General features: G+C 66.8%; 55 protein-coding genes and 1 tRNA gene (1 of these 56 running past the window's edge). 38 read left to right on the top strand and 18 right to left on the bottom strand.

What is annotated here, in order from left to right; translation table 11 throughout:
* A protein-coding gene (locus V9L20_RS23060) for a CaiB/BaiF CoA transferase family protein (protein ID WP_337298388.1) crosses the window boundary here: on the bottom strand, positions 1-413 show its 5' end (the start). Its footprint begins 823 nt before the window's first position; 413 of the gene's 1,236 nt are visible here — the first part of the coding sequence; it begins with the start codon at positions 411-413; its stop codon lies beyond the left edge, outside the window.
* A gap of 6 nt (positions 414-419) precedes the next feature.
* Positions 420-1,619: an acyl-CoA dehydrogenase gene (locus tag V9L20_RS23055; RefSeq protein WP_042580725.1), complete on the bottom strand. Its 1,200-nt coding sequence runs from the start codon at positions 1,617-1,619 to the stop codon at positions 420-422.
* A 186-nt stretch (positions 1,620-1,805) separates the two neighbouring features.
* Here V9L20_RS23055 and V9L20_RS23050 point away from each other — a divergent pair, with 186 nt between their 5' ends.
* The 4 genes from V9L20_RS23050 (at position 1,806) to V9L20_RS23035 (ending at position 6,066) form a co-directional block, all read left to right on the top strand.
* Positions 1,806-2,738, top strand: coding sequence for a LysR substrate-binding domain-containing protein (locus V9L20_RS23050; RefSeq protein WP_258503269.1), 933 nt, complete (start codon positions 1,806-1,808; stop codon positions 2,736-2,738).
* A 43-nt stretch (positions 2,739-2,781) separates the two neighbouring features.
* Positions 2,782-3,186, top strand: a complete 405-nt coding sequence (locus V9L20_RS23045) for a phage holin family protein (protein WP_126746642.1) — start codon at positions 2,782-2,784, stop codon at positions 3,184-3,186.
* Positions 3,187-3,275: 89 nt separating this feature from the next.
* On the top strand, positions 3,276-3,992 hold the full coding sequence (locus V9L20_RS23040; protein WP_337298387.1) for a 2OG-Fe(II) oxygenase: 717 nt from the start codon (positions 3,276-3,278) through the stop codon (positions 3,990-3,992).
* 175 nt (positions 3,993-4,167) lie between these two features.
* Positions 4,168-6,066: an adenylate/guanylate cyclase domain-containing protein gene (locus V9L20_RS23035; RefSeq protein WP_443098621.1), complete on the top strand. Its 1,899-nt coding sequence runs from the start codon at positions 4,168-4,170 to the stop codon at positions 6,064-6,066.
* On the opposite strand, the gene V9L20_RS23030 is transcribed toward V9L20_RS23035, so the two are convergent.
* Positions 6,048-8,054, bottom strand: a complete 2,007-nt coding sequence (locus V9L20_RS23030) for an acetoacetate--CoA ligase (RefSeq protein ID WP_337298412.1) — start codon at positions 8,052-8,054, stop codon at positions 6,048-6,050. The genes V9L20_RS23035 and V9L20_RS23030 overlap by 19 nt on opposite strands.
* Positions 8,055-8,154: 100 nt before the next feature.
* Here V9L20_RS23030 and V9L20_RS23025 point away from each other — a divergent pair, with 100 nt between their 5' ends.
* From V9L20_RS23025 to fahA, 7 genes are read left to right on the top strand one after another with little or no spacing between them, the layout of a single operon-like run.
* Entirely contained in the window at positions 8,155-8,886 is a 732-nt protein-coding gene (locus V9L20_RS23025; RefSeq protein WP_337298386.1) for a TetR/AcrR family transcriptional regulator, read from the top strand.
* Positions 8,883-9,827: an ABC transporter substrate-binding protein gene (locus tag V9L20_RS23020; protein WP_337298385.1), complete on the top strand. Its 945-nt coding sequence runs from the start codon at positions 8,883-8,885 to the stop codon at positions 9,825-9,827. The genes V9L20_RS23025 and V9L20_RS23020 overlap by 4 nt, the downstream gene beginning before the upstream one ends.
* Positions 9,824-10,606: an ABC transporter ATP-binding protein gene (locus V9L20_RS23015; RefSeq protein WP_126746635.1), complete on the top strand. Its 783-nt coding sequence runs from the start codon at positions 9,824-9,826 to the stop codon at positions 10,604-10,606. The genes V9L20_RS23020 and V9L20_RS23015 overlap by 4 nt, the downstream gene beginning before the upstream one ends.
* Positions 10,599-11,369 (top strand): ABC transporter permease, encoded by a 771-nt coding sequence (locus V9L20_RS23010; protein ID WP_337298384.1) that lies wholly within the window; start codon positions 10,599-10,601, stop codon positions 11,367-11,369. Before V9L20_RS23015 ends, V9L20_RS23010 begins: the two co-directional genes overlap by 8 nt.
* Positions 11,366-12,166 carry an ABC transporter permease gene (locus tag V9L20_RS23005; protein WP_337298383.1) on the top strand — a complete coding sequence of 267 codons (801 nt, stop codon included), beginning with the start codon at positions 11,366-11,368 and terminating at the stop codon, positions 12,164-12,166. Before V9L20_RS23010 ends, V9L20_RS23005 begins: the two co-directional genes overlap by 4 nt.
* Before the next feature lie 44 nt (positions 12,167-12,210).
* On the top strand, positions 12,211-13,017 hold the full coding sequence (locus tag V9L20_RS23000) for a cyclase family protein (protein WP_337298382.1): 807 nt from the start codon (positions 12,211-12,213) through the stop codon (positions 13,015-13,017).
* Between the two features lie 19 nt (positions 13,018-13,036).
* Positions 13,037-14,359, top strand: coding sequence for a fumarylacetoacetase (gene fahA / locus V9L20_RS22995; RefSeq protein WP_337298381.1), 1,323 nt, complete (start codon positions 13,037-13,039; stop codon positions 14,357-14,359).
* A gap of 59 nt (positions 14,360-14,418) precedes the next feature.
* On the opposite strand, the gene V9L20_RS22990 is transcribed toward fahA, so the two are convergent.
* The 3 genes from V9L20_RS22990 to V9L20_RS22980 all read right to left on the bottom strand — a co-directional run bounded on the left by V9L20_RS22990 (position 14,419) and on the right by V9L20_RS22980 (position 15,899).
* Positions 14,419-14,494: transfer RNA gene (locus V9L20_RS22990), tRNA-Gly, on the bottom strand.
* 48 nt (positions 14,495-14,542) lie between these two features.
* Positions 14,543-15,448: an NAD(P)/FAD-dependent oxidoreductase gene (locus tag V9L20_RS22985; protein WP_337298380.1), complete on the bottom strand. Its 906-nt coding sequence runs from the start codon at positions 15,446-15,448 to the stop codon at positions 14,543-14,545.
* A complete protein-coding gene (locus tag V9L20_RS22980) occupies positions 15,438-15,899 on the bottom strand; it encodes an RrF2 family transcriptional regulator (RefSeq protein ID WP_337298379.1) in 462 nt (153 codons plus the stop codon). The genes V9L20_RS22985 and V9L20_RS22980 overlap by 11 nt, the downstream gene beginning before the upstream one ends.
* Before the next feature lie 257 nt (positions 15,900-16,156).
* On the opposite strand from V9L20_RS22980, the gene V9L20_RS22975 reads away from it, so the two are divergent.
* Positions 16,157-16,693, top strand: a complete 537-nt coding sequence (locus V9L20_RS22975; protein ID WP_337298378.1) for an adhesin — start codon at positions 16,157-16,159, stop codon at positions 16,691-16,693.
* A 78-nt stretch (positions 16,694-16,771) separates the two neighbouring features.
* On the opposite strand, the gene V9L20_RS22970 is transcribed toward V9L20_RS22975, so the two are convergent.
* From V9L20_RS22970 to V9L20_RS22950, 5 genes are all read right to left on the bottom strand, one after another.
* Entirely contained in the window at positions 16,772-17,215 is a 444-nt protein-coding gene (locus V9L20_RS22970; protein WP_337298377.1) for a MaoC family dehydratase, read from the bottom strand.
* 10 nt (positions 17,216-17,225) lie between these two features.
* Positions 17,226-18,515, bottom strand: a complete 1,290-nt coding sequence (gene boxA / locus V9L20_RS22965) for a benzoyl-CoA 2,3-epoxidase subunit BoxA (protein ID WP_337298376.1) — start codon at positions 18,513-18,515, stop codon at positions 17,226-17,228.
* 122 nt (positions 18,516-18,637) lie between these two features.
* Positions 18,638-20,065 (bottom strand): benzoyl-CoA 2,3-epoxidase subunit BoxB, encoded by a 1,428-nt coding sequence (gene boxB, locus V9L20_RS22960; RefSeq protein ID WP_337298375.1) that lies wholly within the window; start codon positions 20,063-20,065, stop codon positions 18,638-18,640.
* Positions 20,066-20,200: 135 nt separating this feature from the next.
* Positions 20,201-21,877, bottom strand: a complete 1,677-nt coding sequence (gene boxC, locus V9L20_RS22955) for a 2,3-epoxybenzoyl-CoA dihydrolase (protein WP_337298374.1) — start codon at positions 21,875-21,877, stop codon at positions 20,201-20,203.
* A gap of 128 nt (positions 21,878-22,005) precedes the next feature.
* The gene (locus tag V9L20_RS22950; RefSeq protein WP_337298373.1) at positions 22,006-22,956 is read right to left on the bottom strand and encodes a helix-turn-helix transcriptional regulator; all 951 of its coding nucleotides are present in this window, start codon (positions 22,954-22,956) and stop codon (positions 22,006-22,008) included.
* Between the two features lie 200 nt (positions 22,957-23,156).
* Between V9L20_RS22950 and V9L20_RS22945 the strand changes: the two genes are divergently transcribed.
* The 11 genes from V9L20_RS22945 to V9L20_RS22895 all read left to right on the top strand — a co-directional run bounded on the left by V9L20_RS22945 (position 23,157) and on the right by V9L20_RS22895 (position 35,495).
* Complete coding sequence (locus tag V9L20_RS22945) at positions 23,157-23,630, top strand: DUF4863 family protein (protein ID WP_258503241.1); 474 nt, start codon at positions 23,157-23,159, stop codon at positions 23,628-23,630.
* Positions 23,627-25,177: a 3,4-dehydroadipyl-CoA semialdehyde dehydrogenase gene (locus V9L20_RS22940; protein WP_337298372.1), complete on the top strand. Its 1,551-nt coding sequence runs from the start codon at positions 23,627-23,629 to the stop codon at positions 25,175-25,177. The genes V9L20_RS22945 and V9L20_RS22940 overlap by 4 nt, the downstream gene beginning before the upstream one ends.
* Before the next feature lie 52 nt (positions 25,178-25,229).
* Entirely contained in the window at positions 25,230-26,852 is a 1,623-nt protein-coding gene (locus tag V9L20_RS22935; protein WP_337298371.1) for a benzoate-CoA ligase family protein, read from the top strand.
* Positions 26,853-26,988: 136 nt separating this feature from the next.
* Positions 26,989-27,792 (top strand): alpha/beta fold hydrolase, encoded by an 804-nt coding sequence (locus V9L20_RS22930; protein ID WP_337298370.1) that lies wholly within the window; start codon positions 26,989-26,991, stop codon positions 27,790-27,792.
* Positions 27,789-28,973 carry an ABC transporter substrate-binding protein gene (locus V9L20_RS22925; RefSeq protein ID WP_258503237.1) on the top strand — a complete coding sequence of 395 codons (1,185 nt, stop codon included), beginning with the start codon at positions 27,789-27,791 and terminating at the stop codon, positions 28,971-28,973. The genes V9L20_RS22930 and V9L20_RS22925 overlap by 4 nt, the downstream gene beginning before the upstream one ends.
* 160 nt (positions 28,974-29,133) lie before the next feature.
* Positions 29,134-30,006, top strand: a complete 873-nt coding sequence (locus V9L20_RS22920) for a branched-chain amino acid ABC transporter permease (protein WP_258503236.1) — start codon at positions 29,134-29,136, stop codon at positions 30,004-30,006.
* The gene (locus V9L20_RS22915) at positions 30,003-30,977 is read left to right on the top strand and encodes a branched-chain amino acid ABC transporter permease (protein WP_337298369.1); all 975 of its coding nucleotides are present in this window, start codon (positions 30,003-30,005) and stop codon (positions 30,975-30,977) included. The genes V9L20_RS22920 and V9L20_RS22915 overlap by 4 nt, the downstream gene beginning before the upstream one ends.
* A gap of 124 nt (positions 30,978-31,101) precedes the next feature.
* Entirely contained in the window at positions 31,102-31,854 is a 753-nt protein-coding gene (locus tag V9L20_RS22910; protein ID WP_337298368.1) for an ABC transporter ATP-binding protein, read from the top strand.
* Complete coding sequence (locus V9L20_RS22905; protein ID WP_126746614.1) at positions 31,854-32,555, top strand: ABC transporter ATP-binding protein; 702 nt, start codon at positions 31,854-31,856, stop codon at positions 32,553-32,555. Before V9L20_RS22910 ends, V9L20_RS22905 begins: the two co-directional genes overlap by 1 nt.
* Before the next feature lie 21 nt (positions 32,556-32,576).
* The gene (locus V9L20_RS22900; protein WP_337298367.1) at positions 32,577-33,461 is read left to right on the top strand and encodes an AraC family transcriptional regulator; all 885 of its coding nucleotides are present in this window, start codon (positions 32,577-32,579) and stop codon (positions 33,459-33,461) included.
* Between the two features lie 105 nt (positions 33,462-33,566).
* Positions 33,567-35,495, top strand: coding sequence for a tannase/feruloyl esterase family alpha/beta hydrolase (locus V9L20_RS22895; protein ID WP_337298366.1), 1,929 nt, complete (start codon positions 33,567-33,569; stop codon positions 35,493-35,495).
* Between the two features lie 4 nt (positions 35,496-35,499).
* On the opposite strand, the gene V9L20_RS22890 is transcribed toward V9L20_RS22895, so the two are convergent.
* Entirely contained in the window at positions 35,500-36,411 is a 912-nt protein-coding gene (locus V9L20_RS22890; protein ID WP_337298365.1) for a LysR family transcriptional regulator, read from the bottom strand.
* A gap of 106 nt (positions 36,412-36,517) precedes the next feature.
* Between V9L20_RS22890 and V9L20_RS22885 the strand changes: the two genes are divergently transcribed.
* Both V9L20_RS22885 and V9L20_RS22880 read left to right on the top strand, forming a co-directional pair.
* A complete protein-coding gene (locus tag V9L20_RS22885) occupies positions 36,518-37,261 on the top strand; it encodes an SDR family NAD(P)-dependent oxidoreductase (RefSeq protein ID WP_337298364.1) in 744 nt (247 codons plus the stop codon).
* A gap of 31 nt (positions 37,262-37,292) precedes the next feature.
* On the top strand, positions 37,293-37,517 hold the full coding sequence (locus tag V9L20_RS22880; RefSeq protein WP_337298363.1) for a tautomerase family protein: 225 nt from the start codon (positions 37,293-37,295) through the stop codon (positions 37,515-37,517).
* 27 nt (positions 37,518-37,544) lie between these two features.
* On the opposite strand, the gene V9L20_RS22875 is transcribed toward V9L20_RS22880, so the two are convergent.
* Positions 37,545-38,252, bottom strand: coding sequence for a Crp/Fnr family transcriptional regulator (locus V9L20_RS22875; RefSeq protein ID WP_337298362.1), 708 nt, complete (start codon positions 38,250-38,252; stop codon positions 37,545-37,547).
* 145 nt (positions 38,253-38,397) lie between these two features.
* Between V9L20_RS22875 and V9L20_RS22870 the strand changes: the two genes are divergently transcribed.
* The 4 genes from V9L20_RS22870 to V9L20_RS22855 all read left to right on the top strand — a co-directional run bounded on the left by V9L20_RS22870 (position 38,398) and on the right by V9L20_RS22855 (position 43,157).
* Positions 38,398-39,321 carry a 3-keto-5-aminohexanoate cleavage protein gene (locus tag V9L20_RS22870; protein ID WP_337298361.1) on the top strand — a complete coding sequence of 308 codons (924 nt, stop codon included), beginning with the start codon at positions 38,398-38,400 and terminating at the stop codon, positions 39,319-39,321.
* A gap of 62 nt (positions 39,322-39,383) precedes the next feature.
* A complete protein-coding gene (locus V9L20_RS22865; RefSeq protein ID WP_337298360.1) occupies positions 39,384-40,376 on the top strand; it encodes a Bug family tripartite tricarboxylate transporter substrate binding protein in 993 nt (330 codons plus the stop codon).
* Between the two features lie 10 nt (positions 40,377-40,386).
* Entirely contained in the window at positions 40,387-41,346 is a 960-nt protein-coding gene (locus tag V9L20_RS22860; protein ID WP_337298359.1) for a 3-hydroxyacyl-CoA dehydrogenase NAD-binding domain-containing protein, read from the top strand.
* A 2-nt stretch (positions 41,347-41,348) separates the two neighbouring features.
* A complete protein-coding gene (locus V9L20_RS22855) occupies positions 41,349-43,157 on the top strand; it encodes a feruloyl-CoA synthase (RefSeq protein ID WP_337298358.1) in 1,809 nt (602 codons plus the stop codon).
* A 4-nt stretch (positions 43,158-43,161) separates the two neighbouring features.
* Here the strand turns inward: V9L20_RS22855 and V9L20_RS22850 are convergent, their stop codons facing one another.
* Positions 43,162-44,508 (bottom strand): hypothetical protein, encoded by a 1,347-nt coding sequence (locus V9L20_RS22850; RefSeq protein WP_337298357.1) that lies wholly within the window; start codon positions 44,506-44,508, stop codon positions 43,162-43,164.
* An 84-nt stretch (positions 44,509-44,592) separates the two neighbouring features.
* On the opposite strand from V9L20_RS22850, the gene V9L20_RS22845 reads away from it, so the two are divergent.
* From V9L20_RS22845 to minE, 5 genes are all read left to right on the top strand, one after another.
* Complete coding sequence (locus V9L20_RS22845) at positions 44,593-45,015, top strand: hotdog fold thioesterase (RefSeq protein WP_258503206.1); 423 nt, start codon at positions 44,593-44,595, stop codon at positions 45,013-45,015.
* Between the two features lie 98 nt (positions 45,016-45,113).
* Complete coding sequence (locus V9L20_RS22840; protein WP_258503205.1) at positions 45,114-46,400, top strand: solute carrier family 23 protein; 1,287 nt, start codon at positions 45,114-45,116, stop codon at positions 46,398-46,400.
* A 121-nt stretch (positions 46,401-46,521) separates the two neighbouring features.
* Positions 46,522-47,298 (top strand): septum site-determining protein MinC, encoded by a 777-nt coding sequence (minC, locus tag V9L20_RS22835; RefSeq protein WP_337298356.1) that lies wholly within the window; start codon positions 46,522-46,524, stop codon positions 47,296-47,298.
* Between the two features lie 56 nt (positions 47,299-47,354).
* Positions 47,355-48,170, top strand: a complete 816-nt coding sequence (gene minD, locus V9L20_RS22830) for a septum site-determining protein MinD (RefSeq protein WP_337298355.1) — start codon at positions 47,355-47,357, stop codon at positions 48,168-48,170.
* A gap of 3 nt (positions 48,171-48,173) precedes the next feature.
* Entirely contained in the window at positions 48,174-48,452 is a 279-nt protein-coding gene (gene minE, locus V9L20_RS22825) for a cell division topological specificity factor MinE (protein ID WP_126746603.1), read from the top strand.
* A gap of 51 nt (positions 48,453-48,503) precedes the next feature.
* Here minE and V9L20_RS22820 read toward each other — a convergent pair whose 3' ends face one another.
* Complete coding sequence (locus V9L20_RS22820) at positions 48,504-49,433, bottom strand: alpha/beta hydrolase (protein WP_337298354.1); 930 nt, start codon at positions 49,431-49,433, stop codon at positions 48,504-48,506.
* Between the two features lie 206 nt (positions 49,434-49,639).
* A complete protein-coding gene (locus V9L20_RS22815; protein ID WP_337298353.1) occupies positions 49,640-50,242 on the bottom strand; it encodes a TetR/AcrR family transcriptional regulator in 603 nt (200 codons plus the stop codon).
* A gap of 206 nt (positions 50,243-50,448) precedes the next feature.
* Between V9L20_RS22815 and V9L20_RS22810 the strand changes: the two genes are divergently transcribed.
* Entirely contained in the window at positions 50,449-51,393 is a 945-nt protein-coding gene (locus V9L20_RS22810; RefSeq protein ID WP_337298352.1) for a CysB family HTH-type transcriptional regulator, read from the top strand.
* Positions 51,394-51,507: 114 nt separating this feature from the next.
* On the top strand, positions 51,508-51,768 hold the full coding sequence (locus V9L20_RS22805; protein WP_126746599.1) for a hypothetical protein: 261 nt from the start codon (positions 51,508-51,510) through the stop codon (positions 51,766-51,768).
* A gap of 103 nt (positions 51,769-51,871) precedes the next feature.
* Here V9L20_RS22805 and V9L20_RS22800 read toward each other — a convergent pair whose 3' ends face one another.
* Positions 51,872-52,330, bottom strand: coding sequence for an RcnB family protein (locus V9L20_RS22800; protein ID WP_337298351.1), 459 nt, complete (start codon positions 52,328-52,330; stop codon positions 51,872-51,874).
* Positions 52,331-52,551: 221 nt separating this feature from the next.
* Between V9L20_RS22800 and V9L20_RS22795 the strand changes: the two genes are divergently transcribed.
* Complete coding sequence (locus V9L20_RS22795) at positions 52,552-52,734, top strand: hypothetical protein (RefSeq protein WP_126746597.1); 183 nt, start codon at positions 52,552-52,554, stop codon at positions 52,732-52,734.
* Between the two features lie 56 nt (positions 52,735-52,790).
* Positions 52,791-53,429, top strand: a complete 639-nt coding sequence (locus V9L20_RS22790) for a GDSL-type esterase/lipase family protein (protein ID WP_337298350.1) — start codon at positions 52,791-52,793, stop codon at positions 53,427-53,429.
* A 9-nt stretch (positions 53,430-53,438) separates the two neighbouring features.
* On the opposite strand, the gene V9L20_RS22785 is transcribed toward V9L20_RS22790, so the two are convergent.
* Positions 53,439-53,960: a class IV adenylate cyclase gene (locus V9L20_RS22785; RefSeq protein ID WP_337298349.1), complete on the bottom strand. Its 522-nt coding sequence runs from the start codon at positions 53,958-53,960 to the stop codon at positions 53,439-53,441.
* Between the last annotated feature and the right edge of the window lie 153 nt (positions 53,961-54,113).

The following is a 54,113-nucleotide window of genomic DNA, read 5'->3' as shown; positions in this document are numbered from 1 at the left end:
TGGCCGAAGCCGGTCACGCTGCAATAGATGAGGCGCGGGTTGACCGCGCGCAGGCTCTCATGGTCGAGGCCGTATTGCTTCAGGCCGCCGGTCTTGAAATTTTCGACCACGATGTCGGCCTGCGCCGCCATCTGCTTGAGCAGCGCCTGCCCGTCGGGCGTGGCCATGTCGACCGTGACCGAGCGCTTGTTGCGGTTGCAGGCGGTGAAGTAGCTGGCCTGGTCGGTGTCGTTGCCGTCCGCGTCCTTGATGAAAGGCGGGCCCCAGGTGCGCGTGTCGTCGCCCACGCCGGGGCGCTCGATCTTGATGACATCGGCGCCCAGGTCCGCGAGGATCTGCGTGCACCACGGGCCCGCGAGCACGCGGGACAGATCGAGAACCTTGATGCCGTCCAGGGCTGCGGGCTTGGCCATGCGTGCTTAGTTCGCGAAAGCCGCAATGCCGGTGATCGCGCGGCCCAGGATCAGCGCGTGGATGTCGTGCGTGCCTTCGTAGGTGTTCACCACTTCCAGGTTCACCAGGTGGCGCGCCACGCCGAACTCGTCGCTGATGCCGTTGCCACCCATCATGTCGCGCGCCAGGCGGGCAATGTCGAGGGCCTTGCCGCAGTTGTTGCGCTTCATGATCGAGGTGATCTCGACCGAGGCGGTGCCTTCGTCCTTCATGCGGCCCAGGCGCAGGCTGCCTTGCAGGCCCAGCGTGATCTCGGTCTGCATGTCGGCCAGCTTCTTCTGGATGAGCTGGTTGGCGGCGAGCGGGCGGCCGAACTGCTTGCGGTCCAGCGTGTACTGGCGGGCGCGGTGCCAGCAGTCTTCGGCGGCGCCGAGTGCGCCCCACGAGATGCCGTAGCGCGCGCTGTTCAGGCAGGTGAACGGGCCCTTGAGGCCCTGCACTTCAGGGAACGCGTTTTCTTCAGGGCAGAACACGCCGTCCATCACGATTTCGCCGGTGATGCTGGCACGCAGGCCGACCTTGCCGTGGATGGCCGGGGCGCTGAGGCCCTTCATGCCCTTCTCGAGCACAAAGCCGCGGATCGGGCCCACGGTGCCGCTTTCGCTGACTTCCTTGGCCCACACCACGAACACGTCGGCGATGGGCGAATTGCTGATCCACATCTTGGCGCCGCTGAGCGAATAGCCGCCCGGCACCTTCTTGGCGCGCGTGACCATGCTGCCGGGGTCGGAGCCGTGGTCGGGTTCGGTCAGGCCGAAGCAGCCGATCCATTCGCCGGTGGCGAGCTTGGGCAGGAACTTCTGCTTTTGCGCTTCGGTGCCGAATTCGAAGATGGGCACCATCACCAGCGAGCTCTGCACGCTGGCCATCGAGCGGTAGCCCGAATCGACGCGCTCGACTTCGCGGGCGATCAGGCCGTAGGCCACGTAGTTGAGGCCGGGGCCGCCGTACTGCTCGGGAATGGTCGGGCCGAGCAGGCCGAGCGCGCCCATTTCGCGAAAGATGGCGGGGTCGGTTTCGCCGGTGCGAAAGCCCTCGATGACGCGGGGCGCGAGGCGCTCCTGGCAGTAGGCATTGGCCGCGTCGCGGATCATGCGTTCTTCGTCGGTCAGTTGCTGGTCGAGAAGAAGGGGGTCGTCCCAGTGGAATTGCGCTTTGGCGGCCATGTGGCTGTCTCCGGAATAGGGGGAAAAAAGAAACCGAGGGGGAACGGGCCGATCCTAGCCATGCAAGGGGCCGGGCGCAAACGATGAATCCTCACCCAGATATGCGTGTGACGCACATCTTGCGGCTGCGCACGAAGTCGTTTCCATTGGTAGCGGCATCGTCCCAGTCATACACTAGCGGCATACATGCGCCGCAAGATCCCACCCCTGCAGACCCTCGTGTGCTTCGACGCCGCCGCGCGCCACGAGAGCTACACCCGCGCCGCGCAGGAACTCGCGCTCACGCAAAGCGCCGTGTCGCGCCAGATCGGCACGCTGGAAGCCTTTCTGGGCGTGGCGCTGTTCCGCCGCACCCGACATGGCGTGGCCCTTACCGCAAGCGGCGCGGCCTACGCGCGGCAGATCACCAAACGGCTCGAGGCCATGGAACGCGACACGCTCGACGCCATGGCGCACCAGGGCGAAGGCGGCTCGCTCTCGCTGGCGGCCGTGCCCACCTTTGCCACGCGCTGGCTGATGCCGCGCCTCAAGGGCTTTGCGGCGCTGCAGCCCGACGTGGTGGTGCACATCGAGACGCGCACCCGCCCCTTTCTTTTTGCCGATGCCGAATTCGATGCCGCGCTGTACGCCGGCACACCGGCGCAAGTAGAAAACTGGGCCGGCACGCACGCACTCATGCTGATGCATGAAGACGTGGTGCCGGTCTGCAGCCCGTCGCTTCTGCCGCGCGGCAAGCCGGTGGCGCCCGCCGCCATCGCTAAGATGCCGCTGCTGCAGCAAAGCACGCGGCCGGACGGCTGGCGCCAGTGGTTCGACGCGCAGCAGATCGATGCGCCCAACGCGCGCGGCGGGCCGCGATACGAGCTGTTTTCCATATTGGCCGCAGCCGCGTCGCACGGCCTGGGCGTGGCGCTGATGCCCACCATGCTGGTCGCCGACGAGCTTGCGCGCGGCGAACTGGTGGTGGCCTGCGCGCGGCCGCTCTCGGGCGAGCGCAACTACTACCTCGTGACGCCCGAGCGGGCCGATCAGCGGCCGCTGCTGAAGTTCTTCAGCGACTGGCTGCTCGCCGAGGCACGTCGCGGCTCATCCCGAGACGCTGCCGATATGATGGCCTGAACCACCAGGCGAGCCGTCTTCCGCCTCTTCCGCCTTTCACATCATGCTGAACAATCTCGCCCCCTTTCTCGTGCACTGGGCCATCACGGCGCTGGCGCTGTGGGTCGCAAGCCTGATCTTCCGCGGCCTCAAGTTCGAGAGCACATCCGCGTTGGTGATCTCGGCCCTTCTGCTGGGCCTGGCCAATGCCGTGGTGAAGCCGCTTTTGATCGTGCTCACGCTGCCGTTGACGCTGCTGACCTTCGGCCTCTTCCTGCTGGTGATCAACGCGCTGATGATCATGCTGGTGGCCGCGCTGGTGCGCGGATTCAAGCTCTCCGGCTTCTGGACCGCGTTCTTCGCAAGCATCTTCATTTCGCTGTTGAGCATTGCGATTGGGGCGCTGGTGAGCGGCAGCGATCCGGCCACCAACATCCAGATGCCGACCGGCAGCGGCAAGTGGCTGTAGCCGGCAAGTGGATATAGGCGGGTAAGCACGCCGGAAGTGGTGTCCGGAAACGGCCAGCGCCGCCGCCGCGCCGGCAGCACACTGCCCGCATGCCGACGAACTCTCCCGAAAAATCCGCTGCGGCCCTCGACTGGCCGCGCATCGAAACCGAACTCGCCGCGCGCGGCTGCGCCACCACGGGCGTGCTGCTCACCCCCAAGGAATGCGCCGCCCTTGCTGCGCTCTACGGCGAGCCCGGCCACTTCCGCAGCCGCGTGGTGATGCAGCGCCACGGCTTCGGCCAGGGCGAGTACCAGTACTTCGCCGACCCGCTGCCAGCCTTGCTCGCCGGGTGGCGCGGCGCCCTCTACGAGCGGCTGGCGCCTCTTGCCAACGCATGGGCCGCGGCCATGGGCCAGCCGGCCGACTACCCGGCGGACCACGCCTCCTACCTTGCGCGCTGCCATGCGGCGGGCCAGTTGCGCCCCACCCCGCTGCTGCTTCGCTATGACGAGGGCGACTACAACTGCCTGCACCAGGACCTGTACGGCGACCTGCAGTTTCCGCTGCAGCTCACGGTGCTGCTGAGCCGGCCGGGCGAAGACTTCACGGGCGGCGAATTCGTGCTGACCGAGCAGCGGCCGCGCATGCAGTCGCGCGCCGAGGTGGTGCCGCTCGCCCAGGGCGAGGCGGTGATCTTCGCGGTCAACCAGCGGCCGGTGGCGGGTACGCGCGGCACCTACCGCGTGACGATGCGGCATGGCGTGAGCCGCGTGCGCTCGGGCCGGCGGCATACGCTAGGAATAATTTTCCACGACGCGCGCTGACCCAAATAGTTCCCTTGCGCCGCTGAAGTGTTGCATCGGCCGCGAAATTGTGCACACCTCTGCCCAAAACTTCGATGCGTTAGTAGCGCACTGCACACTTACGCTGACACCTGTTAGCGCACCCACCGCAAAATGACCGCTGCATTCCTCGACGGGGCAGCCGTCTTTTGCTTTTGTGGAGACAACACCAACATCGCCAAGGGCCACCGGCCCCTATCGCAAGCCGCGCCGCTTCAGAGTGGACGTGGGCACGGTCGTCAGCGCCGTTGCCCTGAGCCAATCGCTGCTGCTGGTGGCGTTGGGCTACTGGGGCTCGCAGCGTTTGGTCTCCAGCATCGGGCAATCGGCCCACAAGGCCAACCACGACCGCACCGAAGACAAGGTGCTCGCCTTTCTGGCCAAGACCGAATCGGTGGTGGGCGCCATCGGCGACTCGCCCAACCTGCGTCCCGCGGGCGACAACTCCGGCCAGACCGCCGAGCTGCTGTGGACGCTGCTGCAGCAATCCCCCGAGCTCGACAGCACCTACGTGGCCAACAGCGACGGCCAGATGCTGATGGTGTTGCGCTACCCGGCGCTGGCGGTGCGGCAGATTTCGCGCGGGCCGGCTTTCACCACCGAAACATGGGAGTACAAGCCGGCCTCCAATGCGCCGGGCGACGTGCGGCAGCGCTACGGCACGACGCGCATCGAGGCCTACCGCAGCAGCTACGACCCGACGCAACGCAGCTGGTACCTGCAGGCCCGCCAGGCCAAGGGCCCGATCTGGACCCAGCCCTACGTTTTTGCCGCCGCACAGGAGCTGGGCGTGACCTATGCACTGCCAAGCAGGCGCGGCCCGGACGAAGGCAGCGAGCGCGCGATGGTCGTGGCGGGCGACGTGTCGCTGGGGCGGTTGTCCGAATTCGTGCGCCTCTTCAGCAGCGGTAGCGGCCAGGGCAACAGCGCCCTTCTGAGCGCCGACTACCAGGTGCTCGCCCGCAGCGACGTGCCGGGCGTGGTCCGCGAACTGGCGCCGGCCAAGGGCGGCATTCTTGGCGCACTGCACGAGCACATGGTTGCCGACGGCCTTGCGGCCGGACCGCACGACACCAGCTTTTCGATCGCGTTCGAGGGCAAGCGCTATCTGGTGCAGCACTCGCGCATTCCGTCCACTGGCTGGCAGCTGGTGAGCTGGGTGCCTGAACACATGCTGCTGGGCGGCCTGCAGCGCGCCGTGCTGTGGGGGCTGCTGCTGGCCGTGATTTTCCTGGCGGCGACGCTGCTGCTGTCGCTGCGGCTCTCCAAGCTGGTCACGGCGCCGGTGGAGAACCTGTCGCGCATTGCGCGGCGCATCGGCTTGCTGGAGCTGGACAACCTGCCACGTGAAACGAGCCGGGTGCTCGAGATCCAGCACCTGGACCAGGCCCTGGACGAATCGGCGCGAAGCCTCAAGGCCTTCAGCAAGTTCGTGCCGGTCGACGTGATCAACCGGCTCATTGCCGAAGGCCACACGCTGGCGCCCAGCGGATCGCCGCGCCGCATTGCCGTGATGTTCACCGACGTCGAGGGCTTTACCCGCATCTCGGAATCGCTCGAACCCGATGTGCTGGTGGGCATGCTGACGGAGTACTTCAACCTTGCGGCGCGCGTGTTCGCGCAGCACGGCGGCGTGATCGACAAGTTCATCGGCGACGGCATCATGGTGCTTTGGGGCGCGCCGGCGGACCTGCGCGACGCCGAATACCAGGCCTGCACGGCGGCGCTCCAGCTGCACGCCGAGATGGGCGAGCTCAACCGCAAGTGGCGCGCCGAAGGCCTGCCCGAGTTCCGCACCCGCATCGGCATTCACACGGGCGTGGTGATCGCCGGCGTGCTCGGGTCGAACGACCGCCTGGCCTACACCGCCTTTGGCGACGTGATCAACGTGGCGAGCCGCATCGAGGGCATCAACAAGCAGCTGGGCACGCAAACATTGGTGTCGGAAGCCACCTTCGAGGCGCTGCGCGGGCGGCTGCGCACGCGCCGCATCGAGGAAGACGCCGAGATCCGCGGACGCCGCACGCGCATGGTGCTCTACGAACTGCTGGCCTGAGCCGCGCGCCGCGCTGCAAAGGCCACGAACCAGTCGAGGCTGCCGGGGTTGGCCATGGCCTCGCGGTTGACCACTTTCTCGATCGGCTGGCCGAGCAGCAGCTTCTTGATCGGCAGCTCCTGCTTCTTGCCCGAAAGCGTGCGCGGGATTTCGTCCACCTGGAAGATGTCGTTGGGCGCAAAGCGCGGTGACAGCGAGGTCTTGATGGCGTCGTTGATCTTCGCGCGCATGGCGTTGTCCAGCGGCACGCCGGAGCGCAGCACCACGAACAGCGGCATGTAGCTTTCGCGGCCGAGGTATTCGAGATCGACCACCATCGAGTCGAGCACTTCGGGCAGGCCTTCCACGGCGCTGTAGATCTCGCTGGTGCCCATGCGCAGGCCCTGGCGGTTGATGGTGGCGTCGCTGCGGCCGTAGATGATGCAGCCGCCGTCTTCGCCGATCTTGATCCAGTCGCCGTGGCGCCAGATGCCGGGGTAGGTGTCGAAGTAGCTCGACAGGTAGCGCGCATTGCCTTCGTCGCCCCAGAAGTACAGGGGCATCGATGGAATGGGCCTGGTGCAGACCAGCTCGCCCACTTCGCCGATGACGGGCTGGCCGTCTTCGTTCCATGCCTCGACCGAGTGGCCGAGCTGCCGGCACTGCATCTGGCCGGGTACTTCAGGCAGCTCGCGGTTGCCGCCGACAAATGCGCCGCAGAAGTCGGTGCCGCCCGAAATGTTGCACCACCACACGCTGTCGGCGCCCGCGGCCAGCAGCCGCTCCGTGCCCCAGCGCTGCACTTCTTCCGACAGCGGCGAGCCGGTGCTGCCGAGCGCGCGCACGCGGGTAAGGTCTCCGCATTCGGCCGCCACCACGCCGGCCTTCATGCAATTGGTGAAGTAGGCCGCGCCCGCGCCGAAGAAGCTGATGCGGTGCTTGGCGACAAAGCGCCACAGCACCGCCCAGTCGGGCTTCTCCTTGCTGCCGGCCGGGTGGCCGTCGTAGATGACGATGGTCGAGCCGAAGGCCAGCCCGCCGAGCTGGCAGTTCCACATGACCCAGCCCGTGGAGCTGTACCAGTGAAAGCGCTCACCGAAGTTGTTGGCGCCGTAGCTCGCGCCCACGTCGTTGTGCAGCCCGCAGGCATACATGGTCATGAGAATGCCGCCCTGCCCGTGCACGATGGGCTTGGGCAGGCCGGTGGTGCCGCTCGAATAGACGATCCAGATCGGATGGTCGAAGGGAAGCCACTCGGGTTCGAACGCGGCCACCTCCGCGTCGTTGCGCGCGATGGTGCCCTGCCAGTCCGCATCGGCGGTGAGCTGTTGCGCGGCATACGGCGTTCTGAGCAGCAGCAGCTTCTGCACGCTGGGCAGTGCATCGCGCAGCTCTTGCACCACGGCGCTGCGGTCGATGGGCTTGGCGCCGTAATGCACGCCATCGGCGGCAATCAGCAGCGTGGGTTCGATCTGGCGAAAGCGGTCGACCACGGCGGCCGTGCCCATGTCGGGCGCGCACACGCTCCACACCGCGCCGATGCTCGAGCATGCGAGGAATGCCACCATGGTTTCGGGCACGTTGGGCATGTAGGCCGCCACGCGGTCTCCGCGCCGCACGCCAAGCGAGCGCAGCGTGAGCGCAACCGAAGCCACCTGGCGGCGCAGTTCTGGCCACGACATCTCGCGTACTTCGCCGAGCTCGTTGTCGCTCACGATGGCGGGCATGCCGGCCGCATGCGCCGCATCGGCATGGCGCAGCACCTCGCGCGTGTAGTTGACCTGCGCGCCCGGGAACCACGTGGCGCCGGGCATGCGCGCTTCGGCCAGCACCGCGGTGTGCGGCGTGGGGGACTGCATGCCCATGTAGTCCCAGATGCTCTGCCAGAAGGCGTCCAGGTCGGTCACGGACCAGCGCCACAGCGCGTCGTAGGTGTCGAATGAAAGGCCGCGCTGGTCGCGCAGCCAGTCCTGGTAGAGGCGGATCTGGGGAGTGTTGGGAGCGAGCATGGCATTGAGCGTAATGCCGCATTCCGCGCCGCTCAATCGGGGTTGACCTCAGGGTTTGTACGTGTGTTCAACAGTTTTGTACAGACGTTCAATACGCCCGATGAACACCCGGACCCCGCCCGCCAAACGAAGCGCCCACCGGGCTGCGGCCACCGCGGCCGAAGCCACCCGGCCCGACCGGCGGCAGGCCATCCTTCTGGCGGCCGAAAAGCTTTTTGCAAAGCACGGCTACCACGCGGTCACGATCCGCCAGATCGCGGAAGAAGCGGGCGTGCCGCTGGCGCTGGTGGGCTACTACTACGGCCCGAAGCACGAGCTCTTCCACGCGATCTTCGAGCACTGGAGTCACAGCATCGATGAGCGGCTGGCGGGCCTCAAGGCGGTGCACATCGACCCGGCCGACCTGCGCACGCTGCCGCGCATCATCGAAGCCTTCACCGGTCCCGTGCTCGCGCTGCGCGCCAGTGCCGAGGGCGAGTACTACGCGCTGCTGGTGGCGCGCGAGCTCTACCACGCCACCGAAGAAGCCGACCGCGTGTTGCGCGGCTACTTCGATCCGCTGGCCGAGGCGTACATCGACGCACTGCACCTCGCCATGCCGCACGCCACGCGCGGGCAGGTGGCGTGGGCCTACCAGTTCGCGCTGGGCGCGCTTTTGCATCACCTGAACGACAGTCGCATCGAACGGCTGTCGCACGGCGAGAACGTGCGCAGCGATCCGGCCGCCACGCCAATGCTCGTGAACTTCATCGTCGGCGGGCTGCGTGCAGCGCTGCCGCGGCCGAAGGGCCCGCCAAAGAAAACCACCACTCCCAGGAGACAAAAGACATGATGAAACGACGCACCCTGCTGTCGGTGCTGGGCGCCGCATCGGCCGCCGCGGCCCTGCCTTCGCGCGCGCAATCGAACCCGAAGATCGTGTTCGGCTACACGGCCGTGTCGGACTTCGCCTCGGTCTTCGTGGCCGCCGAAGAGGGCTACTTCAAGAAGCGCAGCCTCGAGGTGGAGCTCAAGTTCATTCCGCTCAACTCCACCATTCCCGCGGCGCTGCAGTCCGACTCGCTGCAGATCGGCGGGCCCACGCCTTCGGTGTTCCTGCAAGCGGTGGACGGCGGGCTCGACCTGGTGCTGGTCGCGGGCGGCGGGCTCACGTCGAAGACGATCACCGGCTTCGGCCTGGTGGCGCGCGCGGGCTCGGGCATCAAGAACCCGCAGGATTGCGTGGGCAAGAAGATCGGCGTGCCCGGGCTCGGCGCGTTCCTGCATGTGACCTTTCGCGCCTGGCTCAAGGACAGCGGCGTTGACTACCGCAAGGTCAACTTCGTTGAGGCGTCGTTTCCGCAGCACGCCGACCTGCTGCGCGGTGGCTCGGTCGATGCGGTGGTGTCGGCCGACCCTTTCATGAGCCGCATCACCGAGAGCGGCGCGGGCTACGTGGCTTCGTACTACTCCACCTTCCTGCCGGAGAACAACCAGACCATCGTGCATGCGGCCAAGCGCGAATGGGTGGCAAAGAACCCGGGTGCCGCGCGCGCGTTCCGCGAATCGCTGGTCGAGGCCGCGGCCTTCATGCAGCAGCCGAAGAACGACGCCAAGGTGCGCGCGGCCATCGGCAAGTACATCAAGCTGCCGCCCGAGGTGCTCGCGAAGATCCAGATCTCGCCGCCGGGCGCCACGGTCAATGAAAAGCAGTTGGGCTACTGGGTCGGCCTGATGAAGGACCAGGACATGCTGAAGACCTCCATCGACGTTGCAAAGCTGATTGCCAAGTGAACGCTGCCGCCGACTTCCTTCGCTTCGACGGCGTCGCGATCCGGCTCGGCGGGCGCGAGATCCTGTCGCCCACTTCGTTCGACGTGGCGCGCGGCGAGTTCGTCTGCATCGTCGGCCCGAGCGGCTGCGGCAAGACCACGCTGCTGCGCGCGGCCAGCGGACTTGTCACCGCCAGTGCCGGAGAAGTGCGGCGCAACGGCGTGAAGATGACGGAGCCTTCGCGCGAAGTGGCCTTCGTGTTCCAGGACTATGGCCGCGCGCTGCTGCCCTGGCGCACGGTGGAAGGCAACGTGAGCCTGGCGCTCGAGGCCGCGGGCGTGCCTGCGGCCGAGCGTGCGCCGCGCATTGCCGACGTGCTCGGAAAGGTGGGGCTTGCAAAGCATGCGCAGAAGTTTCCGGTGCAGCTTTCGGGCGGCATGCAGCAGCGCGCGCAAATTGCGCGCTGCCTGGCGCAGAAACCCGAACTCATGATGATGGACGAGCCCTTCGGCGCGCTCGATGCGCTCACGCGACAAAGCCTGCAGGACGAGCTCGCGCGGCTCGTGCGCGACGACGGGCTGACGGTGCTGTTCGTCACGCACGACCTCGAAGAAGCCATTTATCTGGGCGACCGCGTGATCGCGCTGCAGGCCAACCCCGGGCCGGGGCGGCCGAGCTTGGCCCGGATGATCGACGTGAAGATTCCGCGCCCGCGCGACCAGCTCACGACCAAGGAGCATCCGGAATATCTACGCCTGCGTCGAGAGTTGTTCGCCTTCATCGAGCAGGGCCATGACTGAACGCGGCATCCTTCGCTGGCTGCGGCCGTGCGTCTTTCCGGCCGTGCTGGTCGGCGCCTTCGAGTGGTACGCGCGGCGCGCAGCCGCATTGGGCAGCGATGCGCTCGCGCCGCCGAGCGCCGCGGCCAAGGCCTTCATGGGCGCGGCGCTCGACGGCTCTCTGTGGCAGGCCACGGGCTTCACGCTGGGCACCGCCGCCCTCGGCCTGTTGCTGGGCGCGGTGCTCGGCATCGCACTTGGGCTGGTGATCGGGCTCTCGCGCCGCGCGGCGCAGCTCGGTTCGCTGTCCATCGAAGTGCTGCGGCCGGTGCCTTCGGTGGCGCTGATTCCGCTCGCGATGCTGACCTTCGGCTTCGGCGTGCGCATGGAGCTGGCCATCGTTGCGTTCGCCACCTTCTGGCCACTGCTGGTGCTGGTGCAGTCGGCGGTGCAGCAGATCGAGCCCCGGCTGCTCGAAGTGAGCCGCGTGCTGGGGCTCTCGCCGCGCGAGCGCGCCTTCAAGATCGTGCTGCCGGCCATCGTGCCGCGCCTGTTCGTTGCACTGCGCCTCGGCGTGGCGGTGGCGCTGGTGGTGGCCGTGACGGTGGAGATTGCGGCCAATCCGCACGGCATGGGCTACGCGATGATGATCGCGCAGCAAAGCTTCGACCCTGCGCTGATGCTTGCCTGGCTGGGCTGGATCGGCGTGGTGGGCTTTGCGATCAATGCGGGCATGGTGCTGCTGCAGCGCGTGGTCGCGCGACGCATGGGAGTGCTGCCATGAACGAGGCAGGCCGCCGACGCATCGGCACGGAATGGCTCGGCTCGTTGGCCGTGCTGTGCGCGCTTATTGCGCTGTGGTGGATTGCGAGCAACGCAGGCTGGGTGAGCCGCGTTTTCCTGCCGACACCGCAAGCCACCTTTGCGAGCCTGCTCGAAGGGCTCAACCTCTCGGGCACGAACGCCAATGGAGGCAACGGCGAGTTGCTCGCCTTCACGCAGGCGACGGTCGGCCGCATGGTGCAGGGCTGGCTACTGGCCTCGCTGTTCGGCGTGGTGCTGGGCGCGGCCATCGGTGTCTCGCCCGCGGTTCGCGCGTGGGTGCAGCCGACGCTCGAATTCATTCGCCCACTGCCGGCCTCGGCGCTGCTGCCGCTGGCCATCTCGATCTTCGGGCTGAATCCCGGCATGGTGCTCTTCGTGGTGGCGTTCGGCGCGATGTGGCCGGTGCTGCTGGCCACGGTGCACGGCTTTGCGGCCGTGGAGCCGCGGCTATCGGAAGTGGCGCGCTGCCTGCAGATGTCGCGCGCGGCCTTCGTCTGGAAGATGGGCTTGCCCAATGCCATGCCCGACATCCTGGCCGGCATGCGGCTCGCGCTGACCATTGCGCTCATCGTTGCGGTGGTGGGCGAAATGATCGCTTCGCAAAGCGGCCTGGGCCAGGCCATTCTTCTCGCGGCGCGCGCGTTTCGCGCCAGCGATCTTTTTGCCGGCATCGTGCTGCTCGGGCTCATCGGCTTTGTGAGCAACGCGCTGCTGGCCTTTGCCGAGAAGCGGCTGCTGCGCTGGCAGCAGCCCTGACGAACCCTTCACGCCAACATCAATACCCTGCAAGGAGCCCCGCCATGCCACGCAAGTTTGTAGACCTTTCGATCTTTCTCGAAAACGATGTGCTCTCCGACCCGCCCGCCTTCGCGCCGAAGATCCAGTACTTCACGCACGAGCAAACGTACGAGCAGATCGAGCCCTTCTTTCCGGGTCTGAAGAAGGAAGACCTGCCCGACGGCGAAGGCTGGGCCGTGGAGCTGGTGCAGCTTTCCACGCACAACGGCACGCACCTCGATGCGCCCTATCACTTCCACTCCACCATGGACAAGGCGCTGGGCGAGAAGAAGCCGGCCATCGCCATTCACGACGTGCCGCTCGAATGGTGTTTTCAGCCGGGCGTGAAGCTCGACTTTCGCCACTTTGCAGATGGCTACGTGGTCACCGCAGAGGACGTGGAAGCCGAGCTCAAGCGCATCGGCCACACGCTGAGCCCGCTGGAGATCGTGGTGGTGAACACGCGCGCGGGTTCGCGCTACGGCAATCCCGACTACGTCTCGGCGGGCGCGGGCATGGGCTATGAAGCCACCATGTACCTGCTGGAGCGCGGCGTTCGCCTGACGGGCACCGACGCATGGAGCTGGGACGCGCCCTTTGTGCACACCGCCAAGAAGTACGGCGAGACGAAGGACGCCTCGCTCATCTGGGAAGGCCACAAGGCCGGCCGCGACATCGGCTACTGCCACATCGAGAAGCTGCACAACCTGGAGGTGCTGCCGCCCACGGGCTTTTTCATCAGCTGCTTTCCGCACAAGATCCGCGGTGCATCCGCGGGCTGGACGCGCGCGGTGGCGATCTTCGACGATGCGCTGATGGCGTCGGTTTGAACACGGGACGTCAAGACAGATGATTGCGCTCAACCACACGCATGACGCCGCCGCCAGGAGCTGGCTCGACACCGCCAATGCCGCGGGAACCGACTTCCCGATCCAGAACCTGCCCTACGCGGTGTTCCGCCGCGCGGGCAGCCCGGAGCCGTTTCGCGGCGGCGTCGCCATTGGCGACCAGGTGCTCGACATGGCGGCGCTTTCGGCGCGCCAGTTGCTCGACGGGCTCGCACTCGATGCGGCCCGAGCCGCCGCGCTGCCGGCGCTGAACGATTTCTTCGCGCTCGGCGGCGCCGCATGGCAGGCGCTGCGCCATGCGGTATTCGCATTGTTGCGGGGCGACGCACCGATCGCGACCAGAAACGCCGTGCGCGAATGCCTGGTGCCGCAAGCCGAGGTCGAGTACACGGTGCCCGCGCGCATCGGCGACTACACCGACTTCTACACCTCCATCGATCACGCGCTCAACATCAGCCGGCTGATGAACCCCGATGGGGACGTGACGCCCAACTTCCGGTGGATTCCCACGGCGTACCACGGGCGCGTGTCGACCATCGGCGTGAGCGGCCAGCGCTTTCACCGCCCCATGGGCCAGACGATGGCGCCGGGCGCCAAGGCGCCGACATATCACGCTTGCGCGCGGCTCGACTACGAGCTCGAGCTCGGCGTGTGGATCGGCGAAGGCAATGCGGCGGGCGAGCCCATTCCGCTCGCGCATGCGGAAGAACACATCTTCGGCATCTGCCTGCTCAACGACTGGTCGGCGCGCGACATCCAGTTCTGGGAGATGGCGCCGCTCGGACCTTTTCTGGCAAAGAACTTCGCGACCACCATCTCGCCGTGGATCGTGACGATGGAGGCGCTCGCGCCGTACCGCCAGGCCTGGACGCGGCCCACGAACGAACCCCAACCGCTCGACTACCTGGAAAACGAAGCGAACCGAGAGAGCGGCGCCATCGATATCCGGCTCGAGGTGTGGCTCGAAAGCGAGAAAGCGCGCAGCGACAAGAGCGGCCCTTCCCGCCTGTCGCGCACGAGCTTCAAGCACCAGTACTGGAGCGTGGCGCAGATGGTGGCGCACCACACAGTGGGCGGCTGCAGCCTGAACCCGGGCGACCTGTTCGGCAGCGGAACCATCTCGGGGCCGGGGCCTGGCGAGGCCGGCGCCATCATCGAACTGACCCGTGCCGCGCAAAGCCCGGTCACGCTGGCCAACGGCGAACAGCGCGGCTTTCTGGAAGACGGCGATGCGGTGCTGCTGCGCGGCTGGTGCGAGAAGCCGGGGCATGCGCGCATCGGGTTCGGAGAAAGCCGGGGAACGGTGCTGCCGGCACGGGGCTGAGAAATTTTGCAGCGCCCAAAAGAAAAGGCCACCGGTGAGGTGGCCTTTTGCATGAAATGTGGAGCGGGAAAAGAGTCTCGAACTCTCGACCTCAACCTTGGCAAGGTTGCGCTCTACCAACTGAGCTATTCCCGCATTTCAGGAGTCGAATTATAGAGGGATTTTGGGGCCGTTTTGGCAGGGTCAGATTTCGAACACCAACGACCTGTGCAGCGACACCCCCGCCATCACGCCGTCAGCGGACGCCAGCGTGGCGTTGTGCATGAGCATGGCCGCATCGCCCGCGGCGAACACGCCGGGCACGGTGGTCATCTTCATCGCGTCCGTGCGGATCACCGGGCCGAACGGGCCATCGTCGAAAGCGCAACCCAGCTGTTCGGCCAGCGGGCTGCCCGGTCGTGTGCGGGGCGCCAGGAACAGCGCGTCGAGCGGCACGAGGCGGCCGCCCTCGAGGCGCACGGCGGACAGTTCCTGCCCCGGCCCTTCGAGCGCGACGACGCGCGCGGACTCGATGGTCACGCCGCGCGCCTGCAGCTTGGCGCGCGTCTCCTCGTCATCGACCGCGTTGTTGCCGTTCAAAAACAAGGTGGCCGGACCCCATTCGGCGATGAGCATTGCGTGCTCGGGTGGGTGCGGGCTCTCGAGCAGGATGCCCAGTCGCCGGTCGCTGAACTCATAACCGTGGCAATAGGGACAGTGCAGCACGCTGGTGCCCCAACGCTCGCGCACGCCGGCGATGTCCGGAAAGCCGTCCTGCACGCCGAACGCCAGAACGATCTTGCCGGCCGATAGCTGCCGGCCGTCTTCAAGCGATGCGTGGAATCCGCCTGCGCCATCGGCATGGGCACCCGCCACGCTCCCTTCGATGAAGGTGACGTTCGGATACGCCAGCACCTTGGCGCGCGCGTCGGCAATCATCTTCAGCGGCGGTGTGCCGTCCTGGCCAAAAAAGCCGTGCGAGGCGGCGGCAAAGCGGTTGCGCGGCGCACCGGCATCGACCACGCACACCTTCTTGCGCGCGCGGGCAAGCTGCATCGCAGCGGAAAGGCCGGCAAAGCTGCCGCCCACGACAAGAGCGTCATAGCGCATGTTCAATATCCTTGTGAGTAAAGCCGCCGCCCGTCATGCGACGATGAAAGTCTTTCGACAGATCGGCCAGCGTGATGCTGTTGAAACGCTTGAGCAGCAAGGCCTCGGCCTCCTGGCAGGCGCCATCGAGCGCGGCGTTCACCGCCTGCTCGACCACGCAGCCGGGGCTTTCGGTGCGGTTGCCCATGGCCAGCAGCGCGGGCGAACCGACCGCGTTGTGGATGTCGCCCAACGTGACCGCAGACAGCGAGCACGACAGCACCCACCCGCCGCCATGGCCCTTGGCCGAGCTCACGAAGCCCGCCTGCCGCAGGCCCGACATGACCCGCCGCACCACAACCGGGTTGGTGTGCATGGCCACGGCCAGCGATTCGGAGGTGACGGGCCCGTCCGTCTCGGCCATGTGCAGCAGCACGTGGAGAACTGCGGAAAGCTTGCTGTCTCGTTTCATGCAACATTATTAGTTGCGTGAAATGAAGCATGCCGAGATGAAGGCGATTTGCCCCTACGGATCGAACGGTTGTGGATCTGCGAGGGACGCGGCGGGGTTAACGCGCGAGCCCTCTTTTTCGCTGACGGAGGCGTCCCACGCAAGTGAGCGACTGCTTCGCACACGGCGACATATGCCGGTGTGGTCACGGTAGCGACCGAACTGGCCCAAAGCCGGTTCTGGTCATCCGACCATTCAATCGAAAGGAAAAGTTACCTATGAAGCAGCAACAACAACACAAGTCCATCGTCGTCGGCGCCTTGCTCGCAAGCCTGCTCGCACTGAGCGGTTTTGCACAGGCACAAGGCGTTGGAGTCGGTGTAGGCGTGAATGCCGATGTCAACACGTCGGGCGCGGTGAAGACCGCACCGGCCCAGAGCAGTGCAGGTGCAGGTGCGGGAACGGCCGCAACGGCGGGCACCTCTGCCAGCGGCAATGCCGGCGGTGGCACCAGCGGCGCAGCGGGCGGCCTGGGCAATACGCTCGGAGGCGTGGTCGGCGGTGGAACGGGTGCCGTAGGTAACGCAACGAACACGGTAGGCGGTGCCACCGGGGCCGTGAGTGGTGCCACCGGCGCGGTGGGCGGCGCAATCAATGCAGCCGGCGGTGTGACCAACACGGTGGGCGGCACGCTGAACAGCGCGACGGGTGCGGTGGGCTCGGCCGGCGGCGCGGTGAAGCCTTCGGGTGCCGGCGTGGGCGCGAAGGCCAGCGGCAAGGCCAAGGGCTCGGGCGCGGTCGACGTGACGAAGTAACCCGCTTCGCACTCGAAGGCCGCTAGCGGCCAGAAAGCCCGCAGCGCCCAGGCGTTGCGGGCTTTTCTTCATGGAGCGTCAGCCGGTCGCTTCAAGCCTGAATAGGCTCGTGACTTCCACGTCGAGCACCATCAGCTCGCGCTGGTTGAAGAGCCGCCAGCGCCAGCGCATGATGCCCAGCGTAGGCCGTTTTTCGGAGCGCCGCACCTCGATGACATCGGCCACGAGCCGCAAGGCGTCGCCGGGCCGCACGGGATGCGGCCAGCGCACATGCTCGAGCCCCGGTGACGCGAACGATTCGGAGCCCGCGAGCGCAGCATCGACCACCAGGCGCATGGCAATCGAGCAGGTGTGCCAGCCGCTCGCGATAAGTCCGCCAAAGGCGCTGCCGGCCGCGGCCTTTGCATCGGTGTGGAACCACTGCGGGTCGTACGCTTGCGCAAACCCGACCAGCTCCGCCTCGGAAACAACGTAAGGCCCGGCCTCGATGACCTGCCCCGCGTGAAAGTCGGCGAACTTCATCCGCCGCAGCTTAATACGTCTCCAGGTGCAGCCGGCCTTCGCGCTTCAGTGCGGCGCCCACGGTGTCCCAGTCCAGGCCCGCTTCCTTCGCCACGTCGCGCAATGCGAGCACCACGCCCTCTTCCATGCTCTTGAGGCCGCACACGTAGAAGTGGCTTGCGCCGTCTTTCAGCAGCGCGGCCAGGTCGGCGGCGCGCTCGCGCATCAGGTCTTGCACATAGCGCTTGGGCTGGCCCGGCGTGCGCGAGAACGCAAGGTTGATGTCGATGAAGTCCTTGGGCAGCGACTGCAGCGGGCCGAAGTACGGCAGCTCCTGCTGCGTGCGCGCACCGAAGAACAGCATGAGCTTGCCGCCTTCGAACTTGCCGCTCTTGCGCAGGCGCCGGCGCCATTCGGTCATGGCGCGCATGGGTGCGCTGCCGGTGCCGGTGCAGATCATCACGATGTGCGACTTGGGATGGTTCGGCATCAGGAACGAGGTACCGAAAGGCCCCACCACCTGCACCGTGTCGCCGACCTTCAGGTCGCACACATAGTTGGAGCACACGCCGCGCACCGGGTCGCCCTGGTGGTCTTCGGTGACGCGCTTCACGGTGAGCGACACGTTGTTGTAGCCGGGCCGCTCGCCGTTGCGCGGGCTGGCCACAGAGTATTGGCGCGCATGGTGGCGCTTGCCGATGGCATCCACACCCGGCGGAACGATGCCGATCGACTGGCCTTCGAGTACCGGGAACGGCACCACGCCGAAGTCGAGCACGATGTGATGTGTCTCGCTGTCGAAGCCCGCCTCGGTGCAGTTGAAGTTGCCGACCACGGTGGCCGTCGTCGGAGACTTCGGCGGAAAGAGATTGGTGTAGGCGTGCGCGGCCGACCATGGCGGCACGGTGGCGCCGTACTGGGCGGAATTGAAGACGGGCTCGGCGGCTTCGGCGGCGGCCTGTGCTTGCGTCAGCGCGGGTGCGGCAGCCGGCGCGGCTTCGTCGCTGCTGTCGGCGGCTACGCCAGCGGCTTCCAGCTCTTCGGGGGACAGCTCCGCAGGCAGCGATTCCCAGGTGAACTGCTCCTCGATGGAGTACGCGCGCACCACAGGCATGGTGCGCCAGTTGTCGATCGAACCCGTGGGGCACGGCGAGATGCAGGCCATGCAGCCATTGCAGATGTCGGCCCGAACGACATAGTTGTTGTCGTCGTGCGTGATCGCGTTGACGGGGCAGGTGGCCTCGCAAGTGTTGCAGCGGATGCAGATCTCGGGGTCGATCAGGTGCTGCTTGATGACCCCGGCTTCAACGGCCATGTCCATGTTGTTCTCCTGGAGCCCTCCCCTTCCGGGGGAGGGTTGGGTGGGGGCAAGCGGCGCTTGTCGTGGTCACGCTGCCTGCCCCCATCCCTGCCTTCCCCCAGAGGGGGAAGGAGCAATACCGATTACCCGAAACGCACGTACTCGAAATCCACCGGCTGGCGGTTGATGCCCATCACCGGCGGCGAGATCCAGCCGGCAAACTTGCCCGGCTCCACCACGCGGCCCATCAACGATGCCACGAAAGCAAAGTCTTCGGTGCTCGGCAGCCATTCGTTCTTCTTGGCGGCCCATTCGACCTCGTTCACCACGCGGCCTTCGGGCGACATCTTGATGCCGGCGAGCGCGCCGATCTGGCGGTTGAAGGCCTTGTGCGGCACCACCAGGCGGGTGGGAATGCCTGCCTTCTCGAGCACCTTGTTCCAGCGGCCGACGCCGGCCACCGAGTCCTTGATGAAGTCGTCGCGCAGCACTTCGTTCAGTGCGTTGAGCATCGGCACGTCTTTCTCGACGAGCTGGCCGTCCTTCACCTCGAGCACCTTGTAGGTCTGGCCCTTGAGCACGTGGTCGTCGGTGCGCTTGCCTTCTTCGTAGCGGCCCTTCAGGCCCGAGCTGTAGAAGATGGCGGCGTTGCTCGACTGGTCGGCGCCGAACAGGTCGATGGTCACGCTGTAGTGGAAGTTCAGGTAGCGCTGGATCGTGCCCAGGTCGATGGCACCGGCCGCGCGCACCTTCTGCGCATCGTCGGTCTTCAGCTCGTTCATGACCTGCGCGGTGCGCGCCAGAACGCGCGAGACGCCGCTTTCGCCCACGAACATGTGGTGCGCCTCTTCGGTCAGCATGAACTTGGTGGTGCGCGCGAGCGGATCGAACGCGCTTTCAGCCAGGGCCGAGAGCTGGAACTTGCCGTCGCGGTCGGTGAAGTAGGTGAACATGAAGAACGCGAGCCAGTCGGGCGTGCGTTCGTTGAAGGCACCCAGGATGCGCGGGTTGTTCTCGTCGCCCGAAGTGCGCTGCAACAGCGCCTCGGCTTCTTCGCGGCCGTCGCGGCCGAAGTGCTTGTGCAGCAGGTAGACCATGGCCCACAGGTGGCGACCTTCTTCCACGTTGATCTGGAACAGGTTGCGCAGGTCGTACATGCTCGGCGCGGTCAGGCCCAGGTGGCGCTGCTGCTCGACCGATGCAGGCTCGGTGTCGCCCTGCGTGACGATGATGCGGCGCAGGTTGGCGCGGTGTTCGCCGGGCACGTCCTGCCAGGCCTTCTCGCCCTTGTGGTCGCCGAAGTGGATCTCGCGGTTGGCGTCGCCCGGATTCAGAAAAATGCCCCAGCGGTAGTCGCGCATCTTCACGTGGCCGAACTGCGCCCAGCCCTGCGGGTCGACGCTCACCGCCGTGCGCAGGTACACCTCGTGGTTGGTCGAACCCTCGGGGCCGACGTCGTCCCACCAGTTGATGAAGTTGGGCTGCCAGCCTTCGAGCGCGCGCTGCAGCGTGCGGTCTTCGCCGAGGTTGACGTTGTTGGGGATCTTCTCGCTGTAGTTGATCGTGCTCATGGCGAAACCTTTATCGATGGGTTGCTGGAGAGATGTCTGTGCGGGGAACGCCGCGGAACCGGCTTTGCCGGGCCGCTGGCGTTGCCCCCTGGAAGGGGGTTGGCGAAGCGACACGAAGTGCGCGAAGACTGGGGGTCATACACGATTGAGGTCGAAACCGGCTTTCTCGCCGGTGCCATAGACCTTGAGCGCGCCCTTTTCGCCGACGGCGTTGGGGCGGTTGAAGATCCAGTTCTGCCAGGCGGTGAGCCGGCCGAAGATGCGGGTGGCCATGTTCTCCTTGCTGGCAAAGCGCAGGTTGGCTTCAAGGCCTGTGAGCGCGTCGGGCGACATGGCGGCGCGCTCCTCGACGGCAATGCGGATCTCGTCGTCCCAGTCGATGTCGTCGGGCGCGGCGGTCACCAGGCCCAGCTTCAGTGCTTCGTCCGCCTCGAGCGGCTTGCCGGCCGCGGCGCGCGCTGCGTCGAGCGGCGCGGCTTCTTCATAGAAGCGGCGCTCGAGGCGGCTCTGGTCGTTCACCATCGGATAGAAGCCGAAGTTGAATTCGTTGAGCACGAGCTTCGGCGCGCGCTCGGCATCGTCGGGCAGCGCCAGCATGTAGCTGCGGTCGGCTGCAAAGGCCAGCTCCGCCAGCGTGCCGGCAAAGCACGAGCCGGCCTCGACCAGCGCGAACAGGCTGCGCGACGACACGTCCAGGCGTGCCAGCGTGCGGCGCAGCGCGCCGATAGTTTCGCGCACCAGCCAATGGTCCTTGTGGGCGAGCATCACGGCGTCCGACGCGAGCACGGCCTGTGCGTCGCCTTCGGTCTTGAGCAGCCAGGTGCCGATGTCCAGCTCGTTGGTGCGCAGGTGAAGAATGGCGTCGTCCAGCTCGCGGCAAACGGCCAGCGGCCACCATGCGGCGCCTGCGGCCTCGATGTCGGCAACGCCGGCCGGCTGCGTACCGGTGGGCGCTTTCACTGTGATGGTGGCCGTGCGCTTGCTGCGGTCGATCTGGATCCCGACGTTCGAATAGCGCAGGCTGTCGGCGGTTTCCTCGCGCTCCAGGCGGGTCAGCGCCACGCCCTTGCCGCCCGCGGGGCGGTCGCTGCCGGCGGCAAGCTGCGCGGCGCGCTCTTGCACGGCGGCCGCAAACTGCGCGGGCTTGGCGACCGCATCGACCAGGCGCCAGTCGACCGCGCGCTGGCCGCGCACGCCTTCGACGCTGGTGCAGAAGATGTCGGCGAGGTCATGGCGCACGTGGCGCTTGTCGGTCACGCGGGTCAAGCCACCGGTGCCGGGCAGCACGCCGAGCAGCGGCACTTCGGGCAGCGACACGGCCGAGGAGCGGTCGTCCACCAGCAAGATCTCGTCGCAGGCCAGCGCCAGCTCGTAGCCGCCGCCGGCGCAGGCGCCGTTCACAGCCGCGATGAACTTCAGGCCCGAATGCTTCGACGAGTCTTCGATGCCGTTGCGCGTTTCATTGGTGAACTTGCAGAAGTTCACTTTCCAGGCGTGGCTCGAGACGCCCAGCATGAAGATGTTGGCGCCCGAACAGAAGATGCGGTCCTTGCCGCTGGTGACGATCACGCTGCGCACTTCAGGGTGCTCGAAGCGCACGCGGTTGAGCGCGTCGTTCAGTTCGATGTCCACGCCCAGGTCGTAGCTGTTGAGCTTGAGCTTGTAGCCCGGGCGAATGCCGCCGTCTTCCGCAATGTCGAGCACCAGGCGCGCCACCGCGCCGTCGAAGCTGAGCTTCCAGTGCTTGTACTGCGCGGGTTCGATGCGGTAGTCGACGCGCGGGGGCGCCTGAAGGGTCGTGGTCTCGGTCATACGGAAGTCTCCTGTGGGGCCAGATGCAAACCGGAAGAATAATGCATCTTCTGGTTCCGATGACATGCATCATGCTGCATGCGAACAGGCAAGTCAATGCCTGAATCGCTTTTTTTCAAAACTTCAGTTCAGGCGCCGATGCCGATCGACTGGCGCGCAGCAGCCCGCAGCGCCTGGAAGCTCTGCGCCAACGTCTTGCCGCTGGTGTCCACCGAAAGATCGGCCTTCGAATAGAAAGCGGCGCGCCCGTTCAGGATGCGCCGCAGGTCTTCCATGGCCTCCTTGCTGGCCGCCATGGGGCGGGTGTCGCCCTGCGCGGCCACGCGGCCCATGTGCTCTTCGGGCGCGGCCTGCAGCCACACGGTGGTGCAGTGCGCGAGCAGCTCGTTGAAGGTGGCGGGGTCGGACACGATGCCGCCCGGCGTGGCAATGACCACTTCGCTGTAGATCTGGATCGTTTCTTCGAGCGCGCGGCGTTCGTAGCGGCGGTAGGCATTGGTGCCGTACAGGTCGTGGATCTCGCGCACGCTGCAGCCCGCGAGCTTCTCGATCTCGCGGCTCAGCTCCACGAAGGGCAGCTCCAGGTCGTCGGCCAGCATTTGGCCGAGCGTCGACTTGCCCGCGCCGCGCAGGCCCACCAGCGCAATGCGGCGGTGCCGCGCCGGATCGACCGAGGCCGTGCCCAGCAGCTCGCCCAGCGCCAGGCGCACGCGGCGCAGGTCGGTTTCGCTGCGGTTCTCGAGCAGTTCGCGAATCAGCAGCCACTCGGGCGAGCTGGTGGTCACGTCGCCGACCAGCTCGGCCAGCGAGCAATGCAGCGCGCCCGCCACCTGCTGCAGCACCAGGATCGATGCGTTGCCGATGCCGTATTCGAGGTTGGCCAGGTGCCGCTCCGACACGCCGGCCGAAATGGCCACGGCCTTGCGTGTGAGCCCGCGCTGCGCGCGCAGGTTGCGCACGCGGTCGCCCAATGCGGCCAGCAATGGGTTCCTGGCCTCCCCGGTCGATGCGGCGGCTGCGTTGCCGGCGTGATTGCCGTCGTGCGCGGTGGACAGCACCGCGTCTACATGCTCGTTCATGCAAGTCCTCGTTCTTGGCCGGGATTGTGCGCGCTCAGGGTAAACACCATATATGCACTATATTGCTTGACACCTATTGACTCGGTGCTTATCGTTCGACCACAAGCAAGATACTGCACGCGCAACGATCCTGCAATGTAGTTCATAAGTTCGCTGTGGCGCCACCCCTGCCAGCCAGCCTCCAAAAAGGAAGCCCGCCAATGTCCAGCAAGGAAGCATTTCACCAGTTGATTGCCGGCCTGACCGCCGAAATTGCCGGCCGGCCGCTCGACGAACAGCTCGACCAATGGCTGAACGCCGCGCACGGCGCGGGCACCGCCACTTTCGAGCAACTGCGCCAGGCCTGCATCGGCGGCGTGGCCGAAGGCTGGCTGTGCGAGCGCGAGGGCGGCGGCATCCGCTACGGCCGCGTATTCAAGGCCGAAGACGCACTGCACCGCTTCTCGGTCGACGTGGTCGACATGCAGGACATCGCGGGGCCGCACCATACGCATCCCAACGGCGAGATCGACCTGATCATGCCGCTCGAAGGCAGCGCCGGCGCCACCTTCGACGGCCGGCCCGCAGGCTGGTGCGTCTACGGGCCCGGCACCGCGCACCGCCCGACGGTGGCACAAGGCCGCGCGCTCGTTCTCTATCTCTTGCCCGAAGGGCAGATCAAGTTCACCCAATGACCGAGCTCCTTTCCAACTACGTCGCCGGCCGCTGGCAAAGCGGATCGGGCGCCGGCACGCCTCTTTTCGATCCGGTGCTGGGCACCGAACTCGCGCGCGTCGACGCCACCGGCCTCGACCTGCCCGCGGCCTTTGCCTTTGCACGCGAACAGGGCGGCGGCGCGCTGCGCGCCCTCACTTACCGTCAGCGCGCGGGGCTGCTTGCTGCCATCGTGAAGGTGCTGCAGGCCAACCGCGATACCTATTACGAAATTGCGACCGCGAATTCGGGCACGGTGAAGAACGACTCGGCCGTCGACATCGACGGCGCAATCTTCACGCTCGGCCAGTACGCCAAATGGGGCGACGCGCTCGGCGACGTGCGAGCGCTGCGCGACGGCGATGCGGCGAAGCTCGGCAAGGAGCCGGTGTTCATGTCGCAACACCTGCAGGTGCCGACGCACGGCGTGGCGCTCTTCATCAACGCGTTCAACTTTCCGTCGTGGGGGCTTTGGGAAAAGGCCGCGCCCGCGCTGCTCTCGGGCGTGCCCGTGATCGTGAAGCCCGCCACGGCCACCGCCTGGCTCACGCAGCGCATGGTGCGCGACGTGGTCGATGCGGGCGTGCTGCCCGCGGGCGCGCTCTCCGTCATCTGCGGCAGCTCGGCCGGCCTGATGGACGCGCTGCAGCCCTTCGATGTCGCCTCATTCACCGGCTCGGCCGAAACCGCGGCGGTCATCCGCTCGCACCCGGCCGTTACCGAGCGATCGGTGCGCGTGAACATCGAGGCCGACAGCCTCAACAGCGCGCTGCTGCTGCCCGGCGAGGCGCCCGGCAACGAGGCCTTCAACCTGCTGGTGCGCGAAGTGGTGCGCGAGATGACGGTGAAGTCCGGCCAGAAGTGCACCGCCATCCGCCGCATCCTGGTACCGGCCGAGGTGTACGAAGCCGCTGCCGAAGCCATTGGCGCCAAGCTCAACAACGTGACGGTGGGCAACCCGCGCAACGAGAGCGTGCGCATGGGTTCGCTCGTGAGCCGCGCGCAATTGAATGCGGTGAGCGAGGGGCTGGAAGCGCTCTCTGCACAGACCATGGTGCTGCATGACGGCCGCAACACGCCGCTGATCGATGCCGAGCCCTCGGTGGCCGCCTGCATCGGCCCGGTGCTGTTGGGCGCGCGCGATGCCGATGCGGCGCAGCGCGTGCACGATGTCGAAGTGTTCGGCCCCGTTGCCACGCTGCTGCCCTACCGCGATCTTGCGCACGGCATCGCGCTGGCGCATCGCGGCCAGGGTTCGCTGGTGACGTCTCTCTACGGCAGCGACGACGCCGCACTGGCGCAGGCCGCAGTTGCGGTTGCGCCCAGCCACGGACGCGTGCACGTGGTCACGCCCGAGGTGGCGCAGGCCCACACCGGCCATGGAAACGTGATGCCGATGTCGCTGCACGGCGGCCCCGGCCGCGCGGGCGGTGGCGCCGAGCTCGGCGGATTGCGCGCGCTGGATTTCTATCACCGCCGCAGCGCGGTGCAAGCGAGCCCCGGCGTGCTCGCGCAACTCGGCCTCTAGCCTCTCTAGAAGCAGAACCGAGAAGAAAAGAACACGGCCCCAGGAGACACGCATGACAAGCCCGCCCGCACGATTCAACTTTGCCGAACACCTGTTCGCCCTCAACCGCGGCCGCGCCGAACGCATCGCCTACATCGACGACCGCGGCACGCTGAGCTACGGCCAGCTCGAAGACCGCGCGCTCCGCCTGGCTGCCGCGCTGAAGGCCGCCGGCGTGCGCCGCGAGGAACGCGTGCTGTTGCTCATGCTCGACAGCAGCGACTGGCCCGTGAGTTTTCTGGGCTGCCTCTATGCCGGCGTAGTGCCCGTCGCGGTCAACACCCTGCTCACGCCGGACGACTACGCCTACATGCTCGACCACAGCCGCGCGCAGGCCGCGCTGGTGTCGGGTGCGCTGCTGCCGGGCCTGCAGGAGGCGATGGGCCGCGGCACGCATGAAGTGCACACGCTGATCGTCTCGCAGCCAACCGGCGCGCTGCCCGCAGGCGCGCTGGAGTTCGACAGCCTGATCGCCGCCGCCGAGCCGATGGCAGCGGCCGCGCCCACTGCTTCCGACGACCCCGGCTTCTGGCTGTATTCATCCGGCTCCACCGGCAAACCCAAGGGCACGGTCCACACGCATGCCAACCTCTGGTGGACGGCCGAGCTCTACGGCAAGCCGGTTCTCGGGCTCACTGAGAACGACGTGTGCTTCTCGGCCGCGAAGATGTACTTTGCGTACGGCCTCGGCAATGCGCTGACCTTTCCGCTCTCGGTGGGTGCCACGGTGGTGCTGATGGCCGAGCGCCCCACGCCCGACGCCACCTTCCGCCGCTGGACCGGAGACACTGGCCCCCAAGGCGCTTCGCGCCTGCCCCCCGAGGGGGCTGGATCGGCTTGGGGCGGCCCGGCGCCGATCCGGCCCACAGTGTTCTTCGGCGCGCCCACGGGCTTTGCCGGCATGCTCGCTTCGCCGAAGCTGCCGGCGCGCGAGCAGGTGGCATTGCGCATGTGCTCCTCGGCCGGCGAAGCCCTGCCGGGTGAGATTGCGCAACGCTTCAAGGCGCACTTCGGCTGCGAGATCATCGACGGCATCGGTTCCACCGAGATGCTGCACATCTTCATTTCCAACCGCCCCGGCGACGTGCGCTACGGCACCACCGGCCGGCCGGTGGAAGGCTACGAAGTCGAGCTGCGCGGCGAAGACGGCCGCCCGGTGCCCGACGGCGAAGTGGGCGACCTCTACATCCGCGGGCCGAGCGCAGCGCTCATGTACTGGTGCAACCGCGAGAAGTCGCGCGAAACCTTCCAGGGCGGCTGGACCAAGAGCGGCGACAAGTACACGCGCGATGCCGACGGCTACTACACCTATGCCGGCCGCAGCGATGACATGCTGAAGGTCAGCGGCATCTATGTGTCCCCGTTCGAGGTGGAAGCCACGCTGATGCAGCACCCGGCCGTGCTCGAGGCCGCGGTGATCGGCAAGGAAGACGCGGACGGGCTGACCAAGACGAAGGCCTTTGTGGTGCTGAAGGAAGGCCAGTCGGTCACGGACGAGGAACTGAAGGCGTTCGTGAAGGAGCGGCTCGCGCCGTACAAGTACCCGCGGTTTCTGGAGTTTGTGCAGGAGCTGCCGAAGACGGCGACGGGGAAGATCCAGAGGTTTCGGTTGCGTGAGCGGGAGAGGCAGGCATGAGCGGCTCCCTGTCTTTCTCCCTCCCCTCCCGGGGGAGGGCTGGGGTGGGGGCAAGCGGCCTTTGCAAAGGCATGGCCTCTACCAGCGCCGCGAGCCCCCATCCCCACCTTCCCCCAGCGGGGGAAGGAGCAACGCGATGAGCACCGACTTCGCCACCATTGAATGGCGCAACCGCGCGGTGCGCATCGAGTGCCAATGGATCGCCCCCGAACGCAGCAATGCCCCCCTCATCGTCTTCCTCCACGAAGGCCTCGGCTCCGTCGCCATGTGGAAGGACTTTCCCGCACAGGTCTGCAAAGCCGCCAACGCCCGCGGCCTGGTGTTCTCCCGCCCCGGCTACGGCCGCTCCACGCCGCGTGAAGAAAACGAAATCTGGGACGTCGACTTCATGCACCGCCAGGCGCACGAAGTGCTGCCCGCCCTCTTCGCCGTACTGCAGCTCGGCGATGAAAAGCCCTGGCTCTTCGGCCACAGCGACGGCGGCTCGATCAGCTTGCTGTATGCCTCGCGCTTTCCCGACAAGGTGCAGGGCCTCGTCGTCCTGGCGCCGCACATCTTCGTGGAAGACGTGACCGTCGCGAACATCGAGCAGGCCCGCACCGCGTACCTTTCCACCGACCTGCCGAAGAAGCTCGGCCGCTACCACGACAGCGCCGATTCGGCCTTCTGGGGCTGGAACCGCATCTGGCTGCATCCGCCGTTTCGCGAATGGAACATCGAGGCCGAGCTCGACGCCGTCCGCTGCCCGGTGCTGGCCATCCAGGGTATCGACGACGAGTACGGCACGCTCGCGCAAGTCCACGGCATCGCGGCGCGCGTCAGTGGATGCGAGCTGCTCGAAATCCCTGAATGCGGGCATTCCCCGCATCGCGATCAGCCGGATCGTGTCATCGTCGCGACCACTTCTTTCATTACCAAAAACAGGAGACAAACACCATGACCCCACTCACCCCGGTTCGCACCGCCCGCCTCGCGCTCACCGCGATTGCATTCGCCGCACTGGCATCCGCCGCCGGCGCCCAGGGCACCGGCAAACTCAAGGTCGGGCTGATGCTGCCCTACAGCGGCACCTTCACCGCGCTGGGCGTGGCCATCGAGAACGGCTTCAAGCTCTACGTCGAGGAACAGGGCGGCAAGCTCGCGGGCCGCGAGATCGAGTTCTTCAAGGTCGACGACGAGTCCGATCCGGCCAAGGCCACCGACAACGTCAACAAGCTCATCAAGCGCGACAACGTCGACGTGATCGTGGGCACCGTGCACTCCGGCGTCGCCATGGCCATGGCCAAGGCCGCAAAGGAAAGCGGCACCGTGCTCATCGTGCCCAACGCGGGTGCCGACGCGGTCACCGGTCCGATGTGCGCGCCCAACATCTTCCGCAGCTCGTTCAGCAACTGGCAGCCGGCCTACGCCATGGGCGAAGTGGCCGCCAAGCAGCAGGGCAAGAAGAAGGTCATGACCATCACCTGGAAGTACGCGGCCGGTGAGGAGTCGGTCAACGGCTTCAAGGAAGGCTTCGAGAAGGCCGGCGGCAAGGTCGACAAGCAGCTCACGCTGCCGTTTCCCAATGTCGAGTTCCAGGCCCTGCTGACCGAGATTGCCGCGGCCAAGCCTGATGCGGTGTATGCCTTCTTCGCGGGCGGCGGCGCGGTGAAGTTCGTCAAGGACTACCAGGCCGCCGGCCTCAACAAGACGATTCCGCTCTACGGGCCGGGCTTCCTGACCGACGGCACGCTCGACGCGCAGGGCGAAGCGGCGCAGGGCATGCTGACCACGCTGCACTACGCGGATGGCCTGAACACGGCGCGCGACAACGCGTTCCGCGTGGCGTATGCCAAGTCGTTCAAGCTGCAGCCCGACGTGTATGCGGTGCAGGGTTATGACGCGGCGCAGATGCTGGGCGTGGGCCTGGCTGCCACCAAGGGCGACATCGGCAAGAAGGCCGAGTTCACGGCCGCCATCGAGAAGGCCAAGATCGACAGCCCGCGCGGCGCGTTCACGATGAGCAAGTCGCACAACCCGGTGCAGGACATCTACCTGCGCAAGGTGGAAGGCAAGGAGAACCGGCTGGTGAGCATTGCGGCCAAGGGGCTGGCCGACCCGGCCCGAGGCTGCAGGATGTGATCAACCCACCCCCGTCCCTCGCTCACTTCGTGTAGCTCGACTCCCCCCTCAAGGGGGCGACACCAGCGGCCCGGCAAAGCCGGTTCCGCGGTGTCCCCCGAACATCGCGGGCGCTGCGCGCCTCGCTCCTTCTCCAGCCCCTCTACCGGGATGATCTAACGTGGATTTCGGCACCTTTCTTGTCCAGTGCCTGAACTCGGTTCAGTACGGACTCCTGCTCTTCCTGGTGGCCTCGGGGCTCACGCTGATCTTCGGGATCATGGGCGTGATCAACCTGGCTCACGGCAGCTTCTACATGATCGGCGCGTACATGGCGTTCACGCTCGCGCCGCTGTTCGGGGACCAGTTTCTGCTGATGCTGGTGGCCGGCGTGGTGCTGGCGGCCATCTTCGGCTACGTGCTCGAATGGGCCTTCTTCAGCTACCTTTACCAGCGCGACCACTTGCAGCAGGTGCTCATGACCTACGGGCTGATCCTGGTGTTCGAGGAGCTGCGCTCCATTCTGGTGGGCAACGATGTGCACGGGGTCAAGGTGCCGGCGTGGCTGGACGGCAGCTTTGCGCTTGGCAACGTCATGAGCTACCCGTGGTACCGGCTCTTCGCCTCGGCCGCCTGCATCGTGCTGGCGGTGGCGCTGTACTGGGTGGTGAACCGCACGCGGCTGGGCATGATGATCCGCGCCGGCGCGAGCAACCGCGACATGGTGCGCGGCCTGGGCATCGACGTGAAGCGTCTCTACCGCATCGTGTTTGCGGCGGGCGTGGCGCTTGCGGCGCTGGCCGGAATGATCGCGGCGCCGATGTCGTCGGTGTATCCGAACATGGGCGCGAGCGTGCTCATCATCTGCTTCGTGCTGGTGGTGATCGGCGGCATCGGCTCGATCACCGGCGCGCTGCTGGCGTCGCTGCTGGTGGGCTTTGTCGACACCTTCGGCAAGGTGTTCTTCGCGGACCTTGCCGGCATCGGCATCTACCTGCTGATGGCCATCGTGCTGATCTGGAAGCCTGAAGGGCTGATGGGGAGGCGGCCATGACGCAGGCGCACACTTCTTCCATGCGGCGCGGCGCGTTTCTCGTGCCGGTGATCTGCGCCGTTGCCATCGGCGTGCTGGGCCCGCTCATGGGCAACTACGTGTCGGACTTCGTCGTCAAGGTCATGATCCTGTCGATCTTCGCGCTGAGCCTCGAACTGCTGGTCGGCATGACCGGCCTCGTGAGCCTGGGCCATGCGGCGTTCTACGGTATCGGCGCGTATGTCACGGTGCTGGCCTCAGGCAACGAGGGCGGCAACCTCGCTGTGCTGCTGCCCGCGGCCATGGGTGCCGCTGCGCTCTATGCATTATTCGTGGGCGCGCTCAGCCTGCGCACGCGCGGCGTGTACTTCATCATGGTGACGCTGGCCTTCGCGCAGATGGCCTTCTTCGTGTTCCACGACACCAAGGTGGGCGGCGGCAGCGACGGCATCTACATGTATGTGCGCCCGGCCATCGGCAAGCTCGACATGGAAAACCGCATGGTGCTGTTCTACGTGGTGCTCGCATCGCTGGTGTTCACCTACGGGCTCCTCGCCCTGGTTCGACGCTCGCGCTTCGGCGCAGCGCTCGCGGGCATTCGCGTGAACGAGCAGCGCATGCGGGCGGCGGGATTTCCGGTGTACGGCTACAAGCTTGCGGCCTTCGTGCTGGCGGGTGCGCTGGCCGGGCTGGCGGGCTTTCTGCTGGCCTCGCGCGACGGCGTGGTGAACCCCGAACTGATGGCGTGGCACAACTCGGGCGAGGTGCTGCTGATGGTGATCCTCGGTGGCCTGGGCCATTTGCGCGGCGCGGTCATCGGTGCCGTTGCGTTCACGCTGCTGAAGGAGATCTTCTCCACGCATGCGGTGATGGGGCCGCTGGCGGACCATTGGCAGTTGACGCTGGGGATCGCGATCATCGTGTTCGTGGCATGGCTGCCGAAGGGGCTGATCGGTCTTGTGAAGCGCATCTCGCCCAAGGAGTCCGCATGACCCGCTCCCTGTCTTTCTCCCTCCCCTTCCGGGGGAGGGCCGGGGTGGGGGCACGCGGCGCCACCATCGGGCGCTCTGCCTGCCCCCATCCCAACCTTCCCCCAAAGGGGGAAGGAGCAACACCATGAACGCCACCGCTCTTCTTTCCGTTCAAGGCCTCACCCGCCGCTTCGGTGGTCTCACCGCAGTCAACGCCGTCACCCTCGACCTGCACGTCGGCGAAGTCCATGCAGTCATCGGCACCAACGGCGCGGGCAAGTCGACGCTCATCAACATGCTCTCGGGCGAGATCGAGGCCTCCGAAGGCCGCATCACGCTCGACGGCGCCGACGTGACGCAGCGCGCGCAATGGCGCCGCGCCCGCGCCGGCGTGGGCCGCAGCTACCAGCGCACGACCATCTTCCCGGAGTTCAGCGTGCACGAGAACTGCCGGCTCGCGGCGCAGGCGGCCACGGCGCGGCCGTGGACGGTGTGGCAGTCGTCGCAGCGCTGCGCAGCCAGCAATGCGGCGGCCGATGCGGCGCTGGAAGCGGCGGGCCTTTCGAACGAAGCCCAGCGCATTGCCGGCACGCTGAGCCATGGCGCGCAGCGCCAGCTCGAAGTGGCGATGTGCCTTGCCACCAAGCCCCGCGTGCTGCTGCTCGACGAACCGCTCGCGGGCATGGGCGCCGAGGAAACCGACCGCATGCTCACCCTGCTCGCGCGGCTGAAGGCCACGCACGCCATCCTGCTGGTGGAGCACGACATGGATGCGGTGTTCCGCGTTGCCGACCGCATCACCGTGATGGTGAACGGCACGGTGATCGCCACGGGCGACCCTCGATCGATCCGCGAGAACCCAGAAGTGCGAACCGCCTACCTCGGAGAGGACCACTGATGCTCGTCGTCCGCGATCTCAACACCTACTACGGCAACAGCCACATCCTGCGCGGCGTGCATGCCGGCATACCGGCCGCCACGTCGGTGGGCCTGCTCGGGCGCAACGGCATGGGCAAGACCACGCTGATCCGCAGCATGATGGGCTACGTGCGTCCGGCCTCGGGCGAAGTGCAGGTCGACGGCCGCACCGTGACCGGCTGGCCGCCCGAAAAAATGGCGCGCCTGGGCATCGGCTATGTGCCCGAAGGCCGCGGCATCTTCCCGAACCTCTCGGTGCGCGAGAACCTCGTGATGAGCGAGCGCGCGGGCATCGACGGCCGCCGCGCCTGGACCTTCGACCGAGTGATGGCCACCTTTCCGCGGCTGGCCGAGCGGCTCTCGCATGGCGGCCAGCAGCTCTCTGGCGGCGAGCAGCAGATGCTTTCCATCGGCCGCGCGCTCATGACCAACCCGCGCCTGCTCATCCTCGATGAAGCCACCGAAGGGCTCGCACCGCTGATCGTGGCCGAGATCTGGCGCGTGATCGGCGAGATCCGCGCGACCGGCATCGCCACGCTGATCGTCGACCGCGACTACCGCAAGGTGCTCGCGCACACCGATCTTGCGGTGGTGATGGAAAAGGGGCAGATCGTGCGGCATGGCGCGTCGGCCGACCTGCTGGCCGAGCCGAAGGCGCTCGAGGAATTGCTGGGCGTGTAGAGCGGGATGTAGAAGGAGCGCATGGCGATGGCACGCGAGATCAGCCTCCTCGACCTTTCGGGCAAGCCCGTGCGCTTCGACGGCAGGATGCTGATGAACGCGGCCGCCACGCCATGGCAGGGCTTTGCGCTGGAGGTGCGCGCCATGCACGGCGACGGCGAAAACCCGGCCTGCTACAACCCGCATCCGCTGCTCGCCTTCTGCATGCGCGGCCATGTGAAATCCGCGATGACCACAGGGCGCCGTACCAGCCACGTCGAGAGCCGGCCCGGCAGCGTGTGCATCTTCGACCAGGGCTACGAGGTCGACCGCGTGACGTGGTCCGGCCAGTGCGACGAAGTGATCGCGCTGGAGATCCGCCCCGAGACGCTGGGCAGCCTGATGCCCGAGAGCGATGGCGAGCTGCACCTGCAGACGCACCTCTCGACCACCGACGCCACGCTGACTTCGCTCGCCATTGCCATGCGCGACGAAGTGGAGCGCGGCTGCACGTCGGGCCGCATGCATGCGCAGGGCCTGTCCATGGCATTGGTGAGCTACCTGCAAAGCCGCTACGGCGGGGCGCGCAACGCGAAGCGCGCGCCGGGGCGGCTCTCGCAGGCGGACCTGCGCAGGGTGTACGACTGGGTGATGCAGCACCTGGGCGAAGACTTCGGCATCGATGAACTCGCGGCCGAACTGAACATGAGCGCGGTGCACTTCACGCGCCTCTTCAGGGCCAGCACAGGCTCGACGCCGTACCGCTATGTGATGGAGCAGCGCGTGCGCCACGCACTCACGCTGCTGGAAGGCCGGTTGTCGCTGGCCGAGATCGCGCACACGGTCGGCTTCTCGAGCCAGGCGCACTTCACGCAGGTGTTCAAGCAGCTGGTCGGCACCACGCCCGCGCGCGCACGGCTCGGGTAAGTCCCGGTGCGAGGTGAACGGATCCCGCAAGCGATGATCGCTTGTCGATAGACCAGGACGCAGGCGAGAGGCAAATTCGATCTCCACACAACAGGAGACAAGAAGATGCCCCGAACGACCCTGCGCACCGGACAAAACACGCGCACCCCTTCGCGCATTGCACCCTCGGCGTTGGCCGCCCTGTGCATGGGCATGTGCGCCGCCGCGGCGCTCACGGCCTGCGGCGGCAGCGGCTCCTCGGGGCCCTCGCTGCCTTTCATCCCCACATCGCCGCCGCCCGCCGGCCCCACAACGCCTACAACCCCCACGGCGCTCGCCTGCGACGAAAGCCTGAAGACCGCCTTCAAGCCCGATGCGAACACCACCGTCACCGTGGTGAAGCAGTTCAAGCAAGGCGATGACCTGAACCTGGACGGCAAGGCCTCGGGCACCGTGGCGGCCAACGACGTGTGCATGGTCAAGCTCAACGTCGGGCCCGGCCACGCGGGACCTGCGGACGCGCCATCCACCTCGCCGGGCATCGGCATCGAGGTGTGGCTGCCGACGACGGCCAAATGGAACAACCGCCTGCGCGTGCTCGGCGGTGGTGGCTTCGTGGGCGATGCGGGCATCAGCTCAAAAACGCAGATCGGCGGCGCCGGCGCGGCCGCCATTGCGGCGGGCGAGGGCTCGGTGAGCGCAGTGACCGACGCGGGGCATGCATCGAAATCGCCCATTGCCGTGGTGGACGGTTCGTTCGCAATGAAGCCCGACGGCACCATCAACACCACGCTCTGGACGGACTTTGCGAGCCGCGGCATCCACGAGATGGCGGTGAAGGCGAAGGCGCTCGCGGCCGGTTTCTACCAGCGCGACGCAAAGTACGCCTATTGGGACGGCTGCTCCACCGGCGGCCGCCAGGGCCACATGCAGGCGCAGGTGAACCCCGACGATTTCGACGGCATCCTGGCCGGCAACAGCGCGATCAACTGGACCACCTTCATCACCGCCGAGCTGTACCCGCAGATCGTGATGCAGCGCGACCTGGGCGGCACGCCGCTCACGCCGGACCAGATGACGCTGGTGTCGTCCGCCGCGGTGAGTGCCTGCGACAGCACGCTCACCGGCCAGCACGAAGGCTTCATCAGCGACCCCGCCGCCTGCAAGTACGACCCAACGCAGGACACCGCCGTGCTGTGCACCGGCAGCGGCGGCAGCAATGCCACCGCCGCCTGCCTGACGACCGTGCAGGCGCAGGCCGTCAACAAGATCTGGTACGGCCAGACGCGCGACGGCAGCGCACCGGCGCCGGCGAGCGACGTGGGCTACGGGGCCACGCTGGCCTCGGGCCAGCTCTGGTACGGCCTCACGCGCGGCACCGCGCTCAACAGCCCGGGCATGCCGGGGTTCTCGCTCGCGGACTCCACGGGCGGCGTACCCAACCCGTTCCCGATTGCAGCGCACCAAGTGGCACTGAACCTGCAAGACCCGACGATTGCGACGCCCGATTTCATCAATGCAACAGGCAACGGTGCGAACAACTGGAAGGCGCTGTCGTATGCGCAACTGGCCAACGCCAGCGATCGCGGCAAGGCGCTGCAAGCGGCCTTCGCGAACATCAACGCCGACAACCTCGACTTGGCCAGATTCCGCGACCGCGGCGCCAAGCTGCTGACGTATCACGGCCTGGCCGACCAGCTGATTCCTAACTCGGGCACGGCCAACTACTACGAGCGCGCGGCCAAGGCCATGGGCGGCATCGACGAGACGCAGAAGTTCTACCGCTACCTCGAGATTCCTGCGATGGGGCATTGCGCGGGCGTGGGCTCGGTCAACGGACTCGCTGGCGTGAGCCCCGCGGCCAACCCTCCGCTGCCGGCACCGAACCAGTTGTTCGCCGCGCTGACCGATTGGGTCGAGAAAGGCGTGGCGCCCGACAACCTGGTGCTGCAGAACGCGGACCAATCGCTCGCACGGCCGCTGTGCACTTATCCGAAGAAGCTTGCGTACCTTGGCGGCGACGTGAAGGCGGCAGCCAGCTTCGCCTGCCGCTGAGCCTTCACCCCAGCCGCTGCGCCATGAGGAAGTCGATGAACACCCGCATGCGCAGCGGCACGTGGCGCCCGTCCGGGTACAGCAGCGTATAGGGGCGCGAGCGGCCCGCAAAGGGCTTGAGCACTTCGACGAGCGTGCCGTCGGCCAGCTCTTTTTCCACCACGAAGCGGTAGGTCTGGAACAACCCGGCGTCGCTCTTGGCAAGGGTGACGCCGCCGAGCACGTCGTCGGAGCAGCTGTAGGCGCTGTCCGCGAAAACCTCGCGGTCCTTGCCGTTCTCCTTGAAGAGCCACGAGATGCGGCGGCCGCTGCTGGGCAGCTCGAACTGGATGCACTCGTGCACGGCAAGGTCGCTCAGCGTGCGCGGCGTGCCGGCCTTCTTCAGGTACTTGCGGGTGGCGACCACCACCAGGTCTGCATCTTCCAGGTGCCGCGCGATCAGCGTGGAGTCGGGCTGGGCGCGCACGCGCACGGCCATGTCGTAGCCCTCTTCCACAAAGTCGATGTTGCGGTTGCTCAGGTGCACGTGCAGCCGGATGTCGGAAAAGCGTTCGCGGAACGCCGGCAGCAGCGGCAGGATGCGGTGGTGGCCGTAGGTGGTGGGCACGCTGATGCGCAGCGTGCCCGAAGGCAGCGCCTGCTGGCCCATGACCTCTCGCTCGGCCTCGGCCAGCTGCGTGAGCGCTTGGCGGCATTGCGCGAAGTAGGAGCGGCCCGCGTCGGTGAGCCGCACGCTGCGCGTGGTGCGCACGAACAGGCGCAGGCCCAGTCGCTTTTCCAGTCGCGAGATCGAGCGGCTCACGGCGGCCGGTGTAACGCCGGCCGCGAGCGCCGCCGACGTGAAGCCGCCGGTTTCCGCAGCGAGACAAAACAACTCGATGCTGCCCAGGAGGATGTCGCCGAACTGCCGCTGCATGGTTTGATTACCCCATGTATCAATTGAAGTGCGAGTCTAGTGATTTATCTATGTCTGCGTCATCAATACAGTTCTCCCCACGTCATCAACTTCTGGAGAACCCGACATGCAAGACAGCAGCACTTCATCCACGGTCGTCATCACCGGCGCCTCGAGCGGCATCGGGCTGGGCCTGGCCGAGGCCTACCTCGAACGCGGCTTCAACGTGGTCGCCAATGCACGCACCGACGAGCGGCTCGCGGCCGCGGCAAAGCAGCTCGGCAACCCGGCACGCTTTCTCGGCGTCGCCGGCGACATCGGCCAGCGCGCGACCGCGCAGCAACTCATCGACCGCGCCGTGGAGCGCTTCGGTCAGGTCGACGTGCTCGTCAACAACGCAGGCATCTTCAACGCCAAGCCGTTCGTCGAATACACCGAAGAAGAGCTCGACCAGCTGGTGGCCACCAACCTCAAGGGCTTTGTCTACGCCTCGCAGACCGCGGCAAGGCACATGGTGGCGCGCCGCCAGGGCCACATCGTGAACATCACCGCGAGCATCGCGCTGCAGCCGAACCAGCAGGTGCCGGCCGCGTTGCCGGTGCTGATCAAGGGCGGCATCAACGCTGCGACGCGCGCGCTGGCGCTCGAACTCGCGCCGCACAACGTCAAGGTGAATGCGGTGGCGCCCGGCATCGTCGACACGCCGCTGTACACGCCTGAGCAGCACGGCTTCCTGAACGGCCTCTCGCCCGCCGGCCGCATTGCGACTGTGCGCGAAATCGCCGACGCCGTGCTCTACCTCACGAGCGCCGATTTCACGACGGGCGTGGTGCTGCCGGTGGACGGCGGCATGAGCACGGGCAAGTGGTGATCACACCATTCATTCATCCAAGGAGCACACCATGCCTTTCATCAACCTGAAGATCACCCGCGACGGCGTGACGCGCGAACAGAAGACCCAGGTCATCCGTGAGTTCACGGAAACACTTGAACGCGTGCTGAACAAGCCGCCCGAGTGGACGCACATCGTGATCGAGGAGATCGATACGGACGACTGGGGCTTTGCGGGCCTGACGACGACGGAGTTCCGCAAGCGGCTGGCGGAAAAGGCGAAGCCGGCGAAATGAAGGGCACACAGGCGCGGCTCGCCGCGCCTATTCGATGAAGCGCCGCAGCCCTTCCAGGTCGATCACGGTGATCCCCCCGTATTCGATCCGCAGGAAGCCCGCCTCCTTCAGCCGATTCAGTGCCGCATTGCACCGCTGCCGCGACACCCCCGAGAGATTCGCGATCTCTTCCTGCGAGGTCTGCAGGTGCAGCTCGCTGCCCGGATACAGCCACGGATGGAACAGCCCCGCCAGCGCGCGCGCCACCTGGCTGTCGGCGTCGAGCAGCCGGTGCGCCGCGTAGTTGCCCATGAACCAGTGCAGCCGTTCGTTGAGTTGCTGCAGCAGAAAGTGATCGAAGCCGCGCTGCGTGCGGTGCAGCCACTCGAAGGTCTCCAGCGGCAGCTGGGCCACGCGGCTGGGCCGTAGCGCAATGACGTCGGCCGATCGCGGGGCCGCGCGAAGCAGCGTGCCTTCGCCGAACCAGCAGCCGACCGAGAGCCCGCCGAAGGTGACCGAGCGGCCGTCGCTGGAGGTGATGGACCACTTGAGCAAGCCTTCGAGCGTGCCGTACCAATGCAGCGGCGTATCGCCGCGGCGGCATAGCGCCGCGCCGGCCGCGACTTGGACTTCGCGCATCTCGTCGAGCACGCGTTCGCGCGCCGCTTCGTCGAGCAGCGGAAACCAGGCCGAGCGCTGAAGCAGCTGTGGAACCGTCAGCGATGCCGCCTTGACGGACGGCTTCGTCGTGGACATGAAAAGAAAGCTCCTGATGGCGCGGAAAAGGGGCCGCGCCGCGTAAACCCTGACTCCAAATGTCGTCGCAATGACTGAGTGTGCCTGCCCCTCCAAAAAATAATAGCGCGCCCCTCATGAATGAAGACACCAGGAGACCCGGAGCATGTCGTCGAAGCGCAAAGTGATCGTGACCATCGCCCCCACCGGTGGCATGGCGCACAAGTCGCAGAACCCTCACCTTCCCACCCAGCCCGACGAAATCGCGGCCGACGTGCTGCGCTGCTGGAATGCCGGCGCCAGCGTGGCGGCCATCCACGCGCGCCGCCCGGACGACGGCGCCACCTGCGACGCCGAGGTGTACCGCGACATCAACAGCCGCATCCGCAACGCCGGCTGCGACATCGTCATCAACAACTCCACCGGCGGCGGGGTGCATGGCGACATGGTGAAGCCGCTGGCGGGCGACCGCTGGGAAATTGCCTGGGAAGAGCGCATCAAGGGCATGGACGCCGGCGCCGAGATGTGCACGCTGGACGCGACCACGCTCAACCTGAGCTTCGAGGGCAAGCAGATCCTGATGGACACGCCTATTACCCGCGGCCGGGAACTCGCCGCCGGCATGAAGGCGCGCGGCATCAAGCCAGAGTGGGAGGTGTTCAGCCCCACCCACATCCTGCAGGACACGACCACGCTGATCGAAGAAGGCCACGACGACGAGCCCTACTTCATCAACCTGGTGATGAACGTGCACCGCAACTTCCAGAACGCGATGCCGTATTCGCCGCGCTTCCTGCAGATGATGGTCGACACCCTGCCCCGCGGCAGCATCTTCGGCGTGAGCGGCATCGGCACCTCGCAGCTCGAAGCGAACGTGGCGGCGCTGCTCCTGGGCGGGCATGCGCGCGTGGGGCTGGAAGACAACCTCTACTTCCGCCACGGCGAGCTCGCCACCAACGTGCAGCTCACCGAACGCATCGTGCGCGTTATCCATGAGCTCGACATGGAAGTGGCCACGCCGGCCGAAGCAAGGCAGATGATGGGACTGCCGCGCAGAGGCGGGCCGCGCTCCGAGTTCGCGCCGCGTTGACGCGGCCGATCGACCCCCGCAGAACCTTGCCATATACCCGCCAGAAAAACAGGAGACATGCCATGAACAACCGCCGCCACTTCCTCCACACGCTGGGCGCAGCCACCGCGCTGGGCACCCTCTCGCCCTTGGCCGCGCTGGCCCAGGCGCTCGAGCAGGTCAAGATCTACTACGGCTTTCCGGCCGGCAGCTCGGGCGACAGCGTGGCGCGCCGCGTGGGCGAAAAGCTCGCGGGCTCGGCCTACACCCGCAACGTGGCGGTGGTCGAAAACAAGCCGGGCGCGGGCGGCCGCATCGCGCTCGAAACCCTGAAAAGCGCGCCGGCCGACGGCAGCGTGCTGGCGCTGTCGCCGTTCTCGTGCACGTCGATCTATCCGCACATCTACAGCAAGCTCAGCTACGACCCGGCCAGGGACTTCGTGCCGGTGTCGATTGCCGCCGTCATGCACCATGGCCTTGCAGTCGGCCCGCTGGTGCCGCCCGATGTGCGCACGGTGAAAGACTTTCTCGCCTGGGCCAAGGCCAACCCCAACCAGGCCAGCTACGGCTCGCCGGCGGCGGGCTCTACGCCCCACTTCATCGGCGCGTTGCTGGGCCTGAACAACGGGGTCGACCTGAAGCACGTGCCCTACCGCGGCTCGATTCCCGGTGTGACCGATGTGGTGGGCGGGCAGATCGCGGCCATGGTCACCCCCAGCGGCGACTTCATTCCCAACCACAAGGCCGGCAAGCTGCGGCTGATCGCCACGTCGGGCAAGGCGCGCTCGCCCTTCTCGCCGGAAGTGCCGACCTTTGCCGAACAGGGCTTCGGCGAGCTGACCACCGAGGAGTGGTTCGGCTTCTACGCGCCGGCCAGGACGCCTGCCAGCGTGGTGGCCGCGGCCAATGCCGCGATCAATGCGGCCATCAAGGAAAAGGTGGTGACGGACAGCCTGGCGGTGGTCGGCCTGATCGCCCAGGGTTCCACGGCCGAGGAGATGGCGCGTTCGCAGCGGGCCGAGGCGGAGCGCTGGGGACCGCTGGTGAAGAAGATCGGCTTCACGGCGGACTCCTGAGGCGATGCGGATGGAACCGACTCTCCGACCTGCGGAAATCCCTCAGCGCGTGGCGGTGGTCGCCACCGGCGTCATCGGCGCCAGCTGGGCCGCCTTTTTCCTGGCGAAGGGCCTGGACGTGGACGCCACCGACCCCTCGCCCGATGCCGAGGCGCGGCTGCGCGCGGCGGTGGCCGCGCATTGGCCGACGCTCGAACGCTTCGGCCTGGCTAGAGGGGCTTCGGCCGGACGGCTGCGCTTTCATGCACGGCTTGAAGATGCGGTAGCAAAGGCCGACTTCGTGCAGGAGAGCGGCCCCGAGCGGCTGGACTTCAAGGTCGACCTGTTCCGGCGCATGGACGAGGCCGCGCCGGCCCACGCCATCCTGGCGTCGAGCTCTTCAGGGCTGGCCATCAGTGCGGTGCAAGCCGAATGCAAGCACCCGGAACGCGTGGTGCTGGGCCACCCGTTCAACCCGCCGCACCTGATTCCGCTGGTGGAAGTGGTGGGCGGCGAGCGCACTTCGGCCGAGACCATCGAACGCGCGATGGCTTTCTATGCCGCTATCGGCAAGCGGCCGATCCACGTGAAGCGCGAGGTCAAGGGCCACATTGCCAACCGGCTGCAGGCCGCGCTCTGGCGCGAGGCATTTCACCTGGTCGACGAAGGCGTGGCCAGCGTGGCCGACATCGACACCGCCATTGCGCACGGCCCCGGCTTGCGCTGGGCCGTGATGGGCCCTTTCATGAACCTGCACCTCTCGGGTGGCGCGGGCGGCATCGAGCATGTGCTCGCCCATCTGGGCGGATCGATCGAGGACTGGTGGAAGGACCTCGGCGCGCCGTCGATGACGGAAGAGCTCAAAGAGAAGGTGGCCGAGGGCGTGGCCGAAGAACTGGGTTCGCGGCGCGTGGCCGACCTCGAAGCCGCCCGCGACATCCTGCTGTTGAACCTGATTCGCGCCAAAGCCGATACCGGCAGACTCGACTAGAAATGACCGACGACGACTTCCTCCTAGACGAGAGCCAGATCGCCCCGCCCCGCACGGTGCGCATCGACTTCGACGACGGCTCCTTCGCGCTGCGTTCGCCGATGGCGCTCAAGCCCTATGAGCGCTGCATCGGCGAATGGATCGAGCGCTGGGCGCGGGAAACGCCCGATGCGCTGGCTTTCGCGGAGCGCGACGAGAGCGGCGAAGGCTGGCGCAAGCTCGACTACCGCGCGCTGCGCCAGGCCGTGGGCGCGGTGGCACAGGCGCTGCTCGACCTGGAGCTGCCCGAGGGCAAGCCCATCGCGATCCTTTCGGACAACTCGATCGACCATGCCGTGCTGATGCTCGCGGCCATGCACATCGGGCGCACGGCCTGCTCGCTGTCGAGCGCTTACTCGCGGATGGCCAAGGACCCGTCGCGGCTGCACGGCATGCTGCAGGCGCTGCAACCGGCATTGATCTATGCATCGGATGCCAAGGTGTACGGCGGCGCGCTCGCGGGCTCCGGCGTGGAGGCGGTTGCCGTGTTCAGCCGCAATGCCGACGCGCATGCCGGCGCCCTGCCCTTCGCGCAACTGCTGCAGGCCAGCGAAACGCCGGCCGTGATGCAGGCCTACCAGGCCGTGCTGCCCGACACCCACGCCAAGTACCTGCTGACCTCGGGCTCCACCGGCAAGCCCAAGGTGGTGATCAACACCCATCGCATGCTGTGCGCCAACCAGCAGATGATGGCGCAGACCTGGCGCTTCCTCACGCAGGAAAAACCGGTGCTGGTCGACTGGCTGCCCTGGAGCCACACCTTCGGCGCCAACCACAACCTGAACATGGTGCTGTGCCACGGCGGCGCGCTCTACATCGACGAAGGCCGGCCGGCGCCGGGGCTCATCGAAAAGACCGTGCGCAACCTGCGCGAGGTGAAGCCCACGCTGCTGTTCAACGTGCCGCGCGGCTTCGACATACTGCTGCCTTTTCTCGAAGCGGACGACGCGCTCGCGGCCGAGGTGTTCTCGCGGCTGCGGCTGGCCTTCTACGCGGCGGCGGCGCTCGCGCCGTCGACGTGGCAGCGGCTCGAGGCAGTGGCCAAGCGCGTGCGGCCAGAGCGGCCGCTGTGGCTTACCACCTCGTGGGGAGCGACCGAGACTTCGCCCGCCATCACGTCGGCGCACTGGAAGCTCGACGGCGCGGGCTGCATCGGCGCGCCGCTGCCGGGGCTGGAGCTCAAGTTCGTGCCCAACGGGCAGAAGCTCGAGATGCGCGTGAAGGGCGTTTCGGTGTTTCCGGGCTACCGCCATGCGCCGCGCGAAACGGCGGAGGTTTTCGACGACGAGGGCTACTACCGCATCGGCGATGCGGGCTACCTGGCCGATGCCGACCGGCCCGAACGTGGCGTGGTCTTCAACGGCCGCGTGGCCGAAGACTTCAAGCTCTCGAGCGGCACCTGGGTATCGGTGGGTACCCTGCGCGTCAAGCTGGTGTCGATGCTGGCGCCGCATGTGCAAGACGTGGTGCTTACCGGCCATGACGGCGACGAGATCGGCATGCTGGTGTTTGCCGCTCCCCAGGCTGCGCCGCAGGCCCTGGCCGCGCGGATCGCCGACGTGCTGCGCACCCTGCGCGATGAGGGCGCGGGATCTTCGCAGTGCCCCACGCGCGCGCTGGTGCTCACCGAGCCGCCGAGCCTCGATGCGGGCGAGATCACCGACAAGGGCTACATCAACCAGCGCGCAGTGCTCACGCGCCGCGCGGCGGACGTGGCACGGCTGCATGCCGGAGCGCACCACGACCTGCAGGTGATACGCCCGCGCGATTGAAACGTCAGCGTGCAGCCGCCGGTGGCCTGGTGGTCCGCGGCGGCGGGGCTTTTTTCTTCTTTGCGGGCTCTTCGGCGCCAAACAGCTTTTCCACCTGTTGCCCCACGCGCGCGCCGATGGCCGTGCCCACGCCCGGCAGCACCGCGGTGCCGACCGCGGCGCCGGCCAGCGCGCCGCCGGTCAGCGAAATCTCGGGATTGCTGGCGGTGCCGCCGATCTTGAGCGGCATGCCCACCACGCCGTCGACGATATCGACGGCCAGCTCGCCGTCCAGCTTGCGGTTGAAGAACCGCAGGTTGCCGCTGGCGGTGAGCACGCCCGAGCGCGCCTTGAGGTTGGTGTAGCGCAGCACGATGCCGTCCTCGGTGCCCTGGGTGTCGAGAGTGCCGGTGAGCTCGTCGAGCGGCGTGGTGCCGCTGCGATCGGTGCCGGCGGTGAGCACCGTCTTGGCCAGGTCCAGCCCGGTGAGCGTCGCGGGGCGCACCGAGAAGGTCGTGCGAGTGTGCAGGCTGCGAATCAGCGCGCCCAGTTCGTCGGCCTCGGCCACCAGCCGGGAATAGCCCGACACCTTGCCCGACACCGCGGTGCGCCGGCCGAAGGCTTGCACCAGGCCTTCGAGGTCGACTTGGCGCGGCTCGAGTTCGGCGGACAGGCGCAGCCTGTCGTCCGGCAGCGTTTCGAGCAGGGTGACGCCGTTCCACGTGCCGCCGCCCACATCGATGCGGGTGCGCCACCGGTCCTGCCCTGCGGCGGCGCGGTCAAGGCGCAGCCGGGCGGGAGGCGATGCGCCGGCCCGTTCGAGCCGCGCCTGGCGCGGACGCCAGTTGGCGTCGAAGCTGATTTCGCCGTCGTAGGCCAGCGCAATGTCGCGCCGGTCGATCCAGACCACGTCGCGCCAGCGCAGCTTCTCCAGCGGCACCGGGGCCAGCGTCCAGGGCGCGGGCAGCGCGACGATATTGCCGCCCTCCTTCGGCTTGGGGCCCTTGCCGCGAAATGCGCGAAACGATTCACGCGGCAGCACCAGGCTTTCGATCTCGGCCTCGTCGACGGCAATCACCCGGCTCAGCAGCTCCCTGAGCTTGAGCTGCAGCGTGACGCGGCGCAGCGTGATCGGGCGGGGCTGGTCGGTAGACACATTGGAAAGCACGAGAACGGGTGCCGGCAGCAGCGCCCAATGCGCGCCGCCCACCTTCAGGCCGACGCCAAAGCGCTTCTCGAAGGCTTCGGAGATCCGGACGGCCACCTCTTCGTCGCTGGGCAAGCGGGTGCTCACCACCCACACGAGCGCCCCGGCCCCGAGCAGCAGCACCGCGGCAATGCCGGCAAGCCAGAGTCTGAGGGGGCGCTTCATCGCAGCAAGTTAGCACGCAAAGGAGACTGCCATTGTCAGCCGCCATCGCTATAGTTTCCAGCACATCCGTACTGGAGAAAACGAATGCGCATCTGGAAGAAAGAGATCTCGGTCGAAGAGCTGACCCGCAACCACATCGGCACCGCCGTTTCCACCCTGGGCATGGAATTTCTGGAGGTGGGCGACGACTTCATCCGCGCCCGCGTGCCGGTGGACGAGCGCACCCGCCAGCCCTACGGCATCCTGCACGGCGGGGTGTCGGTGGTGCTGGCCGAAACGCTGGGCTCGTGCGGCGCGCACTATTCGGCGCCGGAGGGCGACCGGGCGGTGGGCCTGGACATCAACGCCAACCACATCCGCGCCGCCACCAGCGGCTGGGTCACGGGCACCGCGCGGCCGGTGCACCGCGGGCGCACCACGCAGGTGTGGCAGATCGACATGACCAACGACGCGGGCGACCTGACCTGCGTCTCGCGCATCACAATGGCGGTGCTGCCGCCGCGCTAGCGACCAGACGCGCGCCCGGCACGCGGGCGGCAGCGGGCCGAAAAAGCGGCCGGAAGAAGCCCACAAGGCACATAAAACTACCGAGGAGATAACCACTCATGAGCAATCTATTCAGCTGGCGCGAAGTCGCCGCCACCGAGGGCAGCGTGGTCGCGCCCGACGAACGCCTGCCTTGGCTGCAGACCGGCGCCATGGGCGTGCAGCACGTCATTGCGATGTTCGGCGCCACGGTGCTGGCGCCCATCCTCATGGGCTTCAACCCGAACATCGCCATTTTGATGAGCGGCATCGGCACGCTCATCTTCTTCCTGGTGACGGGCGGCAAGGTACCCAGCTACCTGGGCTCGAGCTTCGCCTTCATCGGTGTGGTCATTGCGGCCACAGGCTACGCGGGCAAGGGGCCCAATGCGAACATTGCGGTGGCGCTGGGCGGCATCGTGGCCTGCGGGGTGATCTACATCCTCATCGGCGCCATCGTGCAGGCCGTGGGCACGGGGTGGATCGAGCGCTTCATGCCGCCGGTGGTCACCGGCGCGGTGGTGGCGGTGATCGGGCTCAACCTGGCGAGCGTGCCCGTCAAGAACATGGCGGCCGGCAACTTCGACGCCTGGATGCAGGCCGTGACTTTCCTCTGCGTGGGGCTGGTGGCGGTGTTCACGCGCGGCATGCTGCAGCGCCTGCTGATCCTGGTCGGGCTCATCCTGGCCACCGTGGTCTATGCGGCGCTGACCAACGGCATGGGCCTGGGCAAGCCGGTGGACCTGAGCGGCATCGCCAACGCGGCGTGGTTCGGCCTGCCGACCTTCACCACGCCGGTGTTCACGGCCAATGCCATGCTGCTGATCGCACCCGTGGCAATCATCCTGGTGGCGGAAAACCTCGGCCACCTGAAGGCGGTTACGGCCATGACGGGCCGCAACCTCGACCCCTACATCGGCCGCGCCTTCATCGGCGACGGCATTGCCACGGTGGTGAGCGGTGCCGCCGGCGGCACCGGCGTGACCACCTATGCCGAGAACATCGGCGTGATGGCGGCCACGCGCATCTATTCGACGGCGGTGTTCGTGGTGGCCGCGGTCATTGCGCTGGTGCTGGGCTTCAGCCCCAAATTCGGCGCGCTGATCCAGGCGATTCCGCTGCCGGTGATGGGCGGCGTGAGCATCGTGGTGTTCGGCCTCATTGCCATTGCGGGCGCCAAGATCTGGGTCGACAATCGCGTCGATTTCTCGCAGAACAAGAACCTGATCGTGGCCGCCATCACGCTGATCATCGGCACTGCCGACTTCACCTTGAAGTTCGGCGACTTCGCTCTGGGCGGCATCGGAACCGCCACTTTCGGCGCGATCATTCTTTACGCACTGCTGGGCCGATCGCGCAACGCCTGAGCCTTTTAAAAGTGAAACGCCGTGCAAGAAGTGTTGTGTCGGGTGATTGATGCGCGGGCCGGTCGCCGGCCCGAAGCCCGCGCCCGTTAGACTCCAACGCTTTTCGCACCGACGTTTTCCAATGGCCGATGTCTCCGCCGCGCGCACCAAGGCGGTTTTCGAATTCAAAAGCGCCACGCTGCCGCTGATTGCAGTGATCCTCAAGACGGCCGACCTGACCGTACTGGCCGAGGCACTCGATGCGCAACTGGCCGACTCGCCCGATTTCTTCGAGCAGGAGCCGGTGGTCATCGACCTGTCGCAACTCCAGGCCGACGAAGAGAGCGGCGAGGAACCCGCCGAGCTCGACTTTGCGGCGCTGCGCGGCCTGTTGGCGCGCCACCAGACGCAACCCATTGCGGTGCGCGGGGGCAACGACGCCCAGAATGCCGCGGCTCGCGCCGCCGGCCTCTCGCTGACGGCCATGCCGGTGGCGCCCGCGCCGCGCGCCCCGGCACCGCCGGCCGCTTCCCCGGCGCCCGCCAGCGAGGCGCCGCAGATCGTGCGCGAAGTGCCGGTGCCCGCCAACGGCACCCTGGTGATCGACAAGCCGCTGCGCTCGGGCCAGCAGGTCTACGCCCGCGGCGGCGACGTGGTGGTCACCGCGGTGGTGAGCTTTGGCGCCGAGGTCATCGCGGACGGCAACGTGCACGTGTACGCGCCGCTGCGCGGCAAGGCGATTGCCGGCGCGCGCGGCAACACCGAGGCGCGCATCTTCTCGACCTGCATGGAAGCGCAGCTGGTGGCCATTGCGGGCATCTACCGCACCAACGAAGTGCCGCTGCCCGACCCGGTGCTCGGCAAGCCGGCGCAAATACGCCTCGATGGCAAAAAACTAGTGATCGACGCGATTCCCTGACGGGCCGCGGCGAATCTTAAAAACCAACAACCGAATCGAAACAAGAAGGAATGGCCATGGCCAAAATTGTGGTGGTGACCTCAGGCAAGGGCGGCGTCGGCAAGACCACGACGAGCGCCAGCTTTGCGTCGGGCCTCGCGCTCGCGGGCAAGAAGACGGCGGTGATCGACTTCGACGTGGGCCTGCGCAACCTCGACCTGATCATGGGCTGCGAACGCCGCGTGGTGTACGACCTGATCAACGTGATCCAGGGCGAAGCCAACCTGAGCCAGGCGCTCATCAAGGACAAGCAGTGCGACAACCTCTTCGTGCTGGCTGCCTCGCAGACGCGCGACAAGGAAGCCCTGACGCAAGAGGGCGTGGAAAAGGTGCTGAACGACCTGGCCGCGATGGACTTCGACTACATCGTGTGCGACTCGCCCGCGGGCATCGAGACCGGCGCGATGATGGCCATGCACTTTGCCGACGAGGCGCTGGTGGTGACCAACCCCGAGGTATCCTCGGTGCGCGACTCCGACCGCATCCTGGGCATGCTGAGCAGCAAGACCAAGCGGGCGAAGGAAGGCGGCGACCCCATCAAGGAGCACCTGCTGATCACCCGCTACAACCCCAACCGCGTGGCCGGCGGCCAGATGCTTTCGCTGGAAGACATCCAGGACATCCTGCGCATCAAGCTGATCGGCGTCATTCCCGAATCCGAAAGCGTGCTGCAGGCGTCCAACCAGGGCGTGCCCGCCATCCACGACAAGGAAACCGACGTAGCCAAGGCCTACAGCGACGTGGTCGCGCGCTTCCTGGGCGAGGACCGCCCGATGCGCTTCGTCGATGCGGAAAAGCCGGGCTTCTTCAAGCGAATCTTTGGAGGCAAGTAGGCCATGTCCTTTTTCTCGTTCCTGCTCGGCGAAAAGAAGAAGACGGCCAGCGTCGCCAAAGAGCGGCTGCAGATCATCCTCGCGCACGAGCGGTCCAGCCTCAGCGGCAAGAAGCGCCCCGACTACCTGCCCGACCTCCAGCGCGAGCTGATGGCGGTGATCTCCAAATACGTGAAGATCAATGCCGAGGACATCAAGGTTCACCTGGAAAAGCAGGACGACCTGGAAGTGCTCGACATCAAGATCGAACTGCCCGACGCCTCGCCCACGCCGGCGCGCTGAGCGCCCGGCCGGCGGGAGGGCTGCCCGGCCCACACCGCCTCTGGCTTTCGGTCAGTCCCCACGCGCAACGAAGCGCGTCACCTGCTGGATCACGGCCTCTTCCTTGAGGATGCGGCGGTGCCCCAGCCCCTGCGTGGCCACCAGCTGCGCCCCCATGATCGCATCGCGGTAGGCCTCCGCATCGGCGAACCGGTTCACGCGGTCGTCGCGGTCATGCACGATGAGCGTCGGCTGCACGATACGCGGCCCGACGGCGGCCGGTTCGAGCTGCGCCATCAGGAAGCCTTCCTGCGCCTCGAACAGCCGCTGCATGGCGAGCCGCGTCTTCTCGCTCAGCCCGAAGGTGTGCGTGAAGTAGCGCGTGAATTCGCGCGCCGAAGCCGGTGGTGCGAGCAGCACCAGCCGCTCGGCGCGCAGGCCCTGCGCGGCGGCCACCCCGAGCGCGTTGGCACCCATCGAATGCGCGACCACGGCGCGAAGGGCATGGCCGTCTGCCACGAGCCTTGCCACCACGTACGAGATGGCACGCGCGAACTGCGGCGCGTTGCTCATCATGCCGGCGCTCCGGCCATGGGCCGGCAGCTCGAGCAGCACCGGCCGCAGGCCCGCACTGGCCACGGCCTCCGCCAGCGTCAGCATCTGCCCCGCGTGCCCGCCCCAGCCGTGCACCAGCAGCACGACGGGCGCGGATTCCGCGCCTGAATCCTGCGTGGCGAGGTGATAGAGCCCGAGGCTCGCGTTCTCGAAGCTCCAGGCTTCGCGCCGCCATCCGGCGCCGGGTGCCTGTGCGCGGTAGAGCCATTTGAGCGGCAGCGGCGTGCCGAAGATGCGATGGGCCGCCCGCACGCCCAATGCGGGCCAAAGGCGCTCCGACGTGGTCAGGCCGAGGCGCACCGCGCGCATCAGGCGACTGGGGCGGTAGTAGTTCGATTGCGCGGCATGCGCTGCCGCGGACGAAGAGGTGCTGCTGGTGCTCGTCATTCAATGGGCTCCCGCGTTCAGAACCAGACCCAGTCGTCGTTGCTGCGCGGCAGGCTGCGCAGCGCATCGCGGACGGTTTCGGCGCCGATGGCGCCCACATAGACAACGAGGCAGAGGGCAATGATCAGCATGGTGCTGCTCCTTTTTATCGCACGGTTGTGCGAAATTGATCCGAACAAAACGAAGAAGACGACCCGTCCGATGGCTCAGGCGCGGTAGCTGGAAAGAAGCCGCTGCCAGGTGCGCATGGCGCGGTCGGCGGCTTGTGGATCGCGCAGAAAGCGCGCGTCATGCAGGAGGCCGATGATGACGCCGTTGATTTCGCTGACCACCTGAGCGGCATCGGTGTCGGCCCGGAACTCGCCGGTTTCCACCGCCTGCAATACGGTGCGGCGCAGCGCGGCGCGCCAGCGCGTGACCTCGCTGAACAGCAGGTCGCGCAGCTCGCCTTCGCGGTCGTCGTACTCGAACGCGCCCGCCGTGTAGATGCAGCCGGTTTCGGCTTCGATGTCGCGGGTGCGGGCAATCCAGCGGTCGACGATGTCGTTGAGCCGTGCAAGGCCCTTGGGCTTTTGCATGGCGGGCACGAACACGTCGGCAAGGAAGCGGCGGCCGTATTCTTCGATGACCGCCTTCTGCAGCGCCTCGCGCGAACCCACGCGGGAGAACACGCCGCTCTTGGAAAGCGCCAAGCGGCTGGCCACCGCCTGCAACGTGATGGCTTCCAACCCCTCGGTCAACGCAACGTCCATCGCCGCACCGATGATGGCGGTGCGGGTGAGTTCGCTTTTCTGGGTCTTGGCGTCCATGGCACCTACTTTAGCACATGCGTGCGAAATTGCAAATCGGGCCTGCGGACGCAATACAGCAGGCCCGCAAAGATGATTTGCTCATGTGAAACCAACAAACGCATCGTTCCCCGCATAAGCGCTTCTGCCGAGAATCGCCGGGCGGTCCGCTGCGGGCCTGTCACCGTTTTCCCTCTCTCGTCCTCTCTCGGATCCCTTCGCGCCAGATGAACTTCCAACAACTGCGCTCGGTACGCGAGGCCGTTCGTTGCGGCTTCAACCTGACCGAGGTTGCCAACACGCTGCACACCTCCCAGCCGGGCGTGAGCCGGCAGATCCGCGAGCTGGAGGAAGAACTGGGCATCGAGTTGTTCGTGCGCGCAGGCAAGCGGCTTACCGGGCTCACGGAGCCAGGCGGCCATGTGCTGCCGATCATCGAACGCATGCTGATGGAGAGCAGCAACCTGCGGCATGCAGGACAGGAGTTCGTGGCGCAGCAGAGTGGCCTGCTCTCGGTGGCGGCCACGCACTCGCAGGCGCGCTATGCAATGCCGGTGGCGGTGCAGGAATTTCGCGCGCAGTTTCCCAACGTGAAACTGCACCTGCACCAGGGCTCGCCCAAGCAGATTGCGCAGATGCTGATCGACGGCGAAGCCGACGTGGGTATTGCAACGGAAGCGCTCGGCGATTACCCCCAGCTGGTGGCCCTGCCCTGCTACCGCTGGACGCACTCGGTGGTGGTGCCGCCGGGCCATGCGCTGCTCGACGCGCCATTGACGCTGGAGGCGCTGGCGCGCTTTCCGCTCATTACCTACGACACCGGCTTTACTGGCCGCTCGCGCATCGACGAGGCCTTTGCGCAGCGCGGGCTCTCGCCCAACATCGTGCTGTCGGCCATGGACGCCGACGTGATCAAGACCTACGTGCAATTGGGCATGGGCGTGGGCATCGTGGCCGGCGTGGCCTACGAGGCCGAGCGCGACACGCAGCTGCGCGCACTCGATGCGGGCCGGCTCTTCGGCATCAACCTGACCAAGCTTGCCGTGCGGCGCGGCAACTACCTGCGCAAGTACGTCTACGCGTTCATCGAATCGTTCGCACCCACGTTGACGCGAGCCGTCGTCGAAAAGGCTCTGGGCGGCGAAGCGAAGGGGTCGCACTACGAAATCTAGCGCGGATGCAACGTATTCGACGCTCCGAGCAACAGGTTTAAAAAAGAAGCATGAGGCTTCACACAGGGAGCGTACATTCGGGTTAATTCCTTGGCTTCCCGGAACGGATCAGCAATGGCATCGACCCCGCAGCAGCAACAGCAAACCAAGGCCGCCCTCAAGGCGGCCGACGCCGCCGAACGGCGTGAGCGGCTGAGACGGGCGTTGCCCGCCACCGTGGAGCTGCTGCAAAGCCGCCAAGCCGACCGCATCGACGACAGCGACATCGAAGCGTATGTGAGTCTTAACTGGCTCGAATGGCATGGCGGCGGCCTGCGGCTCACCATTACCGGGCGCAATGTGTGCGCCCAGTCGCTGCCCACCGTCACGGCCTGAGAGCTTCGCTCCTCGCAAAACGAAAAGACCGCCGCAGGAGGTTCCTGCGACGGTCTTCTCTTCATTCAAGCCCGCGCATGGCGAAGGCTTGAGCGCTTGGCGCTTACTGGTTGCCCACGATGATCTGCGCGATCAATCCGGTGGCAATGGCCGCGAGCACATAGTCGCCGCCCACACCCACCCACTGGTAGCCGCGGGGCGGCGCCTGCAGTTGATAGGCACGGTAGTCGTTCACCACGTAGTTGCGGCCACGGTACTCGTGGGGCACGCGTCCACCGCGGCGCCATTCGGTATGCGGTTGCGGATAACCGCGGCGGTCGAAGTGGCGGCCCGCACGATAGTCCTCACGGCTGTAGCGATCGCCGCGGTCACTGCGGTCGCCGCGCCGGTTGTCGTGCCGATCGAACTGGCGATGCTGTTGTTCATAGCGGCCATTGCCTCGGTCGTCGCCGCGGTCATGACCGCGATCGTGGCCACGGTCTTGCGCGAAGGCGCTTCCCGCGGCCATGCACATCGCGAGCGCCGCAGCAGCGACGGCCATGCTCTTTGACTTGATGATCATCTGGAACTCCTTCGTGTTGATGACGAGTCCATTGTCAGTGGCGCTTGTGTCTGCCCGGAGCACATCAGGTCGCCGTCAGGTGAAATCGCGTAAGCGCTGGTATCCGGGCGGCGCGTTGTCCTTCAATCCCGGTCTTGCATAGGTGATTTGCGCCGAGCGTGAGGGCTTTGGGGACAATGCAAATACAGATCATCAGGCGCTGGAGGCGCCATCAATCACATATGCGCGACAAGATCATCGGTGCCATCGGCGTAATCTGGGGTGGAGGCATGCTCCTGCGGTGGTTCATGACGGGCCCGCCCGCTGGCGTGGGCGGCTACGAGGGCGGCCAGACGGCCGTCGCGTTCCTGGGCGCCGTGATGGTGGTTGCCGGCCTGTACCGGTTCTTCAAACGTCCCGATTGAACGGGGCGGCGCATGTTCGCGGTTCCTCCTCGACTGCGTTTAAGCTCGCGCGCAGCATGAAGCGACGACACCTCCTCCACCTGCTGGCCGGCGCGCCCGCAGCCGCCCTCCTGGCCGCCTGCGGCAAGCGCAAGCCTTCCACCGCCGCGTTGAAATCGGATGCCCGCGTGCTCGCCCTGGGCGACAGCCTGACTTTCGGCTACGGCGCACCGCCCGGCGCGGCTTGGCCCGTGAAACTGGGTGAGCTCACCGGCTGGCAGATCGAGAACGCGGGCATCAACGGCGACACGTCGGCAGGAGCGCTGGAGCGTTTGCCGGCGCTGCTGGCCGCGGAAAGCTATGACGCGATCCTGATCGGCATCGGGGGCAACGACATGCTGCGCGGCGTGTCGCCCTCGGCCACGCGCGAGAACCTCGCGTCGCTTGTGAGCCAGGCACGCGCGCACACGCCTTATGTCGCGCTGCTTGCCACGCCGGCGCCCGATGCGATGCGCGCGGCTGTAGGCTCGCTGAGCGATGCACCGTTCTACGAGGAAGTTGCGAAGTCGGGGCAGGCGCTGCTGGTTGCCAATGTGTATTCGAGCGTGCTGTCGGACACGTCGCTGCGCTCCGATCGCATTCATGCCAACGCGCAGGGCTACGCCAAAGTCGCGGAGCAGCTCGCAAACCAGCTCAAGGCCGCGGGCTGGCGCTGACGACAGCGCTCAGGCGGCCTGCTGCAGCAGATCGACGTAGGCGCCCTGCACCAGTTGGTCGGACGCGATGCCGAGTTGCGCCATGAGCGCATGGGCCTCGGCCACACCAGCCTCGGCGGGTTCGCCTTCTTTCAGGACCACTTCAAGCTCGAGGAATTCGCCGAGCCCTTCCACACGGTCGAGGTGCACGCGCGTGCGGCCCACGATGAAGAGCCGGCGCTGCTTGCGCACACGGCCGGCCTGGCCCCAGGCAAGCGTGAGCGATTCGCGCAGCGTGTCGGGCGTGGTGGTGGGCGAGATCAAATAGAACGATTCCTTCGGGCCGCTGCTGTTCGCACGGCGATAGAAGATCAACTCGGCGCGATCGGGCGCGAAGGTGCGCAGCTTGAGACGGTCTGCGCTGTTCTCGCAGCGGAAGAAGGTGTCGTCCTGTGCGATTTCGATGGGTCCTGAATCGGCGAGTTGGGCTGCCAATTGGGCAACGCGTTCCACACTGTCGATGCGGGCCTTGATCTCTATGTTTCTTGCCATCTGTGGTTGATCGCTTTGTGCGTTATGGGGGGCTTTGTTCAGGGCGTCATTGTTCTTGGCGCTGCTGTTCAGGGCTTGTGCACAGGCCACCGGGTACTCCCCTCCGCGAATGTCCCCCGGGGCTGCGCCCCTCCTCCTTTATTTCGCTGCGTG

The organism is Variovorax sp. CCNWLW225 (assembly GCF_037204045.1).
GTDB lineage: Bacteria > Pseudomonadota > Gammaproteobacteria > Burkholderiales > Burkholderiaceae_C > Variovorax.
Note: the sequence above shows the minus strand (reverse complement) of the source record. Positions and strands in the feature narration are given on the sequence as shown.

Bases quoted from the DNA above. Each gene is read 5' to 3' on its own strand.
- V9L20_RS22930 (WP_337298370.1), top strand. From the start codon at position 26,989: ATGAGCACCGACTTCGCCACCATTGAATGGCGCAACCGCGCGGTGCGC.
- V9L20_RS23005 (WP_337298383.1), top strand. From the start codon at position 11,366: ATGAACGAGGCAGGCCGCCGACGCATCGGCACGGAATGGCTCGGCTCG.
- V9L20_RS22905 (WP_126746614.1), top strand. From the start codon at position 31,854: ATGCTCGTCGTCCGCGATCTCAACACCTACTACGGCAACAGCCACATC.
- V9L20_RS22860 (WP_337298359.1), top strand. From the start codon at position 40,387: ATGGAACCGACTCTCCGACCTGCGGAAATCCCTCAGCGCGTGGCGGTG.
- V9L20_RS22980 (WP_337298379.1), bottom strand. From the start codon at position 15,899: ATGAAACGAGACAGCAAGCTTTCCGCAGTTCTCCACGTGCTGCTGCAC.
- V9L20_RS22870 (WP_337298361.1), top strand. From the start codon at position 38,398: ATGTCGTCGAAGCGCAAAGTGATCGTGACCATCGCCCCCACCGGTGGC.
- V9L20_RS22840 (WP_258503205.1), top strand. From the start codon at position 45,114: ATGAGCAATCTATTCAGCTGGCGCGAAGTCGCCGCCACCGAGGGCAGC.
- V9L20_RS22855 (WP_337298358.1), top strand. From the start codon at position 41,349: ATGACCGACGACGACTTCCTCCTAGACGAGAGCCAGATCGCCCCGCCC.
- boxA (WP_337298376.1), bottom strand. From the start codon at position 18,515: ATGGACATGGCCGTTGAAGCCGGGGTCATCAAGCAGCACCTGATCGAC.
- V9L20_RS22795 (WP_126746597.1), top strand. From the start codon at position 52,552: ATGCGCGACAAGATCATCGGTGCCATCGGCGTAATCTGGGGTGGAGGC.
- V9L20_RS22885 (WP_337298364.1), top strand. From the start codon at position 36,518: ATGCAAGACAGCAGCACTTCATCCACGGTCGTCATCACCGGCGCCTCG.
- V9L20_RS23040 (WP_337298387.1), top strand. From the start codon at position 3,276: ATGCCGACGAACTCTCCCGAAAAATCCGCTGCGGCCCTCGACTGGCCG.
- V9L20_RS22785 (WP_337298349.1), bottom strand. From the start codon at position 53,960: ATGGCAAGAAACATAGAGATCAAGGCCCGCATCGACAGTGTGGAACGC.
- V9L20_RS22940 (WP_337298372.1), top strand. From the start codon at position 23,627: ATGACCGAGCTCCTTTCCAACTACGTCGCCGGCCGCTGGCAAAGCGGA.
- V9L20_RS22790 (WP_337298350.1), top strand. From the start codon at position 52,791: ATGAAGCGACGACACCTCCTCCACCTGCTGGCCGGCGCGCCCGCAGCC.
- V9L20_RS22805 (WP_126746599.1), top strand. From the start codon at position 51,508: ATGGCATCGACCCCGCAGCAGCAACAGCAAACCAAGGCCGCCCTCAAG.
- V9L20_RS22935 (WP_337298371.1), top strand. From the start codon at position 25,230: ATGACAAGCCCGCCCGCACGATTCAACTTTGCCGAACACCTGTTCGCC.
- V9L20_RS22815 (WP_337298353.1), bottom strand. From the start codon at position 50,242: ATGGACGCCAAGACCCAGAAAAGCGAACTCACCCGCACCGCCATCATC.
- V9L20_RS22865 (WP_337298360.1), top strand. From the start codon at position 39,384: ATGAACAACCGCCGCCACTTCCTCCACACGCTGGGCGCAGCCACCGCG.
- boxB (WP_337298375.1), bottom strand. From the start codon at position 20,065: ATGAGCACGATCAACTACAGCGAGAAGATCCCCAACAACGTCAACCTC.
- V9L20_RS23000 (WP_337298382.1), top strand. From the start codon at position 12,211: ATGCCACGCAAGTTTGTAGACCTTTCGATCTTTCTCGAAAACGATGTG.
- V9L20_RS22875 (WP_337298362.1), bottom strand. From the start codon at position 38,252: ATGTCCACGACGAAGCCGTCCGTCAAGGCGGCATCGCTGACGGTTCCA.
- minC (WP_337298356.1), top strand. From the start codon at position 46,522: ATGGCCGATGTCTCCGCCGCGCGCACCAAGGCGGTTTTCGAATTCAAA.
- V9L20_RS22880 (WP_337298363.1), top strand. From the start codon at position 37,293: ATGCCTTTCATCAACCTGAAGATCACCCGCGACGGCGTGACGCGCGAA.
- V9L20_RS22895 (WP_337298366.1), top strand. From the start codon at position 33,567: ATGCCCCGAACGACCCTGCGCACCGGACAAAACACGCGCACCCCTTCG.
- fahA (WP_337298381.1), top strand. From the start codon at position 13,037: ATGATTGCGCTCAACCACACGCATGACGCCGCCGCCAGGAGCTGGCTC.
- V9L20_RS22910 (WP_337298368.1), top strand. From the start codon at position 31,102: ATGAACGCCACCGCTCTTCTTTCCGTTCAAGGCCTCACCCGCCGCTTC.
- boxC (WP_337298374.1), bottom strand. From the start codon at position 21,877: ATGACCGAGACCACGACCCTTCAGGCGCCCCCGCGCGTCGACTACCGC.
- V9L20_RS22820 (WP_337298354.1), bottom strand. From the start codon at position 49,433: ATGACGAGCACCAGCAGCACCTCTTCGTCCGCGGCAGCGCATGCCGCG.
- V9L20_RS22945 (WP_258503241.1), top strand. From the start codon at position 23,157: ATGTCCAGCAAGGAAGCATTTCACCAGTTGATTGCCGGCCTGACCGCC.
- V9L20_RS22810 (WP_337298352.1), top strand. From the start codon at position 50,449: ATGAACTTCCAACAACTGCGCTCGGTACGCGAGGCCGTTCGTTGCGGC.
- V9L20_RS22850 (WP_337298357.1), bottom strand. From the start codon at position 44,508: ATGAAGCGCCCCCTCAGACTCTGGCTTGCCGGCATTGCCGCGGTGCTG.
- V9L20_RS22970 (WP_337298377.1), bottom strand. From the start codon at position 17,215: ATGAAGTTCGCCGACTTTCACGCGGGGCAGGTCATCGAGGCCGGGCCT.
- V9L20_RS22975 (WP_337298378.1), top strand. From the start codon at position 16,157: ATGAAGCAGCAACAACAACACAAGTCCATCGTCGTCGGCGCCTTGCTC.
- V9L20_RS23030 (WP_337298412.1), bottom strand. From the start codon at position 8,054: ATGCTCGCTCCCAACACTCCCCAGATCCGCCTCTACCAGGACTGGCTG.
- V9L20_RS23025 (WP_337298386.1), top strand. From the start codon at position 8,155: ATGAACACCCGGACCCCGCCCGCCAAACGAAGCGCCCACCGGGCTGCG.
- minE (WP_126746603.1), top strand. From the start codon at position 48,174: ATGTCCTTTTTCTCGTTCCTGCTCGGCGAAAAGAAGAAGACGGCCAGC.
- V9L20_RS22800 (WP_337298351.1), bottom strand. From the start codon at position 52,330: ATGATCATCAAGTCAAAGAGCATGGCCGTCGCTGCTGCGGCGCTCGCG.
- V9L20_RS22925 (WP_258503237.1), top strand. From the start codon at position 27,789: ATGACCCCACTCACCCCGGTTCGCACCGCCCGCCTCGCGCTCACCGCG.
- V9L20_RS22915 (WP_337298369.1), top strand. From the start codon at position 30,003: ATGACGCAGGCGCACACTTCTTCCATGCGGCGCGGCGCGTTTCTCGTG.
- minD (WP_337298355.1), top strand. From the start codon at position 47,355: ATGGCCAAAATTGTGGTGGTGACCTCAGGCAAGGGCGGCGTCGGCAAG.
- V9L20_RS23050 (WP_258503269.1), top strand. From the start codon at position 1,806: ATGCGCCGCAAGATCCCACCCCTGCAGACCCTCGTGTGCTTCGACGCC.
- V9L20_RS23045 (WP_126746642.1), top strand. From the start codon at position 2,782: ATGCTGAACAATCTCGCCCCCTTTCTCGTGCACTGGGCCATCACGGCG.
- V9L20_RS22890 (WP_337298365.1), bottom strand. From the start codon at position 36,411: ATGCAGCGGCAGTTCGGCGACATCCTCCTGGGCAGCATCGAGTTGTTT.
- V9L20_RS23020 (WP_337298385.1), top strand. From the start codon at position 8,883: ATGATGAAACGACGCACCCTGCTGTCGGTGCTGGGCGCCGCATCGGCC.
- V9L20_RS22950 (WP_337298373.1), bottom strand. From the start codon at position 22,956: ATGAACGAGCATGTAGACGCGGTGCTGTCCACCGCGCACGACGGCAAT.
- V9L20_RS22985 (WP_337298380.1), bottom strand. From the start codon at position 15,448: ATGCGCTATGACGCTCTTGTCGTGGGCGGCAGCTTTGCCGGCCTTTCC.
- V9L20_RS22845 (WP_258503206.1), top strand. From the start codon at position 44,593: ATGCGCATCTGGAAGAAAGAGATCTCGGTCGAAGAGCTGACCCGCAAC.
- V9L20_RS22900 (WP_337298367.1), top strand. From the start codon at position 32,577: ATGGCGATGGCACGCGAGATCAGCCTCCTCGACCTTTCGGGCAAGCCC.
- V9L20_RS23055 (WP_042580725.1), bottom strand. From the start codon at position 1,619: ATGGCCGCCAAAGCGCAATTCCACTGGGACGACCCCCTTCTTCTCGAC.
- V9L20_RS23010 (WP_337298384.1), top strand. From the start codon at position 10,599: ATGACTGAACGCGGCATCCTTCGCTGGCTGCGGCCGTGCGTCTTTCCG.